This is a genomic window from Caballeronia jiangsuensis (assembly GCF_046030135.1).
In the GTDB taxonomy this organism is placed as follows: Bacteria; Pseudomonadota; Gammaproteobacteria; order Burkholderiales; family Burkholderiaceae; genus Caballeronia; species Caballeronia jiangsuensis.
The window spans coordinates 109718-167388 of sequence record NZ_JAQQDB010000013.1; the positions used below are offsets into that span (position 1 = coordinate 109718).

The 57671-nt window shown below is 64.7% G+C and carries 52 protein-coding genes (1 of these 52 cut by a window edge); 32 read left to right on the plus strand and 20 right to left on the minus strand.

Annotated elements, in window-relative coordinates; translation table 11 throughout:
• Both PQR08_RS15955 and PQR08_RS15960 read left to right on the plus strand, forming a co-directional pair.
• Positions 1 to 142, plus strand: partial view of a LysR family transcriptional regulator gene (locus PQR08_RS15955; protein WP_035503487.1) — the end only. Its footprint begins 761 nt before the window's first position; 142 of the gene's 903 nt are visible here — the last part of the coding sequence; the start codon falls outside the window, past its left edge; its stop codon occupies positions 140 to 142.
• 145 nt (positions 143 to 287) lie between these two features.
• The gene (locus PQR08_RS15960; protein WP_035503489.1) at positions 288 to 722 is read left to right on the plus strand and encodes a universal stress protein; all 435 of its coding nucleotides are present in this window, start codon (positions 288 to 290) and stop codon (positions 720 to 722) included.
• 125 nt (positions 723 to 847) lie between these two features.
• Here the strand turns inward: PQR08_RS15960 and aceA are convergent, their stop codons facing one another.
• The 3 genes from aceA to PQR08_RS15975 form a co-directional block, all read right to left on the minus strand.
• Positions 848 to 2155, minus strand: coding sequence for an isocitrate lyase (gene aceA / locus PQR08_RS15965; RefSeq protein WP_250483486.1), 1308 nt, complete (start codon positions 2153 to 2155; stop codon positions 848 to 850).
• A gap of 376 nt (positions 2156 to 2531) precedes the next feature.
• Positions 2532 to 4178 carry a DEAD/DEAH box helicase gene (locus PQR08_RS15970; protein ID WP_250483487.1) on the minus strand — a complete coding sequence of 549 codons (1647 nt, stop codon included), beginning with the start codon at positions 4176 to 4178 and terminating at the stop codon, positions 2532 to 2534.
• Between the two features lie 461 nt (positions 4179 to 4639).
• On the minus strand, positions 4640 to 4909 hold the full coding sequence (locus PQR08_RS15975; protein ID WP_035503494.1) for an acyl-CoA-binding protein: 270 nt from the start codon (positions 4907 to 4909) through the stop codon (positions 4640 to 4642).
• A 168-nt stretch (positions 4910 to 5077) separates the two neighbouring features.
• On the opposite strand from PQR08_RS15975, the gene tsaB reads away from it, so the two are divergent.
• From tsaB to PQR08_RS15995, 4 genes are read left to right on the plus strand one after another with little or no spacing between them, the layout of a single operon-like run.
• On the plus strand, positions 5078 to 5857 hold the full coding sequence (gene tsaB / locus PQR08_RS15980; RefSeq protein WP_250483488.1) for a tRNA (adenosine(37)-N6)-threonylcarbamoyltransferase complex dimerization subunit type 1 TsaB: 780 nt from the start codon (positions 5078 to 5080) through the stop codon (positions 5855 to 5857).
• The gene (gene rimI / locus PQR08_RS15985; RefSeq protein ID WP_187604934.1) at positions 5854 to 6348 is read left to right on the plus strand and encodes a ribosomal protein S18-alanine N-acetyltransferase; all 495 of its coding nucleotides are present in this window, start codon (positions 5854 to 5856) and stop codon (positions 6346 to 6348) included. Before tsaB ends, rimI begins: the two co-directional genes overlap by 4 nt.
• Positions 6263 to 7243 (plus strand): uracil-DNA glycosylase, encoded by a 981-nt coding sequence (locus PQR08_RS15990; protein WP_408161805.1) that lies wholly within the window; start codon positions 6263 to 6265, stop codon positions 7241 to 7243. The genes rimI and PQR08_RS15990 overlap by 86 nt, the downstream gene beginning before the upstream one ends.
• Positions 7243 to 8220 (plus strand): DUF1853 family protein, encoded by a 978-nt coding sequence (locus PQR08_RS15995; RefSeq protein WP_250483490.1) that lies wholly within the window; start codon positions 7243 to 7245, stop codon positions 8218 to 8220. Before PQR08_RS15990 ends, PQR08_RS15995 begins: the two co-directional genes overlap by 1 nt.
• Before the next feature lie 12 nt (positions 8221 to 8232).
• Here the strand turns inward: PQR08_RS15995 and thiD are convergent, their stop codons facing one another.
• The 4 genes from thiD to lplT are packed head-to-tail and all read right to left on the minus strand — an operon-like array spanning position 8233 to position 11860.
• Positions 8233 to 9045, minus strand: a complete 813-nt coding sequence (gene thiD, locus PQR08_RS16000; protein ID WP_250483491.1) for a bifunctional hydroxymethylpyrimidine kinase/phosphomethylpyrimidine kinase — start codon at positions 9043 to 9045, stop codon at positions 8233 to 8235.
• Between the two features lie 7 nt (positions 9046 to 9052).
• Positions 9053 to 9700, minus strand: coding sequence for a thiamine phosphate synthase (gene thiE, locus PQR08_RS16005; protein WP_250483492.1), 648 nt, complete (start codon positions 9698 to 9700; stop codon positions 9053 to 9055).
• 2 nt (positions 9701 to 9702) lie between these two features.
• Positions 9703 to 10518 carry a hydroxyethylthiazole kinase gene (gene thiM, locus PQR08_RS16010; RefSeq protein ID WP_187604929.1) on the minus strand — a complete coding sequence of 272 codons (816 nt, stop codon included), beginning with the start codon at positions 10516 to 10518 and terminating at the stop codon, positions 9703 to 9705.
• Positions 10519 to 10552: 34 nt separating this feature from the next.
• Entirely contained in the window at positions 10553 to 11860 is a 1308-nt protein-coding gene (gene lplT, locus PQR08_RS16015) for a lysophospholipid transporter LplT (RefSeq protein WP_035503501.1), read from the minus strand.
• Between the two features lie 281 nt (positions 11861 to 12141).
• Here lplT and alr point away from each other — a divergent pair, with 281 nt between their 5' ends.
• The 3 genes from alr (at position 12142) to PQR08_RS16030 (ending at position 15065) form a co-directional block, all read left to right on the plus strand.
• Entirely contained in the window at positions 12142 to 13212 is a 1071-nt protein-coding gene (gene alr, locus PQR08_RS16020) for an alanine racemase (RefSeq protein ID WP_250483493.1), read from the plus strand.
• Positions 13213 to 13253: 41 nt separating this feature from the next.
• Positions 13254 to 14639, plus strand: a complete 1386-nt coding sequence (gene radA, locus PQR08_RS16025; RefSeq protein ID WP_035503504.1) for a DNA repair protein RadA — start codon at positions 13254 to 13256, stop codon at positions 14637 to 14639.
• Positions 14640 to 14801: 162 nt separating this feature from the next.
• Positions 14802 to 15065 (plus strand): DUF2866 domain-containing protein, encoded by a 264-nt coding sequence (locus PQR08_RS16030; protein ID WP_035503507.1) that lies wholly within the window; start codon positions 14802 to 14804, stop codon positions 15063 to 15065.
• On the opposite strand, the gene PQR08_RS16035 is transcribed toward PQR08_RS16030, so the two are convergent.
• Entirely contained in the window at positions 15062 to 16081 is a 1020-nt protein-coding gene (locus PQR08_RS16035) for a CaiB/BaiF CoA transferase family protein (protein ID WP_250483495.1), read from the minus strand. The genes PQR08_RS16030 and PQR08_RS16035 overlap by 4 nt on opposite strands.
• 15 nt (positions 16082 to 16096) lie before the next feature.
• On the minus strand, positions 16097 to 18037 hold the full coding sequence (locus PQR08_RS16040; protein ID WP_250483496.1) for an ATP-binding cassette domain-containing protein: 1941 nt from the start codon (positions 18035 to 18037) through the stop codon (positions 16097 to 16099).
• 158 nt (positions 18038 to 18195) lie between these two features.
• Here PQR08_RS16040 and PQR08_RS16045 point away from each other — a divergent pair, with 158 nt between their 5' ends.
• A complete protein-coding gene (locus PQR08_RS16045; protein ID WP_250483497.1) occupies positions 18196 to 18687 on the plus strand; it encodes a glutathione peroxidase in 492 nt (163 codons plus the stop codon).
• Positions 18688 to 18700: 13 nt separating this feature from the next.
• Here PQR08_RS16045 and cls read toward each other — a convergent pair whose 3' ends face one another.
• From cls to dapC, 6 genes are all read right to left on the minus strand, one after another.
• Positions 18701 to 20191, minus strand: a complete 1491-nt coding sequence (cls, locus tag PQR08_RS16050) for a cardiolipin synthase (RefSeq protein WP_187604922.1) — start codon at positions 20189 to 20191, stop codon at positions 18701 to 18703.
• Positions 20192 to 20313: 122 nt separating this feature from the next.
• The gene (prmB, locus tag PQR08_RS16055; RefSeq protein ID WP_250483498.1) at positions 20314 to 21198 is read right to left on the minus strand and encodes a 50S ribosomal protein L3 N(5)-glutamine methyltransferase; all 885 of its coding nucleotides are present in this window, start codon (positions 21196 to 21198) and stop codon (positions 20314 to 20316) included.
• Between the two features lie 30 nt (positions 21199 to 21228).
• Complete coding sequence (gene dapE / locus PQR08_RS16060; protein ID WP_250483499.1) at positions 21229 to 22365, minus strand: succinyl-diaminopimelate desuccinylase; 1137 nt, start codon at positions 22363 to 22365, stop codon at positions 21229 to 21231.
• 99 nt (positions 22366 to 22464) lie between these two features.
• Positions 22465 to 22836, minus strand: coding sequence for an ArsC family reductase (locus PQR08_RS16065; RefSeq protein WP_250483500.1), 372 nt, complete (start codon positions 22834 to 22836; stop codon positions 22465 to 22467).
• 2 nt (positions 22837 to 22838) lie between these two features.
• Positions 22839 to 23666: a 2,3,4,5-tetrahydropyridine-2,6-dicarboxylate N-succinyltransferase gene (gene dapD / locus PQR08_RS16070; RefSeq protein ID WP_238287937.1), complete on the minus strand. Its 828-nt coding sequence runs from the start codon at positions 23664 to 23666 to the stop codon at positions 22839 to 22841.
• Positions 23667 to 23712: 46 nt separating this feature from the next.
• Complete coding sequence (dapC, locus tag PQR08_RS16075; RefSeq protein WP_250483501.1) at positions 23713 to 24930, minus strand: succinyldiaminopimelate transaminase; 1218 nt, start codon at positions 24928 to 24930, stop codon at positions 23713 to 23715.
• Positions 24931 to 25123: 193 nt separating this feature from the next.
• On the opposite strand from dapC, the gene PQR08_RS16080 reads away from it, so the two are divergent.
• The 5 genes from PQR08_RS16080 (at position 25124) to def (ending at position 33967) form a co-directional block, all read left to right on the plus strand.
• The gene (locus PQR08_RS16080) at positions 25124 to 26101 is read left to right on the plus strand and encodes a DMT family transporter (RefSeq protein ID WP_187604917.1); all 978 of its coding nucleotides are present in this window, start codon (positions 25124 to 25126) and stop codon (positions 26099 to 26101) included.
• A gap of 124 nt (positions 26102 to 26225) precedes the next feature.
• Positions 26226 to 29741, plus strand: a complete 3516-nt coding sequence (gene smc, locus PQR08_RS16085; RefSeq protein ID WP_238287935.1) for a chromosome segregation protein SMC — start codon at positions 26226 to 26228, stop codon at positions 29739 to 29741.
• Positions 29742 to 29918: 177 nt separating this feature from the next.
• On the plus strand, positions 29919 to 31166 hold the full coding sequence (locus tag PQR08_RS16090; RefSeq protein ID WP_238287934.1) for a cell division protein ZipA C-terminal FtsZ-binding domain-containing protein: 1248 nt from the start codon (positions 29919 to 29921) through the stop codon (positions 31164 to 31166).
• Between the two features lie 192 nt (positions 31167 to 31358).
• Positions 31359 to 33437 carry an NAD-dependent DNA ligase LigA gene (gene ligA / locus PQR08_RS16095; RefSeq protein ID WP_250483503.1) on the plus strand — a complete coding sequence of 693 codons (2079 nt, stop codon included), beginning with the start codon at positions 31359 to 31361 and terminating at the stop codon, positions 33435 to 33437.
• Positions 33434 to 33967 carry a peptide deformylase gene (gene def, locus PQR08_RS16100; RefSeq protein ID WP_187604913.1) on the plus strand — a complete coding sequence of 178 codons (534 nt, stop codon included), beginning with the start codon at positions 33434 to 33436 and terminating at the stop codon, positions 33965 to 33967. The genes ligA and def overlap by 4 nt, the downstream gene beginning before the upstream one ends.
• 62 nt (positions 33968 to 34029) lie before the next feature.
• Here the strand turns inward: def and PQR08_RS16105 are convergent, their stop codons facing one another.
• The 4 genes from PQR08_RS16105 to map form a co-directional block, all read right to left on the minus strand.
• Positions 34030 to 34266 (minus strand): hypothetical protein, encoded by a 237-nt coding sequence (locus tag PQR08_RS16105; RefSeq protein WP_035503535.1) that lies wholly within the window; start codon positions 34264 to 34266, stop codon positions 34030 to 34032.
• Between the two features lie 257 nt (positions 34267 to 34523).
• The gene (locus tag PQR08_RS16110) at positions 34524 to 36590 is read right to left on the minus strand and encodes a pseudouridine synthase (RefSeq protein WP_250483504.1); all 2067 of its coding nucleotides are present in this window, start codon (positions 36588 to 36590) and stop codon (positions 34524 to 34526) included.
• 6 nt (positions 36591 to 36596) lie between these two features.
• Positions 36597 to 39182, minus strand: a complete 2586-nt coding sequence (locus PQR08_RS16115) for a [protein-PII] uridylyltransferase (protein WP_250483505.1) — start codon at positions 39180 to 39182, stop codon at positions 36597 to 36599.
• A 72-nt stretch (positions 39183 to 39254) separates the two neighbouring features.
• Positions 39255 to 40064 (minus strand): type I methionyl aminopeptidase, encoded by an 810-nt coding sequence (map, locus tag PQR08_RS16120; protein WP_187604910.1) that lies wholly within the window; start codon positions 40062 to 40064, stop codon positions 39255 to 39257.
• A gap of 385 nt (positions 40065 to 40449) precedes the next feature.
• Between map and rpsB the strand changes: the two genes are divergently transcribed.
• From rpsB to PQR08_RS16200, 16 genes are all read left to right on the plus strand, one after another.
• A complete protein-coding gene (gene rpsB / locus PQR08_RS16125) occupies positions 40450 to 41202 on the plus strand; it encodes a 30S ribosomal protein S2 (protein WP_008350088.1) in 753 nt (250 codons plus the stop codon).
• A gap of 140 nt (positions 41203 to 41342) precedes the next feature.
• Positions 41343 to 42224, plus strand: coding sequence for a translation elongation factor Ts (gene tsf, locus PQR08_RS16130; protein WP_187605072.1), 882 nt, complete (start codon positions 41343 to 41345; stop codon positions 42222 to 42224).
• Positions 42225 to 42458: 234 nt separating this feature from the next.
• Positions 42459 to 43172 (plus strand): UMP kinase, encoded by a 714-nt coding sequence (pyrH, locus tag PQR08_RS16135; RefSeq protein ID WP_008350086.1) that lies wholly within the window; start codon positions 42459 to 42461, stop codon positions 43170 to 43172.
• A gap of 93 nt (positions 43173 to 43265) precedes the next feature.
• On the plus strand, positions 43266 to 43826 hold the full coding sequence (gene frr / locus PQR08_RS16140; protein WP_238287928.1) for a ribosome recycling factor: 561 nt from the start codon (positions 43266 to 43268) through the stop codon (positions 43824 to 43826).
• Between the two features lie 84 nt (positions 43827 to 43910).
• On the plus strand, positions 43911 to 44693 hold the full coding sequence (gene uppS, locus PQR08_RS16145) for a polyprenyl diphosphate synthase (RefSeq protein ID WP_035498901.1): 783 nt from the start codon (positions 43911 to 43913) through the stop codon (positions 44691 to 44693).
• On the plus strand, positions 44687 to 45499 hold the full coding sequence (locus PQR08_RS16150; protein ID WP_187604908.1) for a phosphatidate cytidylyltransferase: 813 nt from the start codon (positions 44687 to 44689) through the stop codon (positions 45497 to 45499). The genes uppS and PQR08_RS16150 overlap by 7 nt, the downstream gene beginning before the upstream one ends.
• 18 nt (positions 45500 to 45517) lie before the next feature.
• Positions 45518 to 46735 (plus strand): 1-deoxy-D-xylulose-5-phosphate reductoisomerase, encoded by a 1218-nt coding sequence (locus PQR08_RS16155; protein ID WP_250483506.1) that lies wholly within the window; start codon positions 45518 to 45520, stop codon positions 46733 to 46735.
• 7 nt (positions 46736 to 46742) lie between these two features.
• Complete coding sequence (gene rseP / locus PQR08_RS16160; RefSeq protein WP_250483507.1) at positions 46743 to 48125, plus strand: RIP metalloprotease RseP; 1383 nt, start codon at positions 46743 to 46745, stop codon at positions 48123 to 48125.
• 77 nt (positions 48126 to 48202) lie between these two features.
• Positions 48203 to 50515 carry an outer membrane protein assembly factor BamA gene (bamA, locus tag PQR08_RS16165; RefSeq protein WP_187604905.1) on the plus strand — a complete coding sequence of 771 codons (2313 nt, stop codon included), beginning with the start codon at positions 48203 to 48205 and terminating at the stop codon, positions 50513 to 50515.
• An 82-nt stretch (positions 50516 to 50597) separates the two neighbouring features.
• Positions 50598 to 51128, plus strand: coding sequence for an OmpH/Skp family outer membrane protein (locus PQR08_RS16170; RefSeq protein WP_187604904.1), 531 nt, complete (start codon positions 50598 to 50600; stop codon positions 51126 to 51128).
• A gap of 28 nt (positions 51129 to 51156) precedes the next feature.
• Complete coding sequence (gene lpxD, locus PQR08_RS16175) at positions 51157 to 52248, plus strand: UDP-3-O-(3-hydroxymyristoyl)glucosamine N-acyltransferase (RefSeq protein ID WP_250483540.1); 1092 nt, start codon at positions 51157 to 51159, stop codon at positions 52246 to 52248.
• A 125-nt stretch (positions 52249 to 52373) separates the two neighbouring features.
• Positions 52374 to 52832, plus strand: coding sequence for a 3-hydroxyacyl-ACP dehydratase FabZ (fabZ, locus tag PQR08_RS16180; protein ID WP_187604903.1), 459 nt, complete (start codon positions 52374 to 52376; stop codon positions 52830 to 52832).
• A gap of 64 nt (positions 52833 to 52896) precedes the next feature.
• Positions 52897 to 53685, plus strand: a complete 789-nt coding sequence (gene lpxA, locus PQR08_RS16185; protein ID WP_187604902.1) for an acyl-ACP--UDP-N-acetylglucosamine O-acyltransferase — start codon at positions 52897 to 52899, stop codon at positions 53683 to 53685.
• Between the two features lie 12 nt (positions 53686 to 53697).
• Positions 53698 to 54864, plus strand: coding sequence for a lipid-A-disaccharide synthase (gene lpxB, locus PQR08_RS16190; protein ID WP_238210449.1), 1167 nt, complete (start codon positions 53698 to 53700; stop codon positions 54862 to 54864).
• Positions 54864 to 55565, plus strand: coding sequence for a ribonuclease HII (gene rnhB, locus PQR08_RS16195; RefSeq protein ID WP_238287925.1), 702 nt, complete (start codon positions 54864 to 54866; stop codon positions 55563 to 55565). The genes lpxB and rnhB overlap by 1 nt, the downstream gene beginning before the upstream one ends.
• A 17-nt stretch (positions 55566 to 55582) precedes the next feature.
• On the plus strand, positions 55583 to 56359 hold the full coding sequence (locus PQR08_RS16200; RefSeq protein WP_238210451.1) for a TrmH family RNA methyltransferase: 777 nt from the start codon (positions 55583 to 55585) through the stop codon (positions 56357 to 56359).
• A 6-nt stretch (positions 56360 to 56365) separates the two neighbouring features.
• On the opposite strand, the gene ppsR is transcribed toward PQR08_RS16200, so the two are convergent.
• A complete protein-coding gene (gene ppsR / locus PQR08_RS16205; RefSeq protein ID WP_035498887.1) occupies positions 56366 to 57184 on the minus strand; it encodes a posphoenolpyruvate synthetase regulatory kinase/phosphorylase PpsR in 819 nt (272 codons plus the stop codon).
• Positions 57185 to 57331: 147 nt separating this feature from the next.
• Here ppsR and PQR08_RS16210 point away from each other — a divergent pair, with 147 nt between their 5' ends.
• A complete protein-coding gene (locus PQR08_RS16210) occupies positions 57332 to 57628 on the plus strand; it encodes a hypothetical protein (protein WP_250483508.1) in 297 nt (98 codons plus the stop codon).
• Positions 57629 to 57671 lie beyond the last annotated feature (43 nt).

Consider the following 57671-nt stretch of genomic DNA (forward strand, 5'->3'; position numbering starts at 1 on the left):
CATGAGCGTGCTCGATGCGTTCGCCGCGCCGCCGATCGGCATTCATGCGGTGTTTCCGCAGAGAAGGCATTTGCCGTTGCGTGTGCGATTGTTTCTCGATCTGCTCAAACATACGTATAACGCGACAGGGTATTGGGGGTGAGTCCCTGGAGAAACTTCGGATTCCTATGCGGGCGCAGAGCGACGGCCCGAAGCGGCGCTTCGCCGCGCACTTTCATCGAAACTTTCTCCGCTTCCATCCCCGTTACTACAATACAACCACGCACCTACACGTGACGGGGGACGCCATGTTCAAACACATACTCGTGCCGACCGACGGCTCCGAGCTATCGCAAAAGGCCATCGACGGCGCGATCGATCTCGCGCAATCCGTTGGCGCGCGCATCACGGCTTACGCGTGCCTGCCGCAATATCCGTATTCACCTTTCGCCGATGTCGCCGTCGAGCCGCCCGACGACTTCCACGCCCGCGCCGAAAACGAAGCGCGTGAGCACCTGCGCGCGGTCGAGCGCGCCGCCGAGAGCGCCGGCGTGGCCTGCACGAGCGTGACGAGCATCGATGCCGCGCCGTATATCGGCATCATCGAGGCAGCCGAGCAAAACGGCTGCGACGTGATTCTGATGGCATCGCACGGACGTCGTGGCCTCGGAAGCTTGCTTATCGGCAGCGAAACGCAGCGCGTGCTGACGCATACAAAGATTCCGGTCATCGTGTACCGCTGATGCTCAAACGAAAAGCGCACGCGATGCGCTTTCGTTTGAGCGTCGGGCCGTGGCGCATTGCTGCATGCGCCACGGCCGATGCTTCTTTTCACCGCTCTCCCTGATTCAACCTGCCTGACGCGGTATTACGCGACCTTCTTGTCGAAGAACTGCTCGTCTTCGGTCGATCCGTGCAGCGCGGTCGTCGAAGCGTCGCGCTCGACCGTCTGCGTCACGGCGTCGAAGTAGCCCGTGCCCACTTCGCGCTGATGCTTCACCGCCGTGAAACCCTTGTCGGCGGCGGCGAATTCGGCCTGCTGCAACTCGACGAACGCGCTCATCTGCGAACGGGCGTAGCCGTGCGCGAGGTTGAACATCGAGTAGTTCAGCGCGTGGAAGCCCGCGAGCGTGATGAACTGGAACTTGTAGCCCATCGCGCCCAGTTCGCGCTGGAACTTGGCGATGGTCGCGTCGTCCAGATTCTTCTTCCAGTTGAACGACGGCGAGCAGTTGTACGACAGCATCTTGTCCGGGAACTGCTTGTGGATGGCTTCAGCAAACCTCTTCGCGTATTCGAGATCCGGCTTGCCGGTTTCGCACCACACGAGATCCGCGTACGGCGCGTAGGCGAGGCCGCGCGAGACCGCCTGTGCGAGACCCGGCTTCGTGCGGAAGAAGCCTTCCACGGTGCGCTCGCCGGTGAGGAACGGCTTGTCGTTGTCGTCGATGTCGGACGTGACGAGATCGGCGGCTTCGGCATCGGTGCGCGCGATGAGCAGCGTCGGCACGCCGCACACGTCCGCAGCGAGGCGCGCGGCCGACAGCTTGGCGACGTTCTCGCGCGTCGGCACGAGCACCTTGCCGCCCATGTGGCCGCACTTCTTGACCGACGCCAGTTGATCTTCGAAGTGCACGCCCGCCGCGCCCGCTTCGATCATCGCCTTCATCAGTTCGAACGCGTTAAGCACGCCGCCGAAGCCCGCTTCGGCATCGGCCACGATCGGCGCGAAGTAGTCGATATAGCCTTCGTCGCCCGGATTCTTGCCTTCCGACCATTGAATCTGATCGGCGCGCGTGAGCGTGTTGTTGATACGCTTCACGACGAGCGGCACGGAGTTCGCCGGATACAGCGACTGGTCCGGATACATTTCGCCCGCGACGTTGGCGTCGCCGGCCACCTGCCAGCCCGACAGATAGATCGCCTTGAGGCCGGCCTTGACCTGCTGCATCGCCTGATTGCCGGTCAGCGCGCCGAGCGCGTTGACGAACGGCTCCTCGTGAATCGACGCCCACAGCCTCTCGGCGCCGCGGCGTGCGAGCGTGTGTTCCGGCTGTACCGAGCCGCGCAGACGCACGACGTCATCCGCCGAGTAGCCGCGCTTGATGCCCTTCCAGCGCGGATCGGATTCCCATTGCTGCTGGAGTTGCTGAGCCTGTTGTTGGCGTGAGGTCATGGCGTTTCTCCTCGAGACTGGACTGATGTTCCTGAATGGCTTGAGCTGCGATGCGCCTGGGTGGGCGGCCTACGTTTGCTCAACTCTTATATAAGAGTCTAGGCAAACGACGATCTGCGAAACACCCCTCGGAAGGAGATTTGCGCATTATTTTTATCGCAATAAATCAATCAGATACGATCGACATACCGTATTGCGGAACGATGTTTTCTATCTTGCAACGGACGAGTTTGTGCCGCGCAGCACATCTTTTGCGACACAAAAGAACATTGCACATTGTGAAATATGGCGACGGGACGAAAAAAAACCGATGCACAAGGCATCGGTTTTTTATCGAATCAGAGAACGGTGATCGAGACCGCTCCCTGAAAGCCGCTTAGCTGCCGCGGCGCGGGGCGCGCGGGCCGTCGTTGCGGCGTGCGCTGTAGCCATCGCGCGAGCCGAAGCCGCCTTCGCCACGGTTACCGCCGCGATAACCGCCATCGCTATTTCCGCCACGATAGCCGCCATCGCTGTTGCCGCCACGGTAGCCACCGCCGTCACGCGAACCTGCGTTCGATTTGTTGCCATAGCCGCCCGCGTTGCCCGGACCGAAGCCCCGGCCGCTGCTGCTGCTACCGCCGCCGTTGCCGCCGAAACGACGACCACCGCCGCCGTTGCCGCCCGGACGGCCACGACCGCCGCCGCCACCGAAACCACCCTTCGGCGGCGCCCTGCGCGGCTCGAAGCCCGCAACGACGTTCACCGGCAGCGGCGTGCGCACGAAGCGCTCGATGCGCTTCAACGCGCCCATTTCGGCGTAATGCACGAGGCTCACCGCCGTGCCGCTACGGCCGGCACGACCGGTACGGCCGATACGGTGCACGTAGTCTTCCGCGAACTTCGGCAGGTCGTAGTTGAAGACGTGCGTGATGCCAGGAATATCGATGCCGCGCGCCGCGACATCCGTCGCGACCAGCACGCGCACACGGCGCTCGCGCAGCGCACGGATCGTGCGATTGCGCGCGCCTTGCGGCAGATCGCCGTGCAGCGCGGCGGATTCGAAGCCCGCGTCGGCGAGACGATTGGCGATGAGATCGGCGTCGCTCTTCGTCGCCGTGAAGACGATCGCCTGATCGAGACCGGAGTCGCGCAACAGGTGGTCGAGCAGACGATCCTTGTGATCGCGGTCATCCACATAATGCACGGCCTGCGCGATGTTGCCGTTCGCTTCGAGCTTCTGCACGATCTCGATGCGCTCCGGATCTTTCAACAGACGCCCGGTCAGCGACGTGATCTTGCTGTCGATGGTCGCGGAGAAGAGCAGCGTCTGGCGCGAGGCCGGCGTCGCGTCGACGATACGCTCGATGTCTTCGATGAAGCCCATGTCGAGCATGCGGTCGGCTTCGTCGAGCACGAGCATGTCCAGATTCGACAGATCGATACGGCCGCGCTCGAGGTGATCGATCAGACGTCCGGGCGTCGCGACGAGAATCTCGGGGTTCTTGGCGAGCAGCATCAATTGCTGACCGTAAGCGACACCGCCGAGAATGCTGACGGTGCGCAGACGGCGCAGGTGCTTGCCGTACGTGGTCGCGGCGGTGGAAACCTGCATCGCGAGTTCGCGTGTCGGCGTGAGCACGAGCAGGCGCGGACGGGCGACCGGCTGCGGACGGCGGCCACGTGCGGCATTCGCATCACGCGGCTGCTGCGCTTCCTGCTTTTGCAGTTGCGAGAATTTTTCGATGGCCGGCAGCATGAATGCCGCCGTCTTGCCCGAACCGGTCGGGCTGGAAACGAGCAGGTCGCGGCCGGCGAGCGCTGCGGGAATCGCGCGCTGCTGCACGGGCGTCGGGTTCTGGTAGCCCGCGGCGGTCAGCGCGGACACGATATCGGCGCAAAGGCCGAGCGATTCGAAACTGGGGCCGGCGGGCTTTTCTGCCTGCGCTGCGGGTGCGTCGGTGGCCGGGATGTCGGCGGTGGGGGCGATGCCAATGTTTGCTGCGAGATTGTCCAACGGGCTAGCGGTGAAGCTCGAAGTCATGTCGATCCTTGAAACGAGGAATAAGGCGTCGGCGCCAATCGGCATACCCAAGTCGTTGGATTCAGCGAGCGAAGAAACAGCGAGCAAATCGAAAAACGGGGGCTGCTCGCGCGAACGTGCGGCGAGCATGTTTTGTTAGAAGCTGTATCGGATACGGCAGGCTCTATCGTTCGAACATGAACGACGGGCGCTGACGTCAGCCTGATGCATGACGGGCCGCGAAACATACTGCGCGCAATAAAACCGCGCAACGGCCTAGCAGGGAGGGGACAGTTTCTAAACTGGATTGGGGCGAAACGCTACGAAGCGCCTTGCTGCGCGAGGCTTTGCCGAAGAAGCAGGCAACCCGCAGTCGAGCGCTAGCCGAAAGTATATCTGAATTTGCTGCACCGCGCCACATTTTGAAGCGTGGCCGCGCCATCGCAGGGCATCGACGGCGCGGCGTGTCATCCACAATCGCGTCAGGCCGCTTCGCCTCGCTTGAGCGACTCGACGAGTTCCACGTAGCGCGCTTTCGCATCGTCGGCGGGGGTGCCTTCGAGCGCTGCCCACGCTTCGTATTTGTACTTGCCGGCGATGTCCGTGAAACCCGGCTTGTCACCCTGCACATCGCCTACGCTCGCCTGCTTGAACAGCGCGTAGAGACGCAACAGCGTGAGATTGCCGGGACGCTCGGGCAACTGGGTCACGTCGGTCTGGGCGGCAGCGAATTGCTGGTCGATGTCGGTCATGCGTTCTCCGTTCTTATCGAGATAGGACCGGCCGATCTTAGCAAGCGAGGCGGGCGAGACAGGTCGAGGCTTTCCTCCAACCGAGGATGCCTACCAGACGCGATCCGGATCGCGCCGCCTGTGCGGATGGCGCGAATGCGGCGCATGTCCCGCATTACAATACCGGCTATGACACGCACCGTTTTGCTCGCCCTCGATACGTCGACGGAGTTTTGCTCCGTCGCGCTCCTGCTCGCCGACACCGCTCCCGCCGCCATTCAACCTGCCGCCGCACCGCAGTATTCAAACGGCGACACGCGCGTCTGGTTTCGCCACGAGGCGACCGGCGCCGTTTCGAGCACACGTCTTTTGCCCGCCGTGCGCGAGCTATTCGATGACGCCGGCCTCGCGCTCGCCGATTGCGCCGCGATCGCATTCGGTGCGGGCCCCGGTTCGTTCACCGGCCTGCGCACCGCGACGGGCGTCGCGCAAGGACTGGCGTTCGGCCTGAGCGTGCCGGTCGTGCCGGTGAGCACGCTGCTCGCCTGCGCGGAAGGCGCGCGGCTGAACGATCCGTCTGTCCCGCCGCGCGTGCTCGCGGCGCTCGATGCCCGCATGGACGAGGTGTACTGGGCCGACTTCGAATTCGATGCCGTCGCAGGCGATTGGCGCACGCTGCACGGCGCCGCACTCGATGCGCCCGGCGCGCTGCCGCTGCCTGACGTGCCGTTCACGCTCGCCGGCAATGCAGCGGCGGCGTTTGGCGATCGCCTGCCGGCGGTGGCCGCCGCCGCGCGTGTCGATCGTGAGGCGTTGCCGCATGCTTTGCCGCTCGCGCTCATCGGCTTGCGTGCGTTGCGGGCGGGTCGCACGGTCGCGCCCGAGCACGCCGCGCCGGAATACGTGCGCGACAAGGTCGCCCAGACGACGGCGGAGCGCATGCGGGCTCGCGAGGAGGCGATTCGGTGAGCGGGGTGCTGCTGGCCGATCGGTATCTCACGCCGATGACCGAAGCCGACCTCGACGAAGTCGCCGCGGTCGAAAAACTCGCCTACGAGTTTCCCTGGAGCCGCGGCAACTTTCAGGATTCGCTGCGCAACGGCTATTACGGCGTGTGCCTGCGCCATGTGACCGGCACGCTCATCGGTTATTGCGTGCTGATGCCTGTCGTCGACGAGATGCATCTGCTCAACCTGTGCGTCGCGCCGGCGGCGCAGCGCGCGGGCGCCGGACTCACGCTGCTGCGCGAAGCGGTGCGCATCACGCGCACGGAGAAGCTCGAAGGCGTGCTGCTCGAAGTGCGGCCGTCCAATCCGCGCGCGATCCAGTTATACGAGCGCTTCGGCTTCACGGCCATCGGACGCCGCAAGAACTATTACCCCGCGCGGCATCGCTCGCGCGAGGACGCAATCGTCATGCGTCTGTCGTTTTCGAAGGAGAGTGCGCATGGCGCTCGATGAATCGTTGATTGAGGAACTGGGAATCGGGCCCGTTTGGGTGCGACGGGGTGTCGTGTCCGTAGCGCTTGTCGAGGCGGTTGAGTCAGTAGCGTCGGTCGAGTCCACCGCGCCGGAGCCGGAAGCGCCCGCGCCCGTCGAAATGCGGCAAGCGCCGAAGCCCGCCGAGCCGCCGTCGCCCATCGTGCAGCCGGAATCCGACGTACCGCCGCTGGACGCCTACGACGATCTTCCCTGGACCGACGACGCGCCCGCTCACGCCGAAGCCGCCGCCGTCGAAGCACCGAGCGACGTCCACACGCTCGACTGGGATGCGCTCGCCGAACGCGTCGCGAACTGCGAGCGCTGCCGGCTTTGCGAGCGCCGCACGAACACGGTCTTCGGCGTCGGCGATCGCGAAGCGGACTGGATGCTGATCGGCGAAGCGCCGGGCGAGAACGAGGACAAGCAGGGAGAGCCGTTCGTCGGTCAGGCCGGCAAGCTGCTCGACAACATGCTGCGCGCGCTCACGCTGTCGCGTCAGTCGAACGTCTATATCGCGAACGTGATCAAGTGCCGCCCGCCCGGCAACCGCAATCCCGAACTCGATGAAGTCGCGCGCTGCGAGCCGTATCTGCAACGGCAGGTCGAGCTCGTGAAGCCGAAGGTCATCGTCGCGATGGGGCGCTTCGCCGCGCAAAGTCTCCTGAAGAACGAGGCCAGCATCGCGTCGATGCGCGGGCGCGTGCACGAGTATCGCGGCGTGCCGGTCATCGTCACGTATCACCCGGCCTATCTGTTGCGCAGCCTTCAGGACAAGTCGAAGGCGTGGGCCGATCTCTGCCTCGCGCGCAACACGTATCGCGAGGCGCTCGCCGCGCTCGGCGTCGAGCAAGGAGCGCAGAAGGGCGGCGTCTGATGGCCACGCAGGCGAGCGAGCTCACGCGACTCGTCGATCGTTTCGACGACGTCACGGTCCGCGATCTCGCCTGGCTGCTTTTTGCGCCCGATCTATTGCGCGAGGGCGACGTGCCTCTCGCGCATCCGCTCGCCTCGACACAAGAGCGCGACGCAACGCTCGACTGGCTCGCGACGCTCGATGCCGCGCCGCAGCCGCTCCACGATCACGCGCGCGATCCCAAGCTCACGCGCCTCGGTATCTACGCCGAGAGCCTCATCCGGTTCTTCCTCTCGCACGGACCGGCGGCGCGCCTCGTCGCGGCGAACGTGTCGTTGCGACGCCAGCGGCGCACCATCGGCGAATGCGATTTTCTGCTCGAATCGGCGAACGGCGTGCGGCTGCACTGGGAACTGGCGGTGAAGTTCTACCTGCATATCGGCGATGCCGATGCAGCGAGTGCCGTGCGTCTGTCCGATTATGTCGGACCGAATCTCCAGGACCGCTTCGATCTGAAGCACGCGCGGCTCGTCACGCATCAGCTTGCCTTGACCTCGCGCGCGGAATTCGCCGCGCTCGGCTTCGAAGGGCCGTGGCGCGCGCAGTTGTTCATCAAGGGGCGGCTCTTCTATCACGGTGTCGGAGACGCGCATGTCGAGCCGGCGCCCGAGATCGGCGCGAGTCATTTGCGCGGATGGTGGCTGACGGCGTCGGAATGGCGCGAGGCGCGGGCGAACGTATCCGACGATGCGCGCGCGTGGGTCGTGCAGCCGCGCATGGCATGGCTCGCGTCGCGGCGTCTCGATGCGGCGGCCGCCGCGACGTTGATCGCGGAATCGGATGCGATCCGCGCGCGTCTGGAAACGACCATCGCGCCGACGATGATCGCGGCTTATGCGCGTGACGACGCGGGGAAATGGATCGAGGAATCGCGCGGTTTCATCGTGCCGGACGACTGGCCCGCGCGTGCGCGCGAGTTCGCCGCATCGGCGCCCTGATTGCCGCGCCGCTTACCACCAGCGATAGAAGTGATGCACCGGACCGACGCCGTGACCCACGTCGAGCCGCACGCTCGCCTCGATCGCGCCGGTGAGATAGCGCTTGGCCTCGGCCGTCGCGCTCGCGAGATCATCGGTTTGCGGGATCAGCGCCGCGATCGCCGACGACAACGTGCAGCCCGTGCCGTGCGTGTTCTTGAGCGGCACGCGCGCGCCGCCGAGCCTGAGCGAACCGTTCGCCTCGATGAGCCAGTCGGGACTGTCGGAGGACGCCAGATGGCCGCCTTTCATCAGCACGGCCTGCGCGCCGAGCGCGCGCAATGCTTCGCCCTGACGGACCATCGCGTCTTCATCGACGGCGCTTTCGACGCCGAGCAGCGCCGCCGCTTCCGGCAGATTCGGCGTGACGAGCGTCGCGAGCGGCAGCAATTCGTCGCGCAGCGCGGCGACCGCGTCGGGCGCGAGCAGCGCGTGATTGCTCTTTGAAATCATCACGGTGTCGAGCACCACATGTCTGGGCCGATGACGCTTCAGCGCATCGGCGACCGCGCGCACGATGCCCGCGTTCGCCAGCATGCCGATCTTCACGGCATCGATGCGGATGTCGTCGAACACTGCGTCGAGCTGCGCGGTGATGAACGCCGGTTCCGGCGCATGGACCGCCGTGACGCCGCGCGTGTTCTGCGCGGTGAGCGCCGTGACGACGCTCGCGCCGTACGCGCCGAGCGCGGAGAAGGCCTTCAGATCGGCCTGGATGCCCGCGCCGCCGCCCGAGTCGGAGCCTGCGATCGTGAGCACGTTGGGAATGGTTTTCGTGGCGGACATAGCGGAATCAGGTTCGGGCGCGCAGGACGGTCGCGCGCAATGCCGCGGCGGCTTCGCGCGGGTCGGCGGCCTTGCAGATGGCCGAGACCACGGCGAGACCGGCGGGCTTCGCGCGCATCACGTCGGCGGCGTTATGCGCCTGGATGCCGCCGATCGCCACGGTCGGCAAGCGTGCGGCGGCGCAGATTTCAGCGAGGCCGTCGATGCCGCAGGGCGTGGAGGCGTCGGTTTTCGTCGGCGTCGCGTACACCGGTCCCGCGCCGAGATAGTCGATGACGCCCGCGAGCTTTTGCGCGTCCGCGGTTTCATCGGGATTCGATACCGACAAACCGATCAGCGCATCCGGCCCGAGCAACCGACGCGCGGCATCGGCGGGCAGATCGCGTTGCCCGATATGCACGCCATCGGCGCCGACGGCCAGCGCGACATCGACATGATCATTGATGACGAACGGCACGCCGTGCGCGCGCGTGATCGGCAACACCGCGCGCGCGAGGTCGAACCATGCGCGCTTGTGCCATTCGGGTGCGCGCAGTTGCACGATGGTCGCGCCGCCTTCGAGCGCGGCACGCGCGACGGCGATCGCGGCATCGTGCCCGCCGCACTGCACCGGATCGAGCACGAGATAGAGCGAGAGATCGAACGAAGCGCGCATGATCAGCCGGACACGATGTCGCGCTGCACGAGCGTTTTTTCGAACGCTTCGGCATCGAGCGAGGCGAGCCGGTCCAGATACGCGACGGCGAAACTTCCGGGCAGGGCCGCGTCGCGCGCGGCGAGTTCGCCCGCGATGGTCGAATACGCGATCGCGGCGACCGTCGCGGCCCAGAACTCGTCGCGATCCGATGCCGTGCCGACGAACGCCGCGACCGTCGCGGAGAGCGCGCAGCCGACGCCCGTCACGCGCGTCATCAGCGGCGAGCCGTTCGACAGCGCGATGACGCGGCGGCCATCGGTCACGTAATCGGTCTGGCCCGTCACCGCGACCACGGCCTGCGTCTTCAGCGCGAGGACTTGCGCGGCATCGAGCGCGGCATCGGTGGCGGCGGTGCTGTCGACGCCGCGCCCGCTCGCGGCGCCGCCCGACAGGCTGATGATCTCCGACGCGTTGCCGCGAATCACCGCGGGCTTCGAATCGAGCAGATCGAGCGCGAACTCCGTGCGGAACGCAAGCGGGCCGACCGCGACGGGATCGAGCACCCACGGCTTGCCCGCGCCGTTGGCGGCCTCGACGGCGGCGCGGATCGCGCGGCTCTGCGGCACGTCGAGCGTGCCGAGATTGACCGACAGCGCATTGGCGATGGGCGCGAACTCGCCGACTTCCTCGCGCGCGACGACCATCGCCGGCGCGGCGCCGATCGCAAGCAGCACGTTCGCGGTGAAGTTCGTGACGACAAGATTCGTCAGGCAGTGCACGAGCGGCGCGCGTTCGCGCACGCGGTTGACGAACGAGAAGAGGTCGGCGGCGAGCATGATGGAGTCGATCGAAATGAAGGCGCGCGACGTCTCAGTGCCGCGCTTCGCCGATCAGCGCGACCGAATCGAACGCGCGCTGATTGGCCTGATGCCGCCGCATCACGAAGTACATCATCAGGCAGACGAACGAGCCGAACAGCACGATGACGAACTGGATCGGCATGTCGAGCCACACGAGCACCGCGTAGAGGCACAGCATGACGAGCACCGAGAGGTTCTCGTTGAAGTTCTGCACGGCGATGGAATGTCCGGCGGAAAGCAGCACGTGTCCGCGATGCTGGAGCAGCGCGTTCATCGGCACGACGAAAAAGCCCGACAGACCGCCGACGATCATCAGGAACAGATACGCGACGAGCAGATAGCCGGGGAAGTGCATCTTGCCGAAGTAGATGCCCCAGTGCGCGGGAAAGAGGTGGCGCGTGTAGAAGGCCATCAGCATGACGGCGAGGCCCATGATGATACCCACAGGCAGCACGCTCAACGAGCGCTTGAGCGGCACGCGCGCGGCCGCGAGCACCGCGCCTACCGCGACGCCGACCGCGATCACCGCCTGCAGGATCGCCGCCTGGGAAAGCGTCATGCCGAGCGACACTTCGGCCCATTTCAGCACGATGAACTGAAGCGTCGCGCCCGCGCCCCAGAAGAGCGTCGTGACGGCGAGCGAGATCTGGCCGAGCTTGTCGCGCCACAGCACGAGAAAACAGTCGGCGAAATCGGTGATGAGCTTGAGCGGCCGCGTTTCCTGCTTCGGATAGCGCGCGCCGGTGTCGGGAATGCGCAGGTTGAACATCGCGGCGACGATGTACATCAGCACGATGACGAGCATCGCGGCTTCGGCGGGCGTGTGGATGCGCGGAATGTTCAGCGACAACAGGTGACTCGCGATATGCGGGCTGATGAGCGCGCCGCCCATCACGGTGCCGAGAATGATCGAGCCGACGGTCGTGCCTTCGATCCAGCCGTTCGCGGCGACGAGCCGGTCGGCCGGCAGGAGTTCGGTGAGAATGCCGTACTTCGCCGGCGAATACGCGGCGGCGCCGAAGCCGACGATGCCATACGCGAGCAGCGGATGCGCGCCGAAGAGCATCGTCAGGCAACCGACGACCTTGATCGTGTTGGTCACGAACATCACGTGGCCCTTGGGCCGGGAATCCGCGAAAGCACCGACGAAAGCCGCGAGAATCACATACGACAGGACGAAGAACAGCTTGAGCAGCGGCGTCATCCAGTTCGGCGCGTGAAGGTCTTTCAGCAGTGCAATGGCAGCGATCAGTAGAGCGTTGTCGGCCAGCGAAGAGAAAAACTGCGCGGCCATGATGGTGTAAAAACCTTTTTTCATCTGATCCGAAGCTTTCCTCACTGCGGGTGATCCGCCCCGGGCGCCTGTCATGCGCTCGGGCTTATGCCTTTCGAAATGGGTTGTGCGCACGGCTTTATAACACGAAAATAGGCGCATTCTGACTAGCAGTAATCTCGATCGCGCGAGAAATGACACGTTCGTGCCTGAGATTCCTCATAAGATACTGATTCGCAAGGTGTCCCGGTCGGAGCAGCGCGACGCGTCCCACTGTCGTATGCTCACCCTTTGGACCGCACTCACTGCAATTCCACCAAACGCTCATGCCTCGCCCCCTTTCTGCAACGATCCACACCGCCGCACTCGCCAACAACCTCGCCATTGCACGCAAGTACGCGCCGAAATCCAAGATCTGGGCCGTCGTCAAGGCCAATGCGTATGGCCACGGACTCGCGCGAGCGTTCCCGGGCTTGCGCGCAACAGACGGCTTTGGCCTTCTCGACCTCGAAGAAGCCGCGAAGTTGCGTGAATTGGGCTGGGCGGGGCCGATTCTTTTGCTGGAAGGCTTTTTCCGGCCGACCGACATCGACGTGGTCGACCGCTACAGCCTGACCACGGCGGTGCACTGCGACGAGCAGTTGCGCATGCTGGAAATGGCGCGCCTGTCGAAGCCCATCAACATCCAGCTGAAGATGAACAGCGGCATGAACCGCCTCGGCTACACGCCGGAAAAGTTCCGTACCGCGTGGGAGCGGGCGCGCGCCGTGCAGGGCATCGGCCAGATCACGCTCATGACCCATTTTTCCGATGCCGACGCCCCGCGCGGCATCGCGCATCAACTCGAGGCGTTCGAGCGCGGCGCGGAAGGCATTTCGGGCGCGCGCAGCCTCGCCAATTCGGCGGCGGTGCTGTGGCACCCGGACGCGCATGTCGACTGGGTGCGGCCGGGCATCATGCTGTACGGCGCGTCACCGTCGGGCGTGACCGCCGACATCGCCGGCACGGGTCTCAAGCCCGCGATGACGTTCCAGTCCGAGCTGATCGCCGTGCAGACGGTGGACGCGGGAAGCAGCATCGGCTATGGCTCGACTTATACGGCGGGCACGTCGATGCGCGTCGGCGTGGTCGCGTGCGGCTACGCGGACGGCTATCCGCGCGTGGCGCCGGAAGGCACGCCGGTGATCGTCGATGGCGTGAGGACGAAGCTCGTCGGCCGCGTATCGATGGACATGCTGACCGTCGACCTCACGCCGTGCCCGGGTGCGGGCATCGGTTCGCGCGTCGAACTGTGGGGCGCGAATCTGCCGATTGACGACGTCGCCAGCGCGGCGGGCACCATCGGCTATGAACTCATGTGCGCGATCGCGCAGCGCGTGCCGGTGCGCGCGGAATAACTCTTTCAGCGTCGATGACGCAATTCGAAGCAAGGCTCTGTGTGGCGAAAGCAGCAAAAGCAAAAACGCTCTATACGTGTAGCGAATGCGGCGGACAGTCGCCGAAATGGACGGGCCAGTGCGCCGCGTGCGGGGCGTGGAACACGCTGGTGGAATCGGTGGAGCAGGCGGCGTCGGCGCATCGCTTTCAGGCGCTCGCGAAGAGTTCGCCGGTGCGCAAGCTCGCTGAAATCGAGGCGTCGGACGTGCCGCGCTTCACGACCGGCGTCGGCGAGTTCGACCGCGTTCTGGGCGGCGGTCTGGTGCCGGGCGGCGTGGTGCTGATCGGCGGCGATCCGGGCATCGGCAAATCGACGCTGCTGTTGCAATCGCTCGCGGAAATTGCCCGCGAGCGGCCCGCGCTCTACGTGAGCGGCGAGGAATCCGGCGCGCAGATCGCGTTGCGCGCGCAGCGGCTCGGGTTGATCGGCGAAGCGAGCGCGGTCGGCGATCTCGGGTTGCTGGCGGAAATCCAGCTCGAAAAAATCCAGGCGACCATCGACGAGCAACGGCCCGAAGTTGCGGTGATCGACTCGATCCAGACCATTTACTCGGAAGCGCTGACATCCGCGCCCGGCTCGGTCGCGCAGGTGCGCGAGTGCGCGGCGCAACTGACGCGCATCGCCAAGCAGACGGGCACGTCGATCATCATGGTCGGCCACGTGACGAAGGAGGGCAGTCTCGCGGGGCCGCGCGTGCTCGAACATATCGTCGATACCGTGCTGTATTTCGAGGGCGACACGCATTCGTCGTTCAGGCTCGTGCGCGCGTTCAAGAATCGCTTCGGCGCGGTCAACGAACTCGGCGTCTTCGCGATGACGGAGAAGGGCTTGCGCGGCGTCGCGAATCCGTCGGCGCTGTTCCTGTCGCAACACGAGCAGAGCGTGCCGGGTTCGTGCGTGCTCGTGACGCAGGAAGGCTCGCGGCCGCTTCTGGTCGAGGTGCAGGCGCTCGTCGATACGGCGCACGTGCCCAATCCGCGCCGGCTCGCGGTCGGTCTGGAGCAGAATCGGCTGGCGCTGTTGCTGGCCGTGTTGCACAGGCACGCGGGCATCGCGTGTTTCGATCAGGACGTGTTCCTGAACGCGGTCGGCGGCGTGAAGATCACCGAGCCTGCCGCCGATCTGGCCGTGCTGCTCGCCATTCACTCGTCGATGCGCAACAAGCCGCTGCCCAAGGGCCTCATCACGTTCGGCGAAGTGGGGCTGGCCGGCGAAATCCGGCCCTCGCCGCGCGGTCAGGATCGTCTGAAGGAAGCTGCCAAGCTCGGTTTCTCGATGGCGCTGATTCCGAAGGCGAACGCGCCGAAACAGGCGATCGACGGCCTGAAGGTGATCGCGGTGGACCGCATCGAGGAAGCAATCGACCGAGTTCGCGATCTCGAATGACGAAGTGATCGGGCCCTTCGTAACGGGGCGTAAGAATCCGGTTGCTCTATGTAACCCAAGCGAGGCGCGGTTTTTCTATCCTAACGGGGCTACGGACCTGGCCAACTTTGCTCGAGGCAGTTCAAAAGGCGAAGGGGCTGGAAGGATCGAGAGGACCACGCATTGAAACACTCAAAATCAACCCGGCCGAAGCCCGCGTTCCATCTGCGCGGATGCCGCGTCTCGGCGCCGCTTCAGCAGCCTTGGGGCAGCGGTTGCCGGATCGTCGAATGGATCGACGAGCAAGGGCAGATCTCGCGCCGCGTCGTCGCGGCCGATATCACCGAGGATCAGGTCGTCGCGACCATTCGCCAGCATGTGACGGGCCGCAAGCACGTGCTCGTCGACGACGAACATCAGCCGCGCCAGGTTCTGCCCCGGCGTTAGGCTTCCCGAAAGAGCGGATGCGCCGCCGCTTCGGCGGGCGTGAGCACGGGCGCAACGCAGCAATCGAGCGGCTCGAGCAGCGTCATCCATTCGTCGCGCGTGCGCTCACGAAAGCGCGCGGCAAGCTGCGCCGACAATTCCGCCGCGTCCGCTCCGCCGATCGCCTGTCCGAGACTCCAGTGCCGCTTCGCCCAGTCGGGGCGGTCGAGCGCCTCGCACAAGGTCTGCCAGAACTTCAGTTCCAGCGCGCCGACCGCGACGAAGCGGTCGTCGCGCGTGCGATACACGTCGTAGCAGGGCACGCCGCCGTTCAGGAGGCCCGCTCCGGCCCGCGTCCCCGCTTCGTTGGCATTGGCGAGCGCGATATGCGCCATCACGTTGTGCGCGTGCGTCGCGTGCGTCATCGAGACATTCAGGCAGCGGCCTTCGCCGCCGCGTGCGACATGCCACGCCGCCGCGAGTATTTCCATGACGGCCGAGAGCGCGCCGCCGAGCAGATCCGCCAACTGAAAGTTCGGCGCGACAGGCGTGCCGTCACGCGTCGCGAGCTGATCGAGCACGCCCGCGTACGCGATGTAGTTCAGATCGTGACCGGCCTTTTGCGCGAACGGGCCGTCGCTGCCGAAGCCCGTGATCGCGCAATAGACGATCTTCGGATTGGCCTCGCGCAACACGTCATAGCCGACGCCCAGTCGCGCCATCACCGAAGGGCGGAAACTTTCGACCAGAACATCCGCGTCGCGCGCGAGTTCGATCAGCTTCGCGCGGCCTTCGTCCGTTTTGAGATCGAGCGTGAGTTGCCGCTTGCCGCGATTGACGATGCGATAGAACGCGCTCGGCGTGTCGTTTTGCCGGTCGGCTTCGGTTTGCAGCATCGTGCGCGCGTAGTCGCCTTCGCCGGGCGGCTCGATCTTGAGCACGTCGGCGCCGAGTTCGGCGAGCCGCAACGTGGCGACGGGACCCGGAAGAAGCCGCGTCAGATCGAGCACGCGCAGGCCGGTAAGAGAAGGCGTCAAGTCGTCGATCTCCGGTTATGAGCCGATCTGCTCCAGTTCCTCGTGCGTTTCGAGCCACTCCATTTCGAGCGTTTCGAGGCGCGCATTGACTTCGCCCTGACGGCGGATCGTCTCGGTGAGTTTCGTCTTCATCGCGGCTTCGTAACTCGCGGGCTCGGCGACGAACGCATCGAGCTGCGTCTTCTCCGCGTTGAGCTTTTCCATCTCCTTCTCGATCTTCGCGATGCGCGATTGCAGCGGCTTCCTCAGATGCGCAAACTTTTGCCGCTCCTGCGCTTCCTGCCGGCGCTGTTCCTTGCGATTCGGCCCGCTGTCCTGCGCGTCGCCCGAGGCCGCGCCGCCGGCTTCCTTCGCCGCCGCGCGCGTCTCGGCGGCGTGTTGCAGGAGCCAGTCGCGGTAATCGTCGAGATCGCCGTCGAAAGGATTCAGACGATGCTTCGCGACGAGCATGAAGGTATCGGTGGTCGCGCGCAGCAGATGCCGGTCGTGCGACACGAGAATCAGCGTGCCTTCGAACTGCGCGAGCGCCATGGTCAGCGCGTGACGCGTTTCGAGGTCGAGGTGGTTGGTCGGCTCGTCGAGCAGCAGCAGATTCGGCTTCTGCCAGATGATGAGCGCCAGCGCGAGCCGCGCCTTCTCGCCGCCCGAGAAGGGCGCGATTTTCGCCGTCGCCATCTCGCCGGAAAAGTTGAAGCTGCCGAGGAAATCGCGCAGTTCCTGCTCGCGCGTGTCGGGCGCGAGGCGCGCGAGATGCTGAATCGCGGAATCGTCGGGGCGCAGGGTTTCGAGCTGATGCTGCGCGAAATAGCCGATTTGCAGGCCTTTGCCCTGTCGCACGTCGCCGGAAAGCGGTTCGAGCGTCTGCGCGAGCGTCTTGATGAGCGTCGACTTGCCCTGGCCGTTCGCGCCGAGCAAGCCGATGCGCTGGCCGTTCTGAATCGACAGCGTCACGCCCTCGACGATCGGAATCTCGCCGCCCGCGTCGTTGTGATAGCCGCAGCGCACGCTTTCCATGACCATCATCGGATTGGGCGCGGCATCGGGCTCGCGGAATTCGAACGTGAAGGGCGAACTCGCATGCGCGGGCGCGATGAGCTCCATCTTCTCCAGCGCCTTCACGCGGCTTTGCGCCTGCTTCGCCTTGGTTGCCTTGGCCTTGAAACGGTTGATGAAGCTCTGCAGATGCTCGACGGTCTTCTGCTGCTTTTCATACGCGCTTTGCTGCAACGCGATCTGCTGCGCGCGCAGCACTTCGAACTGGCTGTAGTTGCCTCCATAACGCTTCACCTGACGATTGTCCAGATGCAGCGTGACATTGCAGACCGAATCGAGAAACTCGCGATCGTGCGAAATGACGACGAGCGTACCCGGATAGCGCCCGAGCCAGTCTTCCAGCCAGACGATGGCGTCCAGGTCGAGGTGGTTGGTCGGTTCGTCGAGGAGCAGCAGGTCGGACGGGCACATCAGCGCCTGCGCGAGGTTCAGCCGCATGCGCCAGCCGCCCGAGAAGCTCGTTACCGGCTCGCGCGTCTGCTCGAGCGTGAAGCCGAGGCCGAGCAGAAGCGTTTCGGCGCGCGCGGGCGCGGTGTAGCCGTCGGCGTCGGCGAACGCTGCGTGGGCTTCGGCTTCGGCGGCGCCTTCGTGCGCGGCGGAGGCCGCCGCGATACGCGCTTCGATCTCGCGCAGATGCGTGTCGCCGTCGAGCGTGTAATCGAGCGCGCTGCGGTCCACGGCGGGCGTTTCCTGCGCGACATGCGCGATGCGCCACGACGGCGGCATCGAAAAATCGCCGCCGTCCGCGTGCAGCTCGCCGCGCAGCACGGAAAAGAGCGTGGACTTGCCCGCGCCGTTCGCGCCGACGAGACCGGCTTTCTCGCCCGGGTTGAGCGTGAAGCTCGTGTCTTCGAAGAGCGGCTTGGTGCCGCGGGACAGGCTGAACTGATTGAAACGGATCACGTCGGAGGGGCGGCGAAGGGGCGCGGCTTTTGAGGGAAAGCGCTATTTTAGACCGGACCGCCTGCGAGGCAGGGGTCGGCCGTTCGGCCAATGGCAGACGAACGCGCGCCGGGTTAGCATCGCCTATCTTTCATCGACTTCATTTCGCGGAGCACGCCATGAGCGCAGCCAACGAAGGCATCTACGGCTTCACGGCCGAAACACTCGACGGTGCGACCGTCGGTCTCGACACCTACCGCGACAAGGTGCTGCTCATCGTGAATACGGCGAGCGAATGCGGTTTCACGCCGCAGTACAAGGGTTTGCAGGAGATCTACCAGCAATTCTCGGCGCGCGGTTTCGAGGTTCTCGGGTTCCCGTGCAACCAGTTCGGCAAGCAGGAGCCGGGCGACGCCGGGCAGATCGGCGCCTTCTGCGAGAAGAACTACGGCGTCACGTTTCCGATGTTCGCCAAGATCGAGGTGAACGGCGCGAACGCGCATCCGCTCTACAAATATCTGAAGGACAAGGAGCCGGGTCTGCTCGGCATCGAAGCGATCAAATGGAACTTCACGAAGTTTCTCGTCGACCGGAAAGGGAGCGTCATCAAGCGTTATGCGCCGCAGACGAAGCCGGAGGCGATCACCGAGGACATCGAGAAGCTGCTCTGAGCGTCGGGCGCGCTCACAGGATCGGCGAGAAAAGGCGCGCGACGTGCATCGCCATGCGCCGCCAGAACGCCTTGCCGCGATAATCGTCGCTGTCGATCTCGAAGGATTCCGCGAAGTCCGCGAGCAGCATCGATTCGACCTGGCTCGCGAACGCGCGATCGACCGTCAGGACCGTGATCTCGAAGTTCAGGCGAAACGACCGGTTATCGAGATTCGCGCTGCCGATCGAAGCGGCGATGTCGTCGACGAGCACGACCTTCTGATGCAGAAAGCCCGGCTGGTAGCGAAAGATGCGCACGCCCGCCTGGACGAGATCGTACGCATAGAGCCGTGACGCGGCGAACACCACGCGATGATCGCGCCGGCTCGGAATCAGGATGCGCACGTCCACGCCGCGCATCACCGCGAGCCTCAACGCCGAGAACACGGCCTCGTCGGGAATCAGATAGGGCGACGTGATCCAGATACGTTCGCGCGCCGCGTTGATCGCCTCGACGAAAAAGAGCGAGCAGGTTTCCTGTTTGTCGGCAGGACCGCTCGACAGCACCATGCAGTGCATGTTTCCGTCCGAATGCGGCGCGGGGCCGAGTTCGGGCAGACGCTGCGTCGCCCAGTACCAGTCTTCGGTGAACACGAACTGGATGCTCGCGACCGCCGGACCGCGCACTTCCACGTGCGTGTCCCGCCACGGCGAAAGCCGCGGATTGCCGCCGAGATACTCGACGCCCACGTTATGCCCGCCGACGAACGCGCACTTGCCGTCCACCACGACGATCTTCCGATGATTGCGGAAGTTGATCTGGAAGCGATGCACGAACTTGCGCGTGGCCGCGAACGGATGCGCCTCGACGCCGCCCGCGCGCAACGCGTTCACGTAGCGATGCGGCAGGTCGAAGCTGCCGATGCTGTCGTAAAGGAAGTACACGCGCACGCCCGCCTGGGCCTTTTTGATGAGCGCGTCCTTGAGTTTGTCGCCGAGTTCGTCGGCGCGCACGATGAAGAACTGCACGACGACATAGCGTTCGGCCGCGGCGATCGCTTCGAGGATCGCGTTGAAGGTGGCATCGCCATTGATGAGCACGCGCGCCGAGTTGCCGCGCAGGAACGGCATGCCGGAGAGCCGCTGCAACGTGCGGATGGTCGGATTGCCGAGATAGGCCGCCGGTCCCGGCGCGATCTCGCCGCGTGCGCCGCTGGCATCGACGAGCGCCGCCGTTTCGGGCGCATCGCTGCGTGCGCCCGAGTCCCATTCGGCGGGTTTCGAGCGGCTGCGCAGGATTTCGATTTCCAGCCGCCGCTCGTCGATATAGCCCGCGAACTTGCTGCGGCCAAGAAAGAGGTAGGGAATCAGCGTGAAGTAAGGCATCGCGACGAGCGACACCGCCCACGCCACCGCGCCTTGCGACGTGCGAGTGTTGATGACGGCATGGATCGCGGCGATCACGCCGAGGACATGCGCGGCCATCACGAGCGTGCCGAGGTGTAGCCAGTCGGATGCTTGCATAGGCGCGAGAGGGAGCGAAGTGCTTCGCTAATGGCGATTTGCCATCTTACCCAACCCTTCCGCGCGAAGTGTTGGCGAACGTTGCAGCGTGCGTCGCCGCAACGTTCTGTCAGGCAGAGGGTTTACGCCGGGAGATCGGCGGCCTGGATCAGGAACACGTTGTCGTCGCCGGCGCTGGTCGAGAGCCAGACGAGATCGAGACCGCCGAGCGCGGCTTCCACGTTCGGCCGCTCGTTGCCGATTTCGACGACGAGCACGCCGTCCTCGGTCAGCCAGTTGCGTGCGTCGCGCACGACGCGCCGCACGACGTCCATGCCGTCCGCGCCGCCCGCGAGCGCGAGTTCGGGCTCGTGGCGGTACTCTTCCGGCAGCGCCTGCATCGCCTGCGCGTTGACGTAGGGCGGATTGGTGATGATCACCTCGTAGCGCGCGGACGGCAGCGGCGCGTACAGGTCGCCTTCGTAGAGACTCACGCGCTCGTCGAGTCCGTATTCGTCGACGTTGCGGCGCGCGACCGCGATCGCATCGGCGGAGATGTCGACGGCATCGACATCGGCGTTCTCGAAGGCCTGCGCCGCGAGAATCGCAAGACACCCCGAGCCGGTGCACAGTTCGAGCACGCGCGTGACCTGATCCGGATCGGCGACATACGGCTGCAAGCCGTCCTGCAGCAATTCGCCGATGAACGAGCGCGGCACGATCACGCGCTCGTCGACATAGAAGCGGCGGCCGTGCATCCAGGCTTCCTGCGTGATGTACGCGGCGGGAATGCGTTCCTTCGCGCGGCGCTCGATCACTTTCATGACGGCGTCGATTTCTTCGTCTAGCAGGCGCGCGTCGAGGAACGGGTCGAGCGTGTCGAGCGGCAGATGCAGCGTATGCAGGATCAGATACGCGGCTTCGTCGTAAGCATTGGCCGAGCCGTGGCCGAACGACAGGCCTGCTTCGGTGAAGCGCGAGACGCCGAAGCGCAGCAGGTCGCGCACGGTGGTGAAGGGCAGCGCCATCGAAGGCTCCTTTTTATTGTGAGATTGAATTCAGGCGATCAGTTGTTCGAGCACGCGCCGGTAGACGTTCTTCAACGGCTCGATGAAGCGCACCTCGACATGCTCGTCGATCTTGTGAATCGTGCCGTTGGGCGGGCCGAACTCCACGACCTGATCGCAGATGCGCGCGATGAAGCGTCCATCGGAGGTGCCGCCCGTGGTAGACAGTTCGGTGCGCACGCCGGTTTCATCGACGATGGCTTTTTCGAGCGCCTCCGACAGCGCGCCGCGCGGCGTGAGAAAGGGCAGGCCGCTCACGATCCATGTCAGATCGTAGTCGAGGCCGTGCCGGTCGAGAATCGCGTGCACGCGGCTTTGCAGGCTCTCGACCGTGCTCGCCGTCGAGAAGCGGAAGTTGAACATCAGATCGGCGTGGCCGGGAATGATGTTGGTCGCGCCGGTGCCGGAGTGCAGGTTCGACACTTGCCAGGTGGTCGGCGGGAAGTATTCGTTGCCGTCGTCCCAGCGCTCGGCGACGAGTTCTGCGAGCGCGGGCGCGAGCAGATGCACCGGATTCTTCGCGAGATGCGGATACGCAATATGTCCCTGCACGCCCTTGACGACGAGCTTGCCTGTCATCGAGCCGCGCCGGCCGTTCTTGACCATGTCGCCGAGCGTGGCGTTCGATGTCGGCTCGCCGACGATGCAGTAGTCGAGCCGTATGCCGCGCGCCTGCAACGCTTCGACGACCTTGATCGTGCCGTCGGTCGCGGGGCCTTCTTCATCGCTCGTGATGAGAAACGCGAGCGTGCCGCGATGCTCAGGATGCTTTGCGACGAACTCTTCGCTCGACACGACGAACGCCGCGAGCGACGCCTTCATGTCCGCCGCGCCGCGGCCGAAAAGCTTGCCGTCGCGGTGAGTGGGCGTGAAGGGGGGCGAGGTCCATTGTTCGAGCGGACCGGTCGGCACGACATCGGTGTGGCCGGCGAACGCGAGCAATTTGGCCGACGCGTCCGTGCCGCGCCTCACGGCCCACAGGTTGGTGACGCCGCCCGATTGGATCGTTTCACATTCGAAGCCGATCGCCGCAAGCCGCTCGATCATGAGCGCCTGACAAGCCTGATCGTCGGGCGTGACGGATGCGCGTTCGATCAGCGCTTCGGTGAGGGAGAGGGTGCCGGACATGGTCGTATTGAATCGATGCGATAAAAAAATGCCGGCGCGCAGGCCGGCACTCGTAGCAATCTTGCGATGACCGTCGAGTTCACAGTCATCGCGTTCACTTCAGGCGAAGAGCGTTTCGTACTGCTCGGCGGAAAATCCGAGCGTCTTCACGCGCCCGTTCACGACGACGACCGGCCGCTTGATGATCGACGGCTTGTGGATCATCAGCGCGATGGCGCCGCCGGTCGTATCGGCTTCGGCCTTGTGCACATCCGACAAGCCGCGCCACGTCGTGCCGCGCTTGTTGATGAGCTGCTCGAGCGGCACGTCCTTCAGCCAGTCCTGGATCAGCGCGTTCGACACGCCAGCCTTCTTGAAGTCGTGAAACTCGAACGGCACGCCGTGCTCTTCCAGCCACACGCGCGCTTTCTTCACGGTGTCGCAATTCGGAATGCCGTAGACGACCGTGGTCGGGGTCGAGCCGCGCGCCACGATCAGTCGCCTCGCAGCAGTTCGTTCAGGCCGACCTTCGCGCGCGTCTTGGCATCGACCTTCTTGACGATCACCGCGCAGTACAGGCTGTGCGAGCCGTCCTTCGAAGGCAGATTGCCCGCGACGACGACCGAGCCCGCCGGAATGCGGCCGTAGCTGACTTCGCCGGTTTCGCGGTCGTAGATCTTGGTCGACTGGCCGAGATACACGCCCATCGAAATGACGGAATTCTCTTCGACGATCACGCCTTCCACGACTTCCGAACGCGCGCCGATGAAGCAGTTGTCCTCGATGATGACCGGGTTTGCCTGCAGCGGCTCCAGCACACCGCCGATGCCCACGCCGCCCGACAGATGCACGTTCTTGCCGATCTGCGCGCACGAGCCGACGGTGGCCCATGTGTCCACCATCGTGCCTTCATCGACATACGCGCCGATGTTCGTGTACGACGGCATCAGCACGACGTTCTTCGCGATGAACGAGCCGCGGCGCGCGATGGCCGGCGGCACGACGCGAAAGCCGCCCGCCGCGAAGTCTTCGGCCGTGTAGCTGGCGAACTTCGAGGGCACCTTGTCGTAGAACTGGGAGTAGCCGCCCGCGGGCATCGGCGCGTTGTCTTCCAGGCGGAACGAGAGCAGCACGGCTTTCTTCAGCCACTGATTCACGACCCAGTCGCCGTCGCGCTTCTCGGCAACGCGCATCTGGCCTTTGTCGAGCTGCTCGATGGCGTGCGCGACGGCTTCGCGGACTTCGGCGGGCGCGGCCTTGGGCGACAGCTCGGCGCGGTTTTCCCAGGCGGTATCGATGATGCTCTGAAGTTGTTGCGACATAGTGGTATCAAGGATGGAGGATTGGACCGGCTGCGCTCAATGTCAGTCAGGACTTGAGCGAGCGGCAGAATTCGACGATGCGGCGGGCTCCTTCGACACATTCCGCGGTTTCGGCCACGAGCGCGATACGCACGAAACCTTCACCGGGATTCGTGCCGTGCGCGAAGCGAGCGAGAAAAGAGCCCGGCAGAACCGTCACATTATAGTCGGCGTACAGGCGCGCCGCGAACTCGGTATCCGTGAGCCCGGTGCCCGAAACGTTCGCCCAGAGGTAGAACGCGGCGTCGGGCAGGCGCACGTCGAGCACGTCGGCGAGCATCGGCGTGACTGTCTGGAATTTTTTCAGATACTTCGCGCGGTTGTCGCGCACGTGCGTTTCATCCTGCCACGCGACGACGCTCGCGCGTTGAAATACCGTCGACAGCGCCGCGCCGTGATACGTGCGATAGAGCAGGAAATCCTTCAAGACCGACGCGTCGCCCGCGACGAACCCCGAGCGCATGCCGGGCACGTTCGAGCGTTTCGACAGGCTGGACAACATGACGAGGCGATCGAAACCGCGATCGAGCAGCCGCGCCGCTTCGAGGCCGCCGAGCGGCGGATGGCCTTCGTCGAAATAGATTTCCGAATAGCACTCGTCCGACGCGATCACGAAGCCGTGTTTGTCCGACAGCGCGAAAAGCTCGCGCCAGTTGTCGAGCGTGAGCACCGCGCCCGTCGGATTGCCCGGCGAGCATACATAGAGCAGTTGCGTGCGCGCCCAGATGTGATCGGGCACCGCGGAATAGTCGCACGCGAAGTTGCGCGCCGGATCGCTGTTCACGAAGTACGGCTCGGCGCCCGCGAGCAAGGCCGCGCCTTCGTAGATTTGATAGAACGGGTTCGGACAGAGTACGATGGGCGGTTCGGCGGCGCTAGCCGTGCGGCTGTCGATCACGGTCTGCGCGAGCGCGAAGAGCGCTTCTCGCGAGCCGGACACGGGCAGCACCTGCGTCGCCGCATCGATCGATTCGAGGCCATAGCGCTGCATCACCCACGCCGCGATCGCCGCGCGCAGCGGCTCGCTGCCGAGCGTCGCCGGATAGGAGGCGAGGCCGTCGAGCGAATCGATCACGGCGTCGCGGATCAGCGCGGGCGTCGGATGCTTCGGCTCGCCGATGCCGAAGCTGATCGGCGTGAATCCCGCGCGCGGCTCGATGCCCTTGAAGAGCGCGCGAAGCTTTTCGAACGGATAAGGCTGAAGTTTCTTGAGAAGTGGATTCACGGCGTGACCGGTAAGCAGTGAGCGATGCGTGCGAGGCAAAAAGCGCCTGCGAGCGCGGCATCGGAAGACATCGAACGGACGCGAAGCAAGCCTGGGATTATAGCGCGCGGCCTTGGCCCGGAAACGGACAGCGGCGCGCGACATGAAGGACGACAGTACGAATGACCGTAACAAAAACAGATGAGGCGCCGGCATGACCCGCGGCCTTAGCAATGCATGGCCGACGCTCGCGATCATGCTGGGCGCGTCGGTGTGGGGGCTCGTCTGGTATCCGATGCGCATGCTCGCCGCGATGGGCCTCTCCGGCACGGCCGCCAGCGCGACGACGAGCGCCGCCGCGTGCGTCTTCGTGCTGCTCGCGAAACGCCGCTCGATCAGCACGCTCTCCTGGCACTGGCTGCTGGTCGCGCTCGGCGTGGCGGCGGGCGTGACCAATATCGGTTTCGTGTGGGGCGCGATCCACGGCCAGGTGATGCGCGTGCTGCTGCTCTTCTATCTGACGCCCGCGTGGACCGCGATCTTCGCGCACTTCATCCTTAAAGAGCGCCTGACGCGCGCCGATGCGGCGCTCTCGCTGCTATCGCTCGCGGGCGCCGTGACGATGCTGTGGTCGCCCGAGCTCGGCATGCCGCTGCCCGCCGATCTCGCGGAATGGGCGGGCCTCATGGGCGGCATGGGCTTCGCGATGAGCAACGTGCTCGTCGTCAAGGTCACGCGCACCTTGCCCGCGATGAAGCCCGAGATGCGCACGGCCGTGATCTTCGGCGGCGCGGCGCTGATCGCGTCGCTCGTCACGTGCTTCGAGCCGATGCCCGCGCCGCCCGCCGCCGCGCTGTTGCCCACCGTGACGCTGATCGTGATCGGGCTGGGCGTCGTGCTCGCGGGCAACAACATGATCGTGCAGATCGGGCTCGCGCGCGTGCCGGCCAATCGCGCGTCGATCATCATGCTCTTCGAACTCGTCGTCACCGCGCTCTCGGCGTGGCTCTTCGCAGGCGAAGTGCCCGGCCCGCGCGAATGGGCGGGCGGCGCGTGCATCGTCGTGGCGTGCGTGCTGTCGGCATGGGTGCATCGGCAGGGCGGGCAGCGCTCGTCTCCCGCGTCCGAAGCGCCGGAGATCGCGAAAGACGCGCCGGAAAGCAAAAAGAAATCGACTCGCGCGATGGTATGATGGTGTCCGCTTCGCCGGGACACGCATGTGTTGTCGCGCTGCGTGACCGAATGCGATCGACGCGCCGCAATGCGGTTCGTCTGCCATCTATCCTCCGTCATCAATTCCAAACAGCGATATCGCCGTGCGTCTGACCTCGATAAAACTCGCTGGCTTCAAGTCCTTCGTCGATCCCACGCATTTCCAGGTCCCCGGCCAGCTCGTCGGCGTGGTCGGACCGAATGGCTGTGGCAAGTCCAACATCATCGATGCCGTGCGCTGGGTGCTCGGCGAATCGCGCGCCTCCGAGCTGCGCGGCGAATCGATGCAGGACGTGATCTTCAATGGATCGACGGCGCGCAAGCCCGGCAGCCGGGCGAGCGTCGAACTCATTTTCGATAACGCCGACGGCCGCGCCGCCGGTCAGTGGAGCAGCTACGGCGAAATCGCCGTGAAGCGCGTGCTGACACGCGATGGCACCTCCAGCTACTACATCAACAATCTGCCCGCGCGCCGCCGCGACATTCAGGACATCTTCCTCGGCACCGGCTTAGGCCCGCGCGCCTACGCGATCATCGGGCAGGGCATGATCTCGCGCATCATCGAGGCGAAGCCGGAAGAGCTGCGCGTGTTTCTCGAAGAAGCCGCGGGCGTGTCGAAGTACAAGGAGCGCCGTCGCGAGACCGAGAACCGTCTGCATGACACGCGCGAGAATCTGACGCGCGTCGAGGACATCGTCCGCGAGCTTTCGAACAATCTCGAGAAGCTCGAAGCGCAGGCGGTCGTCGCGACCAAGTACAAGGAGTTGCAGGCCGAGGGCGAAGAGAAGCAACGCCTGCTGTGGCTCCTGCGCAAGAAGGAAGCGGGCAACGAAGCCGAGCGCCAGCAGCGCGCGATTCGCGAGGCGCAGGTCGAGCTCGAAGCGCAGACCGCGCGCCTGCGTGAAGTCGAAGCGCAACTGGAAACGCTGCGTGTCGCGCACTACAGCGCGAGCGACACGATGCAAGGCGCGCAAGGCTCGCTCTACGAAGCCAATGCCGAAGTGAGCCGGCTCGAAGCGGAGATCCGCTTCATCGTCGAGTCGCGCAATCGCGTGCAGGCGCAGATCGCCGCGCTTACCGCGCAGCGCGAGCAATGGCAGGTGCAGGCGCAGAAGGCGCACGACGAAATCGACACCGCCACCGAAGCGCTCGCCGAAGGCGAGGAAAAAGCCGCGATCGCCGCGGATACCGCCGCCGCGAAGCACGACGCGCTGCCCGCGCTCGAAGCCCGCTGGCGCGACGCGCAGGCGCAACTGAACGAAGAACGCGCGGGCATCGCGCGCGCGGAACAGGCGCTCAAGCTCGAAGCGGCGCATCAGCGCAATGCGGATCAGCAGCTTCAGCAATTGCAGCAGCGTCAGGAGCGGCTCAAGAGCGAAGCGAAAGGGCTGGACGCGCCCGATGAAGCGCATCTCGAAGAGTTGCGCATGCAACTCGCCGAGAACGAAGAGGTTCTTGCCGAAGCGCAAGCGCGCCTCGCCGATGCTCAGGAAACGGCGCCGCGTCTGGACGCCGAGCGCCGCGAAGCGCAAGAGCGCGTGCAGAAGGAAAGCGCGCAGATTCATCAGCTCGAAGCGCGCCTCGCCGCGTTGAAGCAGCTTCAGGAAAGCGTGCAGACCGAAGGCAAGATCCAGCCGTGGCTCGACAAGCACGAGCTCGGCGCGCTGCCGCGTCTGTGGAAAAAGCTGCACGTCGAGACCGGCTGGGAAGCGGCGCTCGAATCCGTGCTGCGCGAGCGCCTCGCCGCGCTGGAAGTATCGAATCTGGATTGGGTCAAGGCGTTCGCCACCGACGCGCCGCCCGCCAAGCTCGCGTTCTATTCGCCGCCCGCCGCGGGCAAGCCGGTTCAGACGCCCGATGGCCTGCGCCCGCTGCTGTCGCTCGTGCGCATCGACGATCCGGGTCTGCGCGCCGTGCTCAACGAATGGCTCGCCACGACTTTCATCGTCGACGATCTCGCGCAGGCGCTGGCTTCGCGCAATCAGTTGCCGGAGGGCGCCGCGTTCGTCGTGAAGGCGGGACACATCGTGACGCGCGTGGGCGTGCAGCTCTACGCGCCGGATTCCGAACAGGCAGGCATGCTTGCGCGGGCCCAGGAAATCGAAAATCTCACGAAGCAGGTGCGCGCGCAGGCGCTCCTGTCCGACGAAGCGAAGGCCAACGCCGTGCGTGCCGATGCCGCCCACACGCAAGGCTCGCAAACACTCGCCGAGGCGCGCGCCGCCGCGGAGCGCGCGACGCAGCGCGTTCACGCATTGCAGCTCGACGTGCTGAAGCTCGCGCAGGCGCACGAACGCTACACGCAGCGCAATACGCAGATCGGTGAGGAACTGGAAGAGATCGCCGCGCAGGTCGAAGAGCAGCGTGCGTTGCGCGCCGAATCGGAAGCCGCTTTCGAGCGTCACGATGGCGAGATCGCGCAATTGCAGGCGCGTTTCGAAGACAACCAGCTCGCGTTCGAATCGCTCGACGAAGAACTCACGAACGCGCGCCATGAATTGCGCGAACTGGAGCGCGCCGCGAGCGACGCGAGCTTCGCCGTGCGCGGCCTGTCCGCGAAGATCGACGAATACAGGCGCAATATCGACACGGCGCACGATCAGAGCGAGCGCATCGCGGGCACGCTGGAAGATGCCCGCGCCGAGCTCGAAACCATCAACGAGCAGACTGCGCAAACCGGTCTGCACGACGCACTCGAAGTGCGCGCGGCGCGCGAGGAATCCCTGCATGCGGCGCGCGTCGAACTGGACGATCTCACTGCACGTCTGCGTCAGGCCGACGAGCAGCGTCTCATGGCCGAACGCTCGCTGCAGCCGCTGCGCGACAAGATCAACGAATTGCAATTGAAGGAGCAGGCCGCGCGTATCAGCGGCGAGCAGTTCGTTGAGCAACTGCAGGCGGCGGGCGTCGATGAAGCCGAGCTCGCCGAGAAGCTCACGCCGGACATGAAGCCGTCGTATCTGCAAGGCGAAGTCACGCGCCTGAACAACGCGATCACGGCGCTCGGCCCGGTCAACATGGCCGCGCTCGAAGAGCTCACGGCGGCGACCGAGCGCAAGCACTTCCTCGATGCGCAATCGGCGGATCTCAACAACGCCATCGGCACGCTGGAAGACGCGATCCAGCGAATCGACCAGGAAACGCGCGCGCTGCTGCAAGGCACGTTCGACGAGGTGAACCGTCACTTCGGCGAACTGTTCCCGCGTCTCTTTGGCGGCGGCCAGGCGAAGCTCATCATGACCGGCGACGAAATCCTCGACGCCGGCGTGCAGGTGATGGCGCAGCCGCCCGGCAAGAAGAATTCGACGATTCACCTGCTCTCGGGCGGCGAGAAGGCGCTCACCGCGACCGCGCTCGTGTTCGCGATGTTCCAGTTGAACCCGGCGCCGTTCTGTCTGCTCGACGAGGTGGACGCGCCGCTCGACGACGCGAACACGGAGCGCTTCGCGAACCTCGTGCGCGCGATGGCGGCCAAGACGCAGTTCCTGTTCATTTCGCACAACAAGATCGCGATGGAAATGGCGCAGCAACTGATCGGCGTGACGATGCAGGAGCAGGGCGTGTCGCGCATCGTCGCGGTGGACATGGAAGCCGCGGCGGGTTTCGCGCAGAACGGCTGAAGCATCGCGGTTCGCAAAAGTTTCGATTGAATGAAGGGCCGGACAGTGATCCGGCGGCGTGCGTCAAGGCGCGGAGTGGCGCGCATCGGCCAGGCGGCGGCGAAGAGCCGGAACGCGGCGCGATGCGTGCGACAGATCGCGCGGCGCTTCGTAACCTAAAAGGATGATGGAGCCTGCATGGACGAGTTGACACTCGGTTTGATTGGAGCCGGAGCCGTGGTGGTGGGCGGCGTGGTCGTGTACAACGCGTGGCAGAGCGCGAAGGTGCGTCGCAAGATGCCGCGTCCGATGCCCGATGATGCGGCCGATGCGCTCGCGCGCCAGGACGCCGACGACGAACAGCCGTTCATCGAGCCCGTGCGCCAGTCGCGGCGCGAGCCGGTCGCGGGCGAGGTCGATAGCGCCGACGATCAGCCGCGCGATACGCGCATGGAACCGAGCTTCGGCGGCGCGAATCCGCCGCCGGTCGCACCTGCGGATACCGCCGTCGATCTCCAGGCCGAGGCGACGTCCGCCAATGGCGCCGCGCAGGAAACCGAAATCGACAATGAGGATGAACGCACCGAACCGGTGATGCCCGCCGCCACCACGATTTCGTCGGCGCCGCCGGCGGTCGTGGATCGGCGCATCGACTGCGTGGTGCCGATTCGCCTCGCCGCGCCGGTCCCGGGCGATCGGGTGATTCCGCTCGCGCAGCGTCTGCGTCGCGCGGGCACGAAGCCCGTCACGATCGAAGGCAAGGCCGAGGGCGAGGCCGCGTGGGAATTGCCGCGCAACGGCATGCGCTACGAAGAGCTGCGCGCGGCCGCGCAACTCGCGAACCGCAGCGGCCCGCTCAATGAACTCGAATTCTCCGAGTTCGTGACGGGCGTGCAGCGCCTCGCCGACGCCATCGACGGCGCGCCCGAATTTCCCGACATGATGGAGACCGTCGGCATGGCGCGCGAGTTGGACGCGTTCGCCGCGCAGTGCGACGCGCAACTCTCGATCAACATCCTCTCCGACGGCGCGCCGTGGTCCGCGAACTACGTGCAGGCGGTGGCGTCGCAGGACGGCCTGCTGCTGTCGCGCGACGGCACGCGCTTCGTGAAGCTCGACGCGAAACAAAATCCCGTCTTCATGCTCCAGTTCGGCGACACCAACTTCCTGCGCGACGACCTCACCTACAAGGGCGGCCAGATGATTACGCTGGTGCTCGACGTGCCCGTCGCCGACGAGGACATCCTGCCGTTCCGCCTGATGTGCGATTACGCGAAGTCGCTGTCGGAGCGCATCGGCGCGCGTGTCGTCGACGATCAGCGGCGGCCGCTGCCCGAATCCGCGCTGCTCGCCATCGAAAAGCAGTTGATGACGCTCTATGCGAAGCTGGAGCAGGCGGGCATGCCGGCCGGCTCGCCTGCAACGCGACGTCTTTTCAGCCAGTAAGCGTTCGATGCGCGCGACTCGCAACGCGCGCTTGCCGCAAGAGAAACGCGCCCCGGCCGGGGCGCTTTTCTTTGCGTGCGCGCCGCCGCACCGACGCCCGCACTTAGGCCATTCGGCCGATGCCACGATTTACCGATCTTCTGAGACAATCGAACGGTCGGTTGACTGACTTATCCACTTTCCCGAAGCCGCATGTCCCGAAAAACAAAAGCCGAGTCCGCCGCTGCCGCCACGTCGGGAGCCGCCGTTCCAAGCGCCGATCGTCCGGACGAGCGCGCGGCGTGGCTGCGCTCGGAGCTGGAGCGCGCGAACTACGCGTACTACGTGCTGGATCAGCCGGATCTGCCCGACGCCGAATACGACACGCTCTTCAAGGAGCTTCAGGGCATCGAGGCCGATCACCCGGATCTCGTCACGCCGGATTCGCCGACGCAGCGCGTGGGCGGCGAAGTGGCCGAGGGCTTCACGCCGGTCGTCCACGACGTGCCGATGCTCTCGCTCAACAACGGTTTCGCGGACGAGGACATCGTCGCGTTCGACAAGCGCGTGTCCGACGCGCTGGGCCATACGCCCGTCGAATATGCGTGCGAGCTGAAGTTCGACGGACTCGCCATTTCCCTGCGTTTCGATGACGGCCATTTCGTGCAGGCCGCGACGCGCGGCGACGGCGCGACCGGCGAGGACGTCACCGCGAACGTGCGCACCATCCGCTCCATTCCGCTTACGCTGAAAGGCAAGAATGTGCCGAAGCGGCTCGACGTGCGCGGCGAGGTGCTGATGTTCAAGCGCGACTTCGAACGCCTGAATGCGCGTCAGCGCGACGCGGGACAGCGCGAATTCGCGAATCCGCGCAACGCGGCGGCGGGCGGCTTGCGCCAGCTCGACTCGAAGATGACCGCGCAACGCTCGCTGTCGTTCTTCGCTTACGGTATCGGCGTGCTGGAAGGCGCCGAGATGCCGGCCACGCACGCGGCGCTGCTCGACTGGTACAAGGAACTGGGCTTGCCGGTGAACGCGGAGCGCGCGGTGGTCGAAGGCGCCGAGGGCTTGCTCGGCTTCTTCGGCAAGATCGGCGAGAAGCGCGACAAGCTGCCGTATGACATCGACGGCGTCGTCTACAAGGTCGATCGCCGGGACGAGCAGGACAAGCTCGGCTTCGTGTCGCGTGCGCCGCGCTTCGCGCTCGCGCACAAGTTCCCGGCGCAGGAAGCATTGACGGAGTTGCTCGCCATCGACGTGCAGGTCGGCCGCACCGGCGCGATCACGCCGGTCGCGCGTCTCGCGCCGGTGTTCGTCGGCGGCGCGACGGTCACCAACGCGACGTTGCACAACGAGGATGAGGTCCGGCGCAAGGACATCCGTATCGGCGATACGGTCACGGTGCGGCGCGCGGGCGACGTGATTCCCGAAGTGGTCGGCGCGATTCTCGACCGCCGTCCCGACGATGCACGCGAATTCGTGATGCCGACGGAATGCCCCGTCTGCGGCTCGAAGATCGAGCGCCTGCCGGACGAGGCGATCGCGCGCTGCACGGGCGGGCTCTTCTGTCCGGCGCAACGCAAGCAGGCGCTCTGGCACTTCGCACAGCGCCGCGCGCTCGACATCGACGGGCTGGGCGAGAAGATCATCGATCAACTGGTCGAGCAAAATCTCGTGCGCACGCCGGCGGATCTCTTCAGTCTCGGCTTCTCGACGCTTGCCGCGCTCGACCGCTTTGCGGACAAGTCGGCGCAGAACCTGATCGATTCGCTGGAGAAAGCGAGCAAGACCACGCTCGCGCGCTTCATCTATGCGCTCGGCATCCGGCATGTGGGCGAATCGACGGCGAAGGATCTGGCCAAGCATTTCGGTTCGCTGGATCCGATCATGGCGGCATCCGTCGAAGAGTTGCTCGAAGTCAACGATGTCGGCCCGATCGTTGCGGAAGCGATTCACAACTTCTTCAGCGAAGAACACAACCAGCATGTGATCGAGCAGTTGCGCGTGAAGGTGTCGTGGCCGGAAGGACCGCCTGCGCCGAAGGCGCCGCAAGGCGTGCTGGCCGGCAAGACCGTCGTGCTGACGGGCACGCTGCCCACGCTCGCGCGCGAGGAAGCGAAGGAGATGCTGGAGGCGGCCGGGGCGAAGGTGGCCGGCTCGGTATCGAAGAAGACCGACTACGTCGTGGCGGGTGCGGAAGCGGGCAGCAAGCTCGCGAAAGCAGAGGAACTCGGTGTCCCCGTTCTCGACGAAGACGGCATGCGTAGGCTTTTGGAAGGAGTCACTCCATGATTCGCGAAATCCTGAAGATGGGCGATCCGCGGCTTTTGCGTATCGCGCAACCGGTCGAGCATTTCGACACCCCCGAACTGCACGCGCTCGTGCAGGACATGTTCGACACGATGCGCGACGCCAACGGCGCGGGACTCGCCGCACCGCAGATCGGCGTCGATCTGCAGGTGGTGATCTTCGGCTTCGGGCATAACGAGCGTTATCCGGACGCGCCGTCGGTGCCGGAGACGGTGCTCATCAATCCGATCATCACGCCGAACGGGCACGACATGGAGGAAGGCTGGGAAGGGTGCCTGTCCGTGCCGGGCCTGCGCGGCGCGGTGCAGCGCTTTTCGATGATCCGCTACCAGGGCTTCGACCAGTACGGCAACGCCATCGAGCGGCTGGCCGAGGGCTTTCACGCGCGCGTCGTGCAGCACGAGTGCGACCATCTGATCGGCAAGCTCTACCCGATGCGCATCACCGACTTCTCGAAGTTCGGCTTCACGGAAGTGCTCTTTCCGGGGCTCGACCCCGCGCGCGACGACTGACGCCGCGCGCTTCGAACCGTAACGGAATCACGCAAAAGGCCGCTTCGCCAGAAGCGGCCTTTTTACGCCAGTGTTTTCGAGCTGCCGCTGATTTCCGGCTGGCGGAATACGGCGACGTGCTCCGGATTCGCGGATGCCTGGAGGCGTCCGTCGGGCAGGCGGGCGATGACCATTTCCCCGATGCCGGGGCTCATCACGACGACTTCGTCGCGCAGGGCGAGCAGGGCTTCGAGCCGTCGTCGGCCGCTCACGATCTCCAGACCGGTTCCTGTCTCACGAACGATGATCTCAACTGACATGGCGATTCTCCATCATTGCCGTTCAATGCTGCTGATCCTGCTTCCGTCCATCTGAGCGGGGGCGCGTGGCGCGCATCCACCTGACAGGTGTAACGGATCGATGATTCATTTTCTTTAGTCAAAAAACGGCTGAAAACGAAAAGGCACGATCGGGACTGCATCGTGCCTATTTTTTCGCGGGAACGTCGTTTTTTTGCGACGCAACAGACGCGCGCACGCACGTTCGAACGAAGGTGCGTGCGGACCGTCCGGCTCGCCTAGAACATTTCGTTCGGGCCGAGATAGCGCCACTGGCCGGCCGGCAAGTCGCCGAGCGTCACGCGGCCCATGCGAATGCGCTTCAGGCCGACGACGTCCAGTCCGACCAGTTCGCACATCCGGCGAATCTGCCGCTTCTTGCCTTCGCGCAGCACGAAGCGGAGTTGTTCGCCGTTCTGCCAGCTCACCTGCGCGGTCTTGAGCGGCACGCCGTCGAGTTCGAGGCCGTGACGCAGGAGCGCGAGCTTTTCGGCGGGCAGTTGCTGATCGACATCGACCGTGTGCTCGCCCAAGCGCACGCGCACGAGGTACTCCTTGTCGACTTCCGAGTGACCGCCGATCAGTTGCTTCGCGATGCGGCCGTCCTGAGTCAGCACGAGAAGCCCAGTGGAATCGATGTCGAGACGGCCCGCAGGCGCGAGCGTGCGCAGATGTCCCGGCGCGAAACGGATGCCCGTGCGATCCTCGTTCCAGTGATTGCCCGGGTTGATGAGCGTGACCGCGGGCTCGTAGCCGTCTTCCGCCTGACCCGATACATAGCCGACCGGCTTGTGCAGCAGGATCGTGACCAGTTGCGACTGCGCCGAACGCGCCGCGGGCAGGATTTCGACGTTCTGCGTCGGACGGATACGCGTGCCGAGCGTGTCGATGACTTCGCCGTCGACGAGCACCCAGCCTTTCTCGATCCATTCGTCGGCTTCGCGGCGCGAGCAGAGGCCGAGCTCCGACATCACTTTGGAGAGGCGCACGAGGCCGTCGTTGTGGTCGCGATGCTTCGGCGCGGATTCCGCGACGGGTGCGGCCGGCTTATGCGCTTCGCTGCGATCGTCGCGCTTGGCGAACGGCCGATCGTCGTCACGACGTGCGGGACGCGTTCCCGGCGCGCGGTCGTCGCGCGATTTGAACGGGCGATCTTCCGTTGATCGGCGCGGACCGCGATCACCGAATGCGGGGCGTGAATCGTCGCCGCGTGGCTTGAATGTGCGACGCTCGTCGCCGCTCGCTTGCGGACGGCCTTCGAACGATTTGCGCGGACCGCGATCGCCGAATGCAGGGCGTGAATCGTCGCCGCGTGGTTTGAATGTGCGACGTTCGTCACCACCGGCAGGGCGCTCGCCGCGCGCCGGCGGACGACCTTCGCGACCGCGATCTCCAAATGCAGGACGTGAATCATCGCCACGCGGCTTGAATGTGCGGCGTTCATCACCACCGGCAGGACGCTCGCCACGCGCCAGCGGACGGCCTTCGCGACCGCGATCGCCGAATGCAGGACGTGAATCATCGCCACGCGGCTTGAACGGGCGACGCTCGTCGCCACCGGCTGGGCGCTCGCCGCGCGCAGGCGGACGGCCTTCGAACGACTTGCGCGGACCGCGATCGCCAAAAGCAGGACGCGAATCGTCACCACGCGGCTTGAACGGGCGACGTTCATCACCCCCAGCAGGACGCTCGCCACGCGCAGGCGGCCGGCCTTCGAACGACTTGCGCGGACCGCGATCGCCAAACGCAGGACGCGAATCGTCACCACGCGGCTTGAACGGGCGACGATCATCACCACCGGAAGGGCGCTCGCCGCGCGCAGGCGGCCGGCCTTCGAACGATTTGCGCGGACCGCGATCGCCAAACGCGGGACGTGAATCGTCACCACGCGGTTTGAACGGCCGACGCTCGTCACCGCCAGCAGGACGCTCGCCGCGCGCAGGCGGCCGGCCCTCGAACGATTTGCGCGGACCGCGATCGCCAAACGCCGGACGCGAATCATCGCCACGCGGCTTAAATGGGCGTCGCTCGTCACCCCCGGCAGGACGCTCGCCACGCGCAGGCGGCCGACCTTCGAACGACTTGCGCGGACCGCGATCGCCAAACGCAGGACGCGAATCGTCACCACGCGGCTTGGACGCGCGCGCTTCGCGCTTGTCGGTCGTCGGCGGGCTCGCGCGCTTGGGACGTGCCTCGTCCGGCGACGGCGCGCGAACAGGCTTGCGCCCGGTGACCGTGCCGGTTCGAACCGGTGAACGCGTCGCCGAAGTGGGACGCGGATGTTTGGCTGTCAGTTTGACGCGCATAAAGTCTCAGGCTGCGATCGCGCGCAGCAGCTCGGTTTCCACCTGGATCTGGGTGCGGTTGTTCGACAGGCTCTTGCCGTCGAGCAGGAACACGTCCTCGACACGTTCGCCGAGCGTGTTGATCCGCGCCGCCTGCACGCCGATCCGGTGTTGCGCCAGAACGCGCGCGATCGAATAAAGAAGGCCCTGCCGGTCGTTGGCCGACACGGACAGGATGTAGTACTGGCCGCGATCGTCGGGACGCAGGTCCACGCGCGGTGTGATCGGAAACGTGCGCACGAGCCGCGATACGCGGCCCTTCGACGGTTCCGGGAGTATGCGCTCATCCGCGAGCAGCGCGGCGAGTTGCTGCTCGACGAGGTTGGCGATGTCGCGATAACTCCCGTCGTGATCCGGATGCGCGACGAGGAAGTTATCGAGCGCGTAACCGTGACGGGTCGTCGTCACGCGCGCATCGAGCACGGAGAGACCGTTCTTGTCGAAATACGCGCAGATGCCGGCGAAGAGATCGGGCCGATCCTTCACGTACACGAGCACCTGCAACGCCGCGCCGATGGGCGAGGGCCGCGCGCGCACGATCGGCTCGTCGCTCTCCACGTGACGGTAAAGCACGCGCGTCTGCCACGCGATGTCGGCCGGATCGTGGCGCAGGAAATAGCCGACGTCGAGCTGATCCCACAGGCGCTTTTGCGCGTGCTCCGGCACGGTTTCCAGCCGCAGCAGCGCGAGCGCCGCTTCCTGGCGCGACTTGAGCTCCGAATGCGCATCCGGCTGCGCGCCGCCGAGCACGGCCTGCGTCGCACGGAAAAGGTCTTCGAGAAGCTTGCCTTTCCAGTTGTTCCAGACCTTCGGACTCGTGCCGCGGATATCGGCGACGGTCAAAAGATAAAGCGCGGTGAGCCGCCGCTCCGTCTTCACCACCGACGCGAATTGCTTGATGACTTCCGGATCGCTCGTGTCCTGCTTCTGCGCGACCTGGCTCATCGTCAGATGCTGCTGCACGAGCCAGATCACGAGCTCGGTATCTTCGGCGCCGATATCGTGCTCGCGGCAAAAACGCCGGGCGTCGGCCATGCCGAGCGTCGAATGATCGCCGCCGCGGCCCTTCGCGATATCGTGGAAAAGAGCCGCGACGTAGAGCACCCACGGACGCTCGAAGTTGCCCATCAGCTGGCTGCAGAACGGATACTCGTGCGCATGCTCGGCGATCGCGAAACGCCGCAGGTTGCGCAGCACCATCAGGATGTGCTGATCGACGGTGTAGACGTGATAGAGATCGTGCTGCATCTGCCCGACGATGCGCCGGAAGTTCAGCAGATAGCGCCCGAGCACGCTCGTCTGGTTCATCAAACGGAACGCGTGCGTGATGCCTTCGGGCTGCTTGAGGATCTCCATGAACAGCCGGCGATTCTCCGGGTCGCGCCGCCAGTCGCGATCCATCAGATCGCGTGCGTTGTAGATCGCCCGCAGCGTGCGCGCGGAAAATCCCTTGATGCCGCGCGTCTGTTCGTACAGCAGGAACGCTTCGAGAATCGCGTGCGGCTCGCGCTCGAACACATCGTCGCGGGCGATTTCCAGCATGCCCTGCTTCTCGACGAAGCGCCCGGAAATGACCCGCGTAATGCCGCTCGTCGACGGGAAAAGCTGTGCCTCGACGTTCTGGATCAGGATGGTGGCGAGCTGCGTGACCGCCTTCGCCGCCCAGTAGTAGCGGCGCATCAACTGCTCGCTCGCGCGCTTGGCGGTGGTCGCCTCGAAGCCGAAGCTTTCCGCCAGCGGCGTCTGCAGATCGAAGACGAGAATGTCCTGACGGCGCTTCGCGATCACGTGCAGGCGCGCGCGCAGCGCCTTCAGAAAGCCTTCGTTGCGGCGCAGTTCGCGCGCTTCGCGTTCGGTGATGAGCTCGCGCGCATCGAGTTCGCGCCAGCTGCTGCCGAAGCCCGCCGCGCGCGCGATCCACAGAATCAGTTGCAGATCACGCAGGCCGCCGGGGCTTTCCTTGATGTTCGGTTCGAGGCTGTAGGGCGTGTCCTGAAACTTCGCGTGCCGCTGGCGCATTTCCAGCACTTTCGCCTGGAAGAACGCGCGCGGATCGAGTGTCTCGCGATAGCGCGCCGAAAAGCGCTGGAACAGGGACATGTCGCCGCAAATGCGCCGCGCTTCGAGCAGCGACGTCTGCACGGTGATGTCGTTGCCGGCCTCGGCGATGCATTGCTCGACCGAGCGCACGCTGCTGCCGATATCGAGTCCCAGATCCCACGCCATCCCGATGAAACGCTCGACGCGGCCGTTCAGCTCCGCATCGCCGTGTTGCGGCGATGCATCGGGAAGAAGCACGAGGATATCGACGTCGGAATAGGGCGCGAGTTCGCCGCGCCCGTAGCCGCCGACCGCGACGAGCGCGGCGCTCTCGGGCATGTCGCAGGCGGCCCACGCGCCCTTGAGGGCGTCGTCGGTGGCGCGGGCGAGCGCGTGCATCAGCGGCTCGACGTTCGACGCCGCCCCGAAGCGTTCGATGAGCGCCGCCTTCGCCGCCTTGTAGGCGGCGCGCAACGTTTCACAGGGCGTGGCGACAGCGGCGATTACGCTCATGAATGGAAAGTGGCGAGGACGGCGGAAGGATGCGCCCGCGTGCATGCGCGGCGGGCGCCGGGAGAGACGAAATCAGGCGGTCGCGGCGATCAGTTGCGAGGGCGCCTGCGTGCCCGCCGAGACGGTCAGCACGTCATAGCCCGTCGGCGTGACGAGCACGGTGTGCTCCCATTGCGCCGAGAGGCTGCGGTCGCGCGTCTTGACGGTCCACTGGTCCGGCATCGTGCGGATTTCGCGGCGGCCGGCGTTGATCATCGGCTCGACGGTGAAAATCATGCCGGCCTGCAGTTCGATGCCCGTGCCTGCACGGCCGTAGTGCAGCACCTGCGGCTCTTCGTGGAACACCTGTCCGATCCCGTGGCCGCAGTATTCCCGCACGACGCTGTAGCCTTGCGCTTCGGCGTGCTTCTGGATCGCCGCGCCGATGTCGCCCAGATGCGCGCCGGGGCGCACCTGCTCGATGCCGAGCCACATGCAGTCGAACGTCGTCTGAACGAGGCGTTTCGCCAGAATCGATCCCTCGCCGACGATGAACATGCGGCTCGTGTCGCCGAAATAGCCGTTCTTGATGACGGTGACGTCGATATTCAGCGCGTCGCCGTTCTTCAGCACCTTTTCGCCGGGGATGCCGTGGCAGATCACATCGTTCACGGAAATGCAGGTGGCTTTCGGGTACGGCGGATAGCCGGGCGGCTGATAATTGAGCGGTGCGGGAACGGTGCCCTGTTCCTTCACCATATATTCGTGGCAGAGGCGATCGAGCTCTTCGGTCGTCACGCCGGGAGCGATATGCGGCGTGATGAAATCGAGCACTTCGCTGGCGAGCCGGCAGGCGACGCGCATTTGCGCGATATCGTGTTCGTTTTTCAGCGTAATGGACATGACTTGGCCCGAAATGCGTGTGTGCGGCAGTGAGCCGCGAAAGCGGCATTATCGCACCTTAAGAAATGCGCCGCACCCGGATCGTTTGGAGCGGAGGGCGCAAGGGCACTGAGGGCGATCGCTAACACGCATGGTTCCGGATCGGTCGTGCGGCTTGAGCCGACCAATCCTCACATGCTATACTCGAAGGCTAAGTCGTAATCCATATTGCCGTCACGATGTCGTATGACAATCCGGGCGTGGCATAGCGGAATGCGGCTTGGAAACTCGTTTCAAGTCGATACGCAAGCCGGCGCACCCAGGGTGTCCGGCGCCCGGTTAAGCGAAAACAACCAGGCGCGGGATGCGGCAGCCGGCTTAAGACCTAACCCTCGCGGAGAATTTCATGGCAGTCACGATGCGTCAAATGCTGGAAGCCGGTGTCCACTTCGGTCACCAAACGCGCTTCTGGAACCCCAAGATGGCCCCGTACATCTTCGGTCATCGCAACAAGATTCACATCATCAACCTCGAGAAGACCCTGCCGCTCTACAACGACGCGCTGAAGTATGTGCGCCAGTTGGCAGCGAACCGCGGCACGATCCTTTTCGTCGGCACGAAGCGCCAGTCGCGCGACACCATCGCTCAGGAAGCAGCGCGCGCCGGTATGCCTTTCGTCAACGCCCGCTGGCTCGGCGGCATGATGACCAACTTCAAGACGCTGAAGGTTTCGATCAAGCGCCTGAAGGACATGGAAGCTGCACTGGAATCGGGTGAAACCGAGCGCATGAGCAAGAAGGAAGCGCTTCTGTTCGAACGCGAAATGGTCAAGCTGCAAAAGTCCATCGGCGGCGTGAAGGACATGGGCGGCATCCCCGATGCAATGTTCGTGATCGACGTCGGCTACCACAAGATCGCCGTGACCGAAGCGAAGAAGCTCGGCATTCCGGTCATCGCCGTGGTCGACACCAACCACTCGCCGGAAGGCATCGACTACGTGATCCCGGGCAACGACGACGCATCCAAGGCAGTCGCGCTGTACGCTCAGGGCGTTGCCGACGCGATCCTCGAAGGCCGCGCGAACGCGGTGAACGACGTTGTCCAGGCCGTCCGTAACGGCGAAGGCGACGAGTTCGTCGAGGTCAACGCAGAGGCGTAATCGAGCCCTGCGGCCGACAAAAAAGGGGGCTTTGCGAAAGGCCCCTTTTTTTTAGTCGAAGCGATAGAAATGCCTATTTTCCTGCCGTGGGCGCGATGTAAAGCCGGCGGCACGTATCAAACAGACTCAAGGAGCGAATGATGGCGGCAATTACCGCAAGCATGGTGGCAGAACTGCGCGCAAAGACCGACGCGCCGATGATGGAATGCAAGAAGGCGCTGACGGAAGCCGACGGCGACATGGCGCGCGCGGAAGAACTGCTGCGCGTGAAGCTCGGCAACAAGGCGAGCAAGGCGGCATCGCGCGTGACGGCTGAAGGCATCGTGACGGCGCACGTCGAAGGCGGCGTGGGCGCGCTCGTCGAGCTGAACTGCGAAACCGACTTCGTTGCGAAGAACGACGACTTCCTGGCCTTCGGCAAGACGATCGCCGAACTGGTCGCCAAGAACAACCCGGCCGACGTGGCCGCGCTGTCGGCGCTGCCGCTCGAAAGCTCGACGGTCGACGCCGTGCGCCTTGCGCTCGTCGGCAAGATCGGCGAAAACCTGTCGATCCGCCGTTTCGTGCGTTTCGAGTCGGCCAACAAGGTCGCGTCGTACCTGCACGGCACGCGTATCGGCGTGCTGGTCGAATTCACGGGTGCTGACGACCAGATCGGCAAGGACGTCGCGATGCACGTCGCCGCGATGAAGCCGGTTTCGCTGTCGTCGGACGAAGTGCCGGCCGATCTGATCGCCAAGGAGCGCAGCATCGCCGAGCAGAAGGCCGCCGAATCGGGCAAGCCGGCCGAGATCGTCGCGAAGATGGTCGACGGCTCGGTCCAGAAGTACCTGAAGGAAGTGTCGCTGCTGAATCAGCCGTTCGTGAAGAACGACAAGCAGACGATCGAGCAGATGCTCAAGGCCGGCAACGCATCGGTGCAGAAGTTCGCGCTGTTCGTGGTCGGCGAAGGCATCGAAAAGCGCCAGGACGACTTCGCGGCCGAAGTCGCGGCGCAAGTCGCAGCGGCCAAGCAGTCCTAAGGCTCGCTTAAGGCGCGTGTGCTGTGATAGCGCGCCGAGTTCGCGGTACCCGCGGCGGAACATTCCGCCGCACGCATTCAGTGATCCGGATCGCACAAGCAGCGGGCGCGTTAGGCTAGGGATAACCCTGATCTACCGCGCCCGCCGCCCGATCCGGCCCGCTTGCGGTAAGTAATGTTTCACCCCTACAGTTCTACGTTGTTGCAACCCTCCTCGGCGCGATCGGAACCTCATATGCCCACAGCCTACAAACGCGTACTCCTCAAACTCTCCGGCGAAGCCCTCATGGGCGACGATGCTTTCGGCATCAATCGCGCAACGATCGAAAGGATGGTGGCGGATGTCGCGGAGGTGGTGCGGATCGGGACGCAGCTTGCCGTCGTCATCGGCGGCGGCAATATCTTCCGTGGTGTGGCGGGCGGCGCGGCCGGCATGGACCGCGCGACGGCCGACTACATGGGCATGCTCGCCACGATGATGAACGCGCTCGCGCTCCAGGACGCCATGCGCCACGCGGGCATCGAAGCGCGTGTGCAGTCGGCGCTGCGTATGGATCAGGTGGTCGAGCCCTACATCCGTCCGCGCGCGATTCGCCAGCTCGAAGAGGGCAAGGTCGTAATTTTCGCGGCCGGCACGGGCAACCCGTTCTTCACGACAGACACGGCGGCCGCGCTGCGCGGCTCGGAAATCGGTGCCGAAGTGGTGCTGAAAGCGACCAAAGTCGATGGCGTATACTCCGCCGACCCGAAGAAGGACCCGCACGCGACGCGCTACAGCACGATCAGCTTCGACGAGGCCATCGGCAAGAACCTTCAGGTGATGGACGCCACTGCGTTCGCGCTGTGCCGCGACCAGAAGCTGCCGATTCGCGTGTTCTCGATCACGAAGCCGGGCGCGTTGAAGCGCATCGTGCAGGGCGACGACGAAGGGACCCTCGTCCACGTGTAAACTCTCGCGGTATCAGGCGCTGCGCGGCTGGCGGGGAGCCCCGCGCGTGATGCGCCGCTTTTCGCCAGTAAAACCCAGGTTTGGAGGTTCAAAATGAGTGTGGCTGACATCAAAAAAGGCGTCGACCAGAAGATGCAGCGGTCGATCGAAGCGTTCAAGGCCGATCTCGCCAAGATTCGCACAGGTCGCGCCCACACGGGGCTGCTCGACCACATCCAGGTTGACTACTACGGCTCGAACGTGCCCATCTCCCAGGTCGCGAACATGACGCTCGTCGATGCGCGCACGATCGGCGTGCAGCCGTGGGAAAAGAAGATGGTTCCGGTGATCGAGAAAGCAATCCGCGAATCGGATCTCGGCCTGAACCCGGCCACGCAGGGCGACCTGATCCGCGTGCCGATGCCCGCGCTCACCGAAGAGCGCCGCCGCGAACTCACGAAGGTCGTGAAGAGCGAAGGCGAAACTGCGAAGGTCGCCGTGCGCAACCTGCGCCGCGACGCGAACGATCAACTGAAGAAATCCGTGAAGGACAAGGAGATTTCGGAAGACGACGAGCGCCGTGCGAGCGACGAAGTGCAGAAGCTCACCGACAAGTTCGTCGCCGAGATCGACAAGCTCGTTCAGACCAAAGAATCCGAAATCATGACGGTGTGAGGCCGTAGAAACGGTCCTGCCAGCCCTGGGCGTGTATATATCCGGGCTGGCTTTCACTCTTTCAGATTCCCAGATTCAGCGGCCATGACCTATACCAGCTCTACCGTTACCGTGCCCGATGTCGCGGCTGTCCCGCGCCACGTCGCGATCATCATGGACGGCAATGGCCGATGGGCGACCGAGCGCCGCCTGCCGCGCGTCGCCGGTCATACGCGCGGCGTCGATGCGGTTCGTGCAACAGTCGAAAGCTGCGCCCGGCGCGGCGTCGAATTCGTCACGCTCTTTGCGTTCAGCTCCGAAAACTGGCGCCGTCCGACCGACGAAGTGTCGTTCCTGATGCGCCTGTTCGTCACCGCGCTCGAGCGCGAAATCGGCAAGCTGCACGCGAACGGCATCCGGCTGCGCGTCGTCGGCGACATCAGCATGTTCGACGACCGCATCCGCGCGCTGATTCAACGCGCCGAGACCAAGACGGCCCGCAACACCCGCCTCACGCTGACCATCGCCGCCAACTATGGCGGGCGCTGGGACATCATGCAGGCGACGAAGAAACTCATCGCCGAGTCCCTGGAGACGGGCACGCCCGCGCGCGTGGACGACGAGTCGTTCGCCGCGCATCTCGCGATGGCCTATGCGCCTGAGCCGGATCTCTTCATCCGCACGGGCGGCGAGCAGCGCATCAGCAATTTCCTGCTGTGGCAACTCGCGTACACCGAGTTTTATTTCACCGACATCTATTGGCCCGACTTCGACGCCGACGCGCTCGATCGCGCGATCGCTTCCTACGGCGACCGCGAGCGCCGCTTCGGGCGCACAAGCGCGCAACTCGCTTCCCAATCGCAGAAGGCCGACACCCTTTCATGCTAAGAACCCGTGTCATCACGGCAATCGTCCTGCTCGCGGTACTGGTGCCGATCACGCTGTTCGCGCCGATCGGCGCGTTCGGAGCGCTCATCGGTTTCGTCGTGGTGTTCGCGGCCTGGGAATGGGGACGTCTCCTCAAGCTGAATGGGGCGGGGCCGGTTGCCTACGCGCTCGTCGCGGGGCTCGCGCTCATTTTCAGCACGTTTCTCGGGATCAAGTCCACGCCGTTGTACCAGATGGCCGCGATTTTCTGGGTGCTGGCCGGTCCTTACGCCTTGCTGCGCAAGCCCGCGCTGGCCGCCCACACGTGGCGCGCGTTCCTGCTTTTCGCGGGAATCGTCGTGTTTCTGGCGTGCTGGCATGCCGTCGTCGATGCGCGCACGCGGGGCGTGGCATTCGTGCTATCGCTTCTTCTAGTAGTCTGGCTGGCTGACATAGGCGCATACTTCGCCGGAAAAGCGCTCGGCCGCCACAAACTCGCTCCGTCGATCAGCCCGGGCAAAACCTGGGAGGGCGCCATCGGTGGGTGGCTCGCCGTCATCGTCATCGGCGCGCTCGCCGCTGCCACCGGCTTTTATGCGCCTACCGTATTCACGGCCTTCGTCGGGCATCTCGGTTGGGATCGCTCGTTCGTCGCGCTTTCCGTGCTGGTCGCGTTCAGCGTGGTCGGCGATCTGTTCGAGTCGCTGCTGAAGCGCCAGGCCGGCGTCAAGGACTCGAGCGGCCTCTTGCCCGGTCACGGCGGCGTCCTCGACCGCATCGACGCATTGTTGCCTGTATTGCCGATCGCATTGCTCATGCTTGGCTAATCGGCTAGAGAAGAATTTATGCAAAAACGTCTCACATTGCTCGGCTCCACGGGCTCGATCGGCGACAGCACGCTCGACGTCGTGGCAAGGCACCCGGACCGCTTTTCGGTCTACGCGCTCACCGCTCACCGCAACGGCGACAAACTCGTCGCCCAGTGCCTGAAATTCCAGCCCGAAGTGGCGGTCGTCGGCGATGCCGAAACGGCCGCGCGCGTCGCGGCGGCATTGCGCGCGCAGGGCTGCAAGACCGAAGTGACGCACGGCACGGAAGCGCTCGTCGAGGTTGCCCGCGCGACGCAGTGCGACACGGTCGTCGCGGCCATCGTGGGCGCGGCGGGCCTCGCGCCCACTCTCGCCGCCGCGCGCGCCGGCAAGCGCATCCTGCTCGCGAACAAGGAAGCGCTCGTGATGTCCGGCCAGATTTTCATGGACGCGGTGCGCGACAACGGCGCGATTCTGCTGCCGGTCGACAGCGAGCACAACGCCGTGTTCCAGTGCCTGCCGCCCTGCGCGGACAAGGAAGCGCAACTGCATGGCGGCGTGTCGAAGATCATCCTGACGGCGTCGGGCGGCCCCTTCCGCACGCGCGAACCGGCGACGCTCACAAACGTCACGCCCGAGGAAGCCGTCAAGCATCCGAACTGGGCGATGGGCCGCAAGATCTCCGTCGATTCCGCGACGATGATGAACAAGGGCCTCGAAGTGATCGAGGCGCACTGGCTCTTCAACCTGCCGGGCTCGCGCATCGAGGTGCTGATCCATCCGCAGAGCGTGATTCATTCGATGGTGTCCTACGCCGACGGCTCGGTCCTCGCGCAACTCGGCAACCCCGACATGCGCACGCCCATCGCGCACGCGCTGGCGTATCCTGACCGTGTGGACTCGGGCGTGGCGCCGCTGGATCTCGCGCAGATCGCGACCCTCACGTTCGAAAAGCCCGATTTCGCGCGCTTCCCGTGCCTCGCGCTGGCCATCCAGGCGCTCGAAGCGGGCGGCATCGCGAGCGCCGCGTTGAACGCGGCTAACGAAATCGCCGTGGAAGCGTTTCTGGAGCGCCGCATCGGCTTCATGGCGATCGGCGGCGTGGTCGAGCGCGTGCTGAACGACCTGCCGAACACGAGCGCCGCGACGCTGGCGGACGTTCTCGCCGCCGATGCGACCGCGCGCCGCCTCGCATCCCGTTTCGTCGCTGAGCTCACCGCGAGCGCGCCGGGCGCCGAACCCATCGCCCATTGAGGCCGTCATGAACTTTCTGACCGAAATCGTCGCCTTCGTCGTTGCGATAGGCGTACTCGTCGTCGTCCACGAATTCGGTCACTACAGTGTCGCGCGACTGTGCGGCGTGAAAGTGCTGCGTTTCTCGGTCGGCTTCGGCAAGCCGCTCGTGCAGTGGGTCAGCAAGAAGACGGGCGTTCAGTGGACGATCGCCGCGCTGCCGCTCGGCGGCTACGTGAAGATGCTCGACGAGCGCGAGGTCGATCCCGATAGCGGCACGACGATTCCCGCCGAGGACTTGCCGCGCGCTTTCAACCGCCAGAGCGTTGCCAAGCGGATTGCCATCGTGGCGGCGGGCCCCATCGCCAATTTTCTGCTCGCGATCGCGCTCTTTTCCGCCGTGTTCGCGGGCGGCGTGACCGAACCCGCCGCGATCGTCTCGCAGCCCGCGCCCGACACGGCAGCGGCGCACGCGGGTTTCGAAGGCGGCGAGACGGTGCTCTCGATGCGCGACGCGCAAGGCGGCGAGACGCATCCGATCCGCTCCTGGTCCGATTTGCGCTGGAAGCTGCTCGATGCGTCGTTCGATCATCGTCGCATCGTGCTGACGGCGAAGACGCACGACGGCACCTTCGACTTCCCGGTGACCGTCGCGGGCATCACCGACGAGCAAGCCGATCAGGACTTCATGGACAAGCTCGGCTTCGCGCCGGGCGGCGGCACGCTGACGGTCGCGGGCGTCGAGGCGGGGAGCGCGGCGCAGAAGAGCGGGCTGAAGGCGGGCGACATGCTGCGCGCGATCGATGGCCGCAGCGTCGACAACGCGACGAGCTTCATCGATTACGTGAAAGCACACGGCGCGAAGCCCGTCACGCTCGTGATCGAGCGCAACGGCAAGCGCGAGTCCGTGCAGATCGTGCCGGACGTGAAGCACGATGCATCGACGGGCAAGGAGATCGGCCGCATCGGCGCCGCACTCGCGAATCAGCTGCCGACCGTGGACGTGCGCTACGGGCCACTCGAAAGCCTGCGCCTCGGCGTGAACCGGACGTGGGACATCAGCATCTATTCGCTGCGCATGTTCGGGCGGATGATCGTCGGCGAGGCTTCGCTCAAGAATCTCTCGGGACCGGTCACCATTGCCGACTATGCGGGCAAGAGCGCAAGGCTCGGCGTGGCGGCCTTTGTTTCGTTTCTCGCCCTCGTCAGCATCAGTCTCGGAGTGTTGAACTTGTTACCGATTCCGGTATTGGACGGTGGGCATCTGTTATATTATTTGGTTGAGGCTGTTACCGGCAAAGCCGTATCCGATCGCTGGCAGCTGGTTCTGCAAAGGGCGGGCTTGGTCTGCATCGTCGCACTGTCGATGATCGCGCTGTTCAACGACCTCGCTCGTCTGATTCGTTTTTGATCCACTTTGACAATTTCTGGCGGCGCGTTTCGAGCGACCGCCGGAACGAATGCAGCTTTAAATACTGGGGAAGCACGTTGTTCAAACCTCATCGCTTTGTTCCTAAGACGGCTGTGGCCGCGGCACTCGCCGCAACGGGTATGGCGGCGCACGCCACCACGCCGTTCGTCGTGCAGGATATTCGGATCGACGGTCTCCAACGCATCGAGCCGGGCTCCGTGTTCGCTTATCTGCCGATCAAGCAAGGCGACACCTTCACCGACGACAAGGCCTCCGAAGCGATTCGCGCACTCTACGCGACGGGCTTCTTCAACGACGTTCAGATCGCCACCGAAGGCAACGTGGTGGTCGTGCAGGTGCAGGAGCGCCCGGCAATCTCGGCCATCGATTTCGCGGGCCTGCACGAGTTCGACAAGGACAATCTCACGAAGGCGCTGCGCTCGGTCGGTCTGTCGCAAGGCCGCTCCTACGACAAGGCGCTCGTCGACAAGGCAGAGCAGGAGCTCAAGCGCCAGTACCTGACGCGCGGCTACTATGCGGCGGAAGTCACGACCACCGTGACGCCTGTCGACCGCAACCGCGTCGCCATTCTGTTTTCCGTCGCGGAAGGTCCGAGCGCGAAGATCCGCCAGATCAACTTCGTCGGCAACAAGGCGGTGAGTTCGGGCACGTTGCTCGGCGAAATGCAGCTCTCCACGCCGAACTGGTTCTCGTGGTACACGAAGAGCGATCTCTACGCGAAGGAAAAGCTCACGGGCGACCTCGAGAACGTGCGCTCGTACTACCTGAACCGCGGCTACCTCGAGTTCAGCATCGACTCTACGCAGGTGTCGATCTCGCCGGACAAGAAGGACATGTATCTGACGATCGCCGTGCATGAAGGCGAGCCGTACAAGATCAGCAGCATCAAGCTCTCGGGCAATCTGCTCGACCGCGAGGCCGAGCTCAACAAGCTCATCAAGATCAAACCGGGCGAGCGCTTCTCCGCGGAGAAGCTGCAGGCGACGACCAAAGCCATCGTCGACAAGCTCGGCGAATACGGTTACGCGTTCGCGCAGGTCAACGCGCAGCCGCAGATCGATCAGTCGAACCACACCGTGGCGCTCACGCTGCAAGTCGACCCGAGCCGCCGCGTGTACGTGCGGCGCGTGAACATCGTCGGCAATACGCGCACGCGCGACGAAGTGGTCCGTCGTGAAATGCGCCAGCTCGAAAGCTCGTGGTTCGATTCGAGCCGCCTCGCATTGTCGAAGGACCGGGTCAACCGTCTCGGCTACTTCACCGACGTGGACGTCACCACGACGCCCGTGGAAGGCACGAACGACCAGGTCGACGTGGACGTGAAGGTCGCGGAAAAGCCGACCGGCGCGATCACGCTGGGCGCGGGTTTCTCGTCGACGGACAAGGTGGTGCTGTCGGCGGGCGTGTCGCAGGACAACGTGTTCGGCTCGGGCACGAGTCTCGCGGTCAACGTGAACACCGCGAAGACGTACCGCACGCTGACCGTGACGCAGGTCGATCCGTACTTCACGATCGACGGCATCAAACGTATCACCGACGCGTACTACCGTACGTATCAGCCGCTGTACTACTCGACCGATTCGAGCTTCAAGATCATCACGATGGGTGCGGACACCAAGTTCGGCATCCCGTTCTCCGAGCAGGACACGGTGTTCTTCGGCGTCGGCGCCGAACAGAACACGATGGACGTGGACTCGAACACGCCGCAGTCCTACATCAACTACGTGAACGAGTTCGGCCGCGTGGTGAACAACTATCCGCTGACGATGGGCTGGTCGCGCGACAATCGCGACAGCGCGCTCGTCCCGAGCCGCGGCTACTACATCCAGTCGAACGCGGAATACGGCACGCCGCTCGGCAACACGACCTACGCGAAATTCGACGCGCAGTTCCAGTATTACTACTCGTTCGCTCGCGGCTTCGTGCTCGGCTTCAACCTGCAGGGCGGCTACGGCAAGGGCCTGCAAGGTCAGACGTACCCGATCTTCAAGAACTACTATGCGGGTGGTATCGGTTCGGTGCGCGGCTACTCGCCGAGCTCGCTGGGTCCGCGCGACGCGAAGACGAACGACCCGATCGGCGGCTCGCGCATGGCGGTCGGCAACATCGAGCTGACGTTCCCGCTTCCGGGCACGGGCTACGACCGCACGCTGCGCGTTTTCACCTTCCTCGATGCCGGTAACGTCTGGGGCGACCCGAACCAGGGCGGCACGAGCGGCGGTGCGAACGGCTTGCGCTACGGCTACGGTGTGGGTCTCGCGTGGATCTCGCCGATCGGCCCGCTCAAGCTGAGCCTTGGCTTCCCGCTGCAGAAGCACGAAGGCGACCAGTATCAGAAGTTCCAGTTCCAGATCGGTACGGCCTTCTAAACGGTATGCCGACTGTCACGAACTTCATCCATTCAGACGTAACGTGAGGAACACTTTGGGAACCGGTAAGCATTCGAAACATATGGCGCTGGCGCTTGCGTTGTCGATGGTTCTCGGCCTGGGCACGGCGATGTCCGCCAGTGCTCAGGAAGCGCGCATCGCTGCGGTCAATTCGGACCGCATCCTGCGCGAATCTGCAGCGGCGAAAGCCGCTCAGTCGAAGCTCGAGCAGGAATTCTCCAAACGCGACAAGGCGCTGCAGGACATGGCGCAGCGTCTGAAGGCGATGTCGGACAACATCGATAAAAACGGTTCCTCGATGTCGCCGACAGACCGCGCTGCGCGCCAGCGCGACCTCGCGCAGCTCGACGCGGACTTCCAGCGCAAGCAGCGCGAGTTCCGCGAGGACCTGAACCAGCGCCGCAACGAGGAACTCGCGGCGGTGCTGGATCGCGCGAACAAGGTGATCAAGCAGATCGCCGAGCAGCAGCACTACGATCTGATCGTGCAGGAGGCGGTGTACGTGAGTCCGCGCATCGACATCACGGATCAGGTGCTGAAGGCGCTGGCCGCGGGCGCGACCGGCACGGGTTCGCTCACGAGCCCGAACTGACGAGGACTGAGACGAGATGGCATCAGGCATGGCGATCACGCTCGACGAACTGGTGAAGCGCTTCGGCGGCGAGGTGGTCGGTGACGGCGCGCACGCGGTCGGGAGTCTCGCACCCCTCGACAAGGCTGGCTCCGCACAACTCGCGTTTCTCGCGAATCAGAAGTATCTGCCGCAGGTCGAGACGACGCGCGCCGGCGCGGTGCTGATTTCCCCGGCCGATCTCGAGAAGGTGACGAATCGCGCGGGCAGTAATTTCATCGTCACGCCGAACCCCTACGCTTATTTCGCGCGCGTGGCGCAGGCGTTCATCGATCTGGCGACGCCCAAGGCGAGGCCGGGCGTGCATCCCAGCGCATATGTCGATCCGGACGCGAAGGTCGCGGCAAGCGCCGTGATCGGACCGCAAGTGACGGTGGAGGCGGGCGCCGTCATCGGCGAGCGCGTGAAGCTGGATGCGGGCGTGGTCGTCGGCCGGGGCGTGAAACTCGGCGACGACGTGCATCTGTATCCCAACGTCACCGTCTATCACGGCTGCAAGTTCGGCGCGCGCGTGATCGTGCACGCGGGCGCGGTGATCGGCGCGGACGGCTTCGGCTTCGCGCCGGATTTCGTCGGCGAGGGCGATGCGCGCACCGGCAGCTGGGTCAAGATTCCGCAGGTCGGCGCGGTGGATATCGCAGACGACGTGGAAATCGGTGCGAACACGACCATCGATCGCGGCGCGATGGCGGATACCGTCATCGAGGAATGCGTGAAGATCGACAACCTCGTGCAGATCGGTCACAACTGCCGCATCGGCGCGTACACGGTGATCGCCGGCTGCGCGGGCATCGCGGGCAGCACGAACATCGGCAAGCATTGCATGATCGGCGGGGCGGTGGGTATCGCGGGCCATGTGACGCTTGCGGACTATGTGATCGTCACGGCGCAATCAGGCGTCTCGAAATCGCTTCTGAAGCCGGGCATGTACACGAGCGCGTTTCCGGCCGTGCCGCACGGCGACTGGAACAAGAGCGCGGCCATCATGCGCAATCTGGACAAGCTGCGCGATCGCATCAAGTCGCTGGAAACGGCGCTCGCCGATACGGCCAAGCGTGGCGATACGAGCGGCGACGAATAAGCAAGAACCTCGCGCAGAGCGGGCTCATCCAAGCCGCCGAAGCGCCAAGAGCAATTCCGGGCGGGCGTCCGATACGGCCCGCCATCCAAATTTCCGCGCCTGACGCGCGCGTGAGCAGAACGACCATGAGCACAGAAAAAATCAATCTCGACATCCACAAGATCCTCACGCTGCTGCCGCATCGCTACCCGATCCTGCTCGTGGACCGCGTGCTCGAACTCGAGCCGCACAAGAGCATCAAAGCGTTGAAGAACGTGACGATCAACGAGCCGTACTTCCAGGGCCACTTCCCGACGCGGCCCGTGATGCCGGGCGTGCTGATTCTCGAAGCGCTCGCGCAGACCGCGGCGCTGCTGACCTTCGCGGAAGAGCCGCACGATCCGAGCAACACGCTCTATTACTTCGTCGGCATCGACGGTGCGCGCTTCAAGCGCGTGGTGGAACCGGGCGATCAGTTGATCCTCAACGTCCACTTCGAGCGGTACATGCGAGGCATCTGGAAGTTCAAGGCGCGCGCCGAGGTCGATGGCGCGACGGCTGCCGAAGCCGAGCTCATGTGTACCGTCAAGAGCACGGACGCCTGAGCGCAACTGCGTTCACTCCGCGTTCATCGTAACAAGCAGCACGAACAGCATAGGCGAAATGCGCATGAGCAAGATTCACCCAACCGCGATCATCGAGCCGGGCGCCCAGCTCGACGAGTCCGTCGAGATCGGGCCGTACGCGATCGTCGGTTCGCACGTCGTGATCGGCGCGGGCACGACCGTCGGCTCGCACAGCGTGATCGAAGGCCACACGACGATCGGCCGCGACAACAGCATCGGCCATTACGCATCGATCGGCGGCCGTCCGCAGGACATGAAGTACAAGGGCGAGCCAACGCGCCTCGAAATCGGCGACCGCAACACCATCCGCGAATTCACGACGCTGCACACGGGCACGGCGCAGGATCAGGGCTTGACGTCGATCGGCAGCGATTGCTGGATCATGGCGTACGTGCACGTCGGCCACGACTGCCGGCTCGGCGACAACGTCATCATGTCGAGCAACGCGCAACTGGCCGGGCACGTGTTCGTCGGCGATCACGCGATCATCGGCGGGATGTCGGGCGTGCATCAGTTCGTGCGCATCGGCGCGCATTCGATGCTCGGCGGCGCCTCGGCGCTCGTGCAGGACGTGCCGCCGTTCGTCATCGCGGCCGGCAACAAGGCGGAGCCGCACGGCATCAACGTCGAAGGACTGCGCCGCCGCGGCTTCACGCCCGAGGCAATCTCGGCGCTGCGTTCGGCGTATCGCATCGTCTACAAGAGCGGCCTGTCGCTCGAAGAGGCGAAGGTGCAGTTGAAGGAACTGAGCACGGCAGGCGGCGAGGGCGACGAACCCGTCACGGCATTTTCCGATTTCATCGCGGCGTCGCAGCGCGGCATCATCCGCTAGACACGCCGCCCGATGACCCTGATTACCAACCCGCCACGCATCGCGATGGTCGCGGGCGAGCCCTCTGGCGACCTGCTCGCGGCCTCGCTGCTCAAGGGCCTCACGCAAACCCTGCCGGAAGGCACGCGTTATAGCGGCATCGGCGGCCCGCGCATGACAGCCGAAGGCTTCGAAGCGCACTGGCCGATGGACAAGCTGACCGTGCGCGGCTATGTCGAAGCGCTGAAACACATCCCCGAAATTCTCGGCATCCGCAACGAGATCAAGCGTCAGTTGCTCGCGGAGCCGCCGTCGGTGTTCATCGGCGTGGACGCGCCGGATTTCAACTTCGGCCTCGAACAGCCGCTGCGCGAAGCAGGCATTCCGACCGTGCATTTCGTATGTCCGTCGATCTGGGCGTGGCGCGGCGGCCGCATCAAGAAGATCGTGAAAGCGGTCGATCAGATGCTGTGCGTGTTTCCGTTCGAGACCGCGTTGCTGGCGAAGGCGGGCGTGGAGGCGAGCTACGTCGGTCATCCGCTCGCCGACGAAATTCCGCTCGAACCCGACGTCATGGGCGCGCGCCGCGAACTCGGCATCGCGCAAGGCGGGCCGGTGATCGCCGTGCTGCCGGGCAGCCGCCGTTCGGAAATTTCGCTGATCGGTCCGACCTTCTTCGATGCGATGGAGCTGATGCAGCGTCGCGAGCCCGGCGTGCGCTTTTTGATGCCCGCGGCGAATCCGGCGTTGCGCGAGTTGCTTCAGCCGCTCGTGGACGCGCATCCGAATCTTTCGCTGACGATCACCGATGGCCGCGCGCAAACCGCGATGACCGCCGCCGACGCGATCCTCGTGAAAAGCGGCACGGTGACGCTGGAAGCGGCGCTGCTCAAGAAGCCGATGGTCATCTCATACAAGGTGCCCTGGCTGACGGGCCAGATCATGAAGCGGCAGGGTTATCTGCCGTATGTCGGTTTGCCGAACATCCTCGCGGGCCGTTTCGTCGTGCCGGAAATCCTCCAGCACTTCGCGACGCCCGAGGCGCTCGCCGACGCAACGCTGAAACAGTTGAACGACGACGCCAACCGCCGTACCCTGACGGAAATCTTCACCGACATGCACATCGCGCTGCGCCAGAACACGTCGCAGAAGGCGGCCGAGGCGGTCGCGCGAGTGCTCGAAACGCGGAGACCGCGATAATGGCGGCGAAACCATCGGCTCAGGCAGGACTCGATTTCAGTTCACCTTTCGACATCATCTGCGGTGTCGATGAGGCGGGGCGCGGTCCGCTGGCCGGCCCGGTCGTGGCAGCGGCCGTGATTTTCGATCCCGCGAAGCCGCGCATCAACGGTCTCGACGATTCCAAAGCGCTGAGCGCAAAACGGCGCGAGGAGCTCTACGAGAAGATCGTCGATCGCGCGCTCGCGTTTTGCATCGCGTCGGCGAGCGTCGAGGAAATCGACACGATCAACATCCTGCACGCGAGCATGCTCGCGATGAAGCGCGCGGTGGAAGGCCTTTCGGTCGCGCCGACGCTCGTCAAGATCGACGGCAACCGCTGCCCGACGCTGTCGATTCGCGCCGAAGCCGTGATCGGCGGCGATGCGCTCATCAAGCAGATTTCGGCGGCATCGATTCTCGCGAAAGTTACGCGTGATCGCATGCTGGTCGAGCTTCACGAAACCTTTCCGGTGTACGGCTTCGATGCGCATTCCGGCTACGGCACGCCGCAGCATCTCAGGGCGCTGCGCGAGCATGGCCCGTGCGAGCATCATCGGCGTTCGTTCGCGCCGGTGCGCGAGGCGCATATCCGCTTCGGCTCGGTGCTACCCGAGCTCGCGCCCGAAGTGCTTCAGGTCGCCGCGGCGCTCGAAGACGATCCTGATTCGCTCGCTTTCTGAGCGGCACTCAATTCAACGTGAAATCCATCACTTCGCGGGACAATCCGCTCTATAAGCGCATCAAGGCGCTGGCCGGCTCGACGGCGCAGCAGCGTCGCAGCGGCCATGCGCTGCTCGAAGGCCTGCATCTGGCGTCGGCCTATCTCGATGCAGCCGGACAGCCCGAAACGTGCGTGGTCACCGAAGGCGCGCTCACGCATGAAGAGGCCCGCGACATCGTCGCGCGTATCGAGGAGAAGCGTGTCGTCGTGTTGCCGGACGCGCTCTTCGGACAGCTTTCGAGCGTCGTGCACGGCGTCGGCATGCTGTTGCTCGTCGAGAAAATCGATGCCGAACTACCCGCGCGCGTCGCCGAAACCTGCGTGATTCTCGACGGCATCCAGGACGCGGGCAATGTCGGCTCGATTCTGCGCAGCGCGGCGGCGGCGGGCATCACGCGTGTGTTCTGCGCGCCGGGCACCGCGTACGCGTGGTCATCGAAAGTACTGCGCTCGGGCATGGGCGCGCACTTCCTGCTGGATATTTTCGAAGACGTGGATTCCGCGGATCTGATCGCGCGGCTCGATGCGCCCGTGACCATCACCGATTCGCATGGCGCGGTCGCGCTCTACGATTGCGATCTGTCGGGCGCGCTGGCGTGGGTATTCGGCAATGAGGGCGCGGGCGTGTCGCAGGTCTGGCGCGATGCCGTGACGCATCGCGTGACCATTCCGCAGCCGGGCGGGATGGAGTCGCTCAACGTGGCGGCCGCGGCGGCGATCTGTCTTTTCGAGCAGTGCCGCCAGCAGCGCTGAGAAAAATCAGTAATACGACGGGCGTTCCGGCTTGATCTCCTGCAGGATCGTCGTGGCGATTTCCTCGATCGACTTGTGCGTCGAAGAAAGCCACTTGACGCCCTCGCGCTTCATCATCATCTCGGCTTCGTTGATCTCGTAGCGGCAGTTCTCCAACGCCGCGTACTTGCTGCCCGGGCGACGCTCGTTGCGGATTTCGGCGAGCCGCTGCGCATCGATCGAAAGACCGAACATTTTCGCCCGATGTTCGAGCAAAGGCGTAGGCAGCTTGCCGCGCTCGAAGTCTTCGGGAATCAGCGGATAGTTCGCGGCCTTCACGCCATATTGCATCGCCAGATAGAGGCTCGTCGGCGTTTTGCCGCTGCGCGATACGCCGACCAGAATGACATCGGCATCGGCGAGGTTGCGGTTGGACTGGCCGTCATCGTGCGCGAGCGAGAAGTTGATCGCCTCGATGCGATTCTTGTATTCCTCGGTGTCGGCGTTCTGGTGGACGCGGCCCATCGCGTGCGTCGACTTCATTTCCAGTTCGTGCTCGAGCGGCTCGATGAAGGTCTGGAACATGTCGAGGACGAGCGCGTTGCAGCCCTTGACGACTTCATTCGACGCGCTGTCGACGAGCGTGGTAAAGACGATTGGACGGCGGCCATCGAGGTCCACGACCTCGTTGATCTTTTCCACCGTCGCGTACGCCTTGTCGATCGAATCGACGAACGGCACGCGCACGAGCCGGAATTTTTGATCGAACTGGGCGAGGATCGAATGCGCGAAGGTTTCGGCAGTGATCCCGGTCCCGTCGGAAACGATGAATACGGAAGGCGGCATCGGCAAAAGACCAAATGGGGAACGAGTTGAGGCGGGCGCGCTCAAACGGTAACACGCGAAATAGACCGCGGGAACGCCCTGCACGGCTCACGAAAGCGCCTGTGTTACATTGGTTGCCCAGCGGTGTGCGCCGGCGAACCGAGCGGCGTGAAAGACTTCGATTTTGCCGTGGAATTACTGTCTCTGCCGAAACAAATTGAGAATCGGCACGGTAGAATAGCGGCAACCTGTTCGATAAGCAATTGCGGACAAATTGATTCGGATTTTCGTCAAATCGCGGTGGGTTCGTCGGTTTTGGCAGCAAAAACCTACGATTTCGAGCAGATTTCAGACGTCCCGCTTCTTTTTGCAACGCGCCCGGCTCCGGTGACGCGCTCCCCGATGGTTTATCAAACAGGTTGTACGAGATGCGGCCGCGCTTCCAATGAGCGCCGCCGCATATGAGCCCACTCGTGCGATCGTGAATTCCATCCACCTTAGGGGCTTG

Bases quoted from the DNA above. Each gene is read 5' to 3' on its own strand.
- PQR08_RS15960 (WP_035503489.1), top strand. From the start codon at position 288: ATGTTCAAACACATACTCGTGCCGACCGACGGCTCCGAGCTATCGCAA.
- aceA (WP_250483486.1), bottom strand. From the start codon at position 2,155: ATGACCTCACGCCAACAACAGGCTCAGCAACTCCAGCAGCAATGGGAA.
- PQR08_RS15970 (WP_250483487.1), bottom strand. From the start codon at position 4,178: ATGACTTCGAGCTTCACCGCTAGCCCGTTGGACAATCTCGCAGCAAAC.
- PQR08_RS15975 (WP_035503494.1), bottom strand. From the start codon at position 4,909: ATGACCGACATCGACCAGCAATTCGCTGCCGCCCAGACCGACGTGACC.
- tsaB (WP_250483488.1), top strand. From the start codon at position 5,078: ATGACACGCACCGTTTTGCTCGCCCTCGATACGTCGACGGAGTTTTGC.
- PQR08_RS15995 (WP_250483490.1), top strand. From the start codon at position 7,243: ATGGCCACGCAGGCGAGCGAGCTCACGCGACTCGTCGATCGTTTCGAC.
- thiD (WP_250483491.1), bottom strand. From the start codon at position 9,045: ATGTCCGCCACGAAAACCATTCCCAACGTGCTCACGATCGCAGGCTCC.
- thiE (WP_250483492.1), bottom strand. From the start codon at position 9,700: ATGCGCGCTTCGTTCGATCTCTCGCTCTATCTCGTGCTCGATCCGGTG.
- thiM (WP_187604929.1), bottom strand. From the start codon at position 10,518: ATGCTCGCCGCCGACCTCTTCTCGTTCGTCAACCGCGTGCGCGAACGC.
- lplT (WP_035503501.1), bottom strand. From the start codon at position 11,860: ATGAAAAAAGGTTTTTACACCATCATGGCCGCGCAGTTTTTCTCTTCG.
- alr (WP_250483493.1), top strand. From the start codon at position 12,142: ATGCCTCGCCCCCTTTCTGCAACGATCCACACCGCCGCACTCGCCAAC.
- PQR08_RS16045 (WP_250483497.1), top strand. From the start codon at position 18,196: ATGAGCGCAGCCAACGAAGGCATCTACGGCTTCACGGCCGAAACACTC.
- cls (WP_187604922.1), bottom strand. From the start codon at position 20,191: ATGCAAGCATCCGACTGGCTACACCTCGGCACGCTCGTGATGGCCGCG.
- prmB (WP_250483498.1), bottom strand. From the start codon at position 21,198: ATGGCGCTGCCCTTCACCACCGTGCGCGACCTGCTGCGCTTCGGCGTC.
- dapE (WP_250483499.1), bottom strand. From the start codon at position 22,365: ATGTCCGGCACCCTCTCCCTCACCGAAGCGCTGATCGAACGCGCATCC.
- dapD (WP_238287937.1), bottom strand. From the start codon at position 23,666: ATGTCGCAACAACTTCAGAGCATCATCGATACCGCCTGGGAAAACCGC.
- PQR08_RS16080 (WP_187604917.1), top strand. From the start codon at position 25,124: ATGACCCGCGGCCTTAGCAATGCATGGCCGACGCTCGCGATCATGCTG.
- PQR08_RS16090 (WP_238287934.1), top strand. From the start codon at position 29,919: ATGGACGAGTTGACACTCGGTTTGATTGGAGCCGGAGCCGTGGTGGTG.
- ligA (WP_250483503.1), top strand. From the start codon at position 31,359: ATGTCCCGAAAAACAAAAGCCGAGTCCGCCGCTGCCGCCACGTCGGGA.
- def (WP_187604913.1), top strand. From the start codon at position 33,434: ATGATTCGCGAAATCCTGAAGATGGGCGATCCGCGGCTTTTGCGTATC.
- PQR08_RS16105 (WP_035503535.1), bottom strand. From the start codon at position 34,266: ATGTCAGTTGAGATCATCGTTCGTGAGACAGGAACCGGTCTGGAGATC.
- PQR08_RS16110 (WP_250483504.1), bottom strand. From the start codon at position 36,590: ATGCGCGTCAAACTGACAGCCAAACATCCGCGTCCCACTTCGGCGACG.
- PQR08_RS16115 (WP_250483505.1), bottom strand. From the start codon at position 39,182: ATGAGCGTAATCGCCGCTGTCGCCACGCCCTGTGAAACGTTGCGCGCC.
- map (WP_187604910.1), bottom strand. From the start codon at position 40,064: ATGTCCATTACGCTGAAAAACGAACACGATATCGCGCAAATGCGCGTC.
- rpsB (WP_008350088.1), top strand. From the start codon at position 40,450: ATGGCAGTCACGATGCGTCAAATGCTGGAAGCCGGTGTCCACTTCGGT.
- tsf (WP_187605072.1), top strand. From the start codon at position 41,343: ATGGCGGCAATTACCGCAAGCATGGTGGCAGAACTGCGCGCAAAGACC.
- pyrH (WP_008350086.1), top strand. From the start codon at position 42,459: ATGCCCACAGCCTACAAACGCGTACTCCTCAAACTCTCCGGCGAAGCC.
- frr (WP_238287928.1), top strand. From the start codon at position 43,266: ATGAGTGTGGCTGACATCAAAAAAGGCGTCGACCAGAAGATGCAGCGG.
- uppS (WP_035498901.1), top strand. From the start codon at position 43,911: ATGACCTATACCAGCTCTACCGTTACCGTGCCCGATGTCGCGGCTGTC.
- PQR08_RS16150 (WP_187604908.1), top strand. From the start codon at position 44,687: ATGCTAAGAACCCGTGTCATCACGGCAATCGTCCTGCTCGCGGTACTG.
- PQR08_RS16155 (WP_250483506.1), top strand. From the start codon at position 45,518: ATGCAAAAACGTCTCACATTGCTCGGCTCCACGGGCTCGATCGGCGAC.
- rseP (WP_250483507.1), top strand. From the start codon at position 46,743: ATGAACTTTCTGACCGAAATCGTCGCCTTCGTCGTTGCGATAGGCGTA.
- PQR08_RS16170 (WP_187604904.1), top strand. From the start codon at position 50,598: ATGGCGCTGGCGCTTGCGTTGTCGATGGTTCTCGGCCTGGGCACGGCG.
- lpxD (WP_250483540.1), top strand. From the start codon at position 51,157: ATGGCGATCACGCTCGACGAACTGGTGAAGCGCTTCGGCGGCGAGGTG.
- fabZ (WP_187604903.1), top strand. From the start codon at position 52,374: ATGAGCACAGAAAAAATCAATCTCGACATCCACAAGATCCTCACGCTG.
- lpxA (WP_187604902.1), top strand. From the start codon at position 52,897: ATGAGCAAGATTCACCCAACCGCGATCATCGAGCCGGGCGCCCAGCTC.
- lpxB (WP_238210449.1), top strand. From the start codon at position 53,698: ATGACCCTGATTACCAACCCGCCACGCATCGCGATGGTCGCGGGCGAG.
- rnhB (WP_238287925.1), top strand. From the start codon at position 54,864: ATGGCGGCGAAACCATCGGCTCAGGCAGGACTCGATTTCAGTTCACCT.
- ppsR (WP_035498887.1), bottom strand. From the start codon at position 57,184: ATGCCGCCTTCCGTATTCATCGTTTCCGACGGGACCGGGATCACTGCC.